The following is a 57,360-nucleotide window of genomic DNA, read 5'->3' as shown; positions in this document are numbered from 1 at the left end:
CACTGGCGCACCAACACCGCGCGCGGTGGCCGCCCCGTCGTCTGCCCGGTCGGCCCCGACCTGGAGAAGCTCCTGGTGGCCACCGCCGAGGCGATGGGCGAGGGCGTGCTGGCCGTGGACCTCCTGGAGGGGCCGGACGGCGAGCTGTTCGTCAACGAGGTCAACCACACCCCCGAGTTCCACGGCGCGATCGACGTCCTGGGCACCGGCATGGTCGGCCGCTACGTCGACTACGTGCTGGATCGCCTCGACCGGGTCGACGGTCTCGACCGCCCCGGTCACCCGCTCGACCCGACCCCCGCCGTCCGGTGACGGCCACGACCCGCAGCGACCTGGAGACCGTCCCCATGACGCCCCTGAACGCGCAGACCACGACCCCGGTCCCGCCCGCCGAGGTCACCGCGATCCGCCTGGCCGCGCCCGTGCCCTGTGACGGCCGCCTGCTCGCGGTACCGGCCGGCCACTACGACTGGATCCGCCTCCTGGTGGCCGGCGACGACCCGGCCGAGCTCGACGAGGAGGTGTGGCTGCACTACCGCGAGGGCGCCGACCCCGAGTGGCTGCGCACCACGGGGCCGGCCGACGGCGCCCCGCGCACCGCGCGCGTCGCGGTGCCCCGGCGCTCGGAGCTCGTCGGGCTGCGGCTGCCGGACCGGCCCGGACTCACCGTGCACGCCCTCGACGTCGTCGGCACCCCCCGTGCCGCCGGCCTCCCGAACGGAGCCTGACCCCCATGACCAAGCTCGCCATGTTCGGCGGCACCCGCACGGTGACCGCCCAGGACGCCGACCCCGCACTGATCTGCTGGCCGGTGGTGACCGACGCGGAGCGCGCCGGCGCCCTGCGGGTCTTCGACAGCGGCCAGTTCACGTCCAACAACACCGACGGCGAGGTCCAGCTCCTGGAACGGGAGTGGGCCCGGTACGTGGGGACGGCGCACTGCGCGGCCGTCTCGAACGGCACCGCCGCCATCGAACTCGCCCTGGCCGCCGCCGGGATCGAGCCGGGCGCCGAGGTGCTGGTGCCCGCCTTCACCTTCATCGCCAGCGCCATCGGCCCCGTCCAGCGGTCGCTGCGGCCGGTGTTCGTGGACATCGACCCGGTCACCTTCTGCATGGACCCGGCCGCCGCCGAAGCCGCGATCACCCCGCGCACCCGGGCCGTCATCGTGGTGCATCTGCACGGCCTGCCCGCCGACATGACCGCCTTCCGGGCGCTCGCCGACCGGCACGGGCTGCTGCTCGTCGAGGACGCGGCGCAGTCGCACGCGGCGACCTACCAGGGGGCGCGCACCGGCTCGCTCGGCGACATCGCCACCTTCAGCCTCAACGTGGTGAAGAACCTGCCGACCTGCGGCGAGGGCGGTCTGGTCACCACCGGCTCGGCCGAGCTGCACCGCCAGGTCGAGCTGCGCCGCCAGTTCGGCGAGCAGCTCCAGGGCGCCAAGGAGCGCGACTACCGCTCGCGCCTGCTCGCGGGCAACGAGAAGCTGAGCGCCGTGCAGGCCTCCTTCGCCCGCGCCCAGCTGGACCGCCTCGACGAGTACCACGCGGCCCGCACCCGCAACGTGACGGCGTTCCTGGACCGGGTCGGCGCGCTGCCCGGGCTGCTGACCCCGCACACCCCGGCCGACCGTACGCACGCCTGGCACATCCTGCGGCTGCGCTTCGACGTGACGGCCATGGGCCACGCCGGGGTCGAGCCCGGCGCGATGCGGGCGATGCTGCACCGGGCGCTGCGTGCCGAGGGGGTGCCCGTGCAGCCGTACCAGGTGGTGCCGCTGCCCGGTCAGCCGGCGTTCCGTGAACTCGGCCACCAGGCCGAGGACTTCCCGGTCACCTGCGAGGTCATCGAGGACTCGCTCACCCTCCAGCGCTGGCACCTCAACCCGTCGTCGGGCCCGGTGCTCCAGCGCATCGCGGACGCCTTCGAGAAGGTGTGGGGCCACCTGGACGTGCTCGGCACCGCCGCCGCGGGCCAGACCCACCGCCCCGCGTGGCGCACCGCGCAGAAGGCGGGGGTGTGACATGACGAGCACCCTGCTGCCGCGGCCGGCCGTGCCGACCGCCGAACTCGCCCAGCTGGTCCGGGAGCAGATCCTGGAGATGGGCACGAGCCCCGACGGCACCCACGTCGGCGGCAGCCTGTCGGCGGCGGACATCATGACGCTGCTCTACAACGAGGTCCTGCGGCTGCGCCCCGAGGAGCCCGACTGGGCCGACCGCGACCGGTTCATCCTGAGCAAGGGCCACGCGAGCGCCGCCCTGTACGCGGTGCTCGCCGCCCGCGGCTTCCTGCCCGCCGCGGAACTCGCCTCGTACGGCGTGACGGGCGGGCGTCTTGCCGGGCATCCGCTGCGGCGCCTGCCGGGCGTCGAGTTCCCTTCGGGCTCGCTCGGGCACGGTCTGTCCCTGGGCGTGGGCAGCGCGCTCGCCGCCCGCAGGCAGGGGCGCCCGAGCCGGGTGTTCGTGCTGATGGGCGACGGCGAGATCCAGGAGGGCTCGGTGTGGGAGGCCGCCATGTCGGCGGCGCACCTGCGGCTCGGGAACCTGACCGCGATCGTCGACCGCAACCGGCTCCAGATCACCGGCCACACCGAGGAGCGGATGGGCCTCGAACCCCTCGCCGACAAGTGGCGCGCGTTCGGCTGGCACACCGTCGAGGTGGACGGACACGACCTGGACGCGCTGCGCGGCGCCCTCACGGCGCCGCCCGCGGCGGACGACCGGCCGACGATGGTGATCGCCGAGACGGTCAAGGGCAAGGGCGTCCCGCTCTTCGAGGACAAGAAGAAATCACATTCGGTGAAGCTCAGCCCGAATCTGCACCGGCGTGCGCTCGCCGGTCTGCGGGCCCGATCGAGGAGGCAGCCGTGACCGTCGTCGACGACCTCGCGCAGACCGTGCCCGGCCAGGACGAGACCGCCGAGGCGGACGCCTGGCGGCTGCGGTACGAGGCCGCGAGCCGGGACGTGTACCGCGCGACCCTGCTCGACCTGGCCACGTCCGATCCGCGCGTCTTCGTGGTGGACACCGACATGGGCGGCTTCGAGGACGGCTTCGAGGCCGCGCTCCCCGGCCAGTACGTGAACGTGGGCATCGCCGAGGCGAACCTGATGGGCGTCTCGGCGGGGCTCGCCGCCGACGGCCTGGTGCCGTTCGCCAACACCATCGCCTCGTTCGCGGCGACCCGCGCCTGCGAACAGGTGAAGGTCGACATCGCGGGCAACAACCTGCCGGTACGGATCGTGGGCACGCACGGCGGTTTCTCCGCCGGGCACTACGGCCCCACCCACCACGCCCTGGAGGACATCGCGATCCTGCGGACCCTGCCGAACCTGACGGTGGTGGTGCCGGCCGACGCCGCCGAGACCGAGTACGCGATCCGCGCGGTCGCCGACACCGACGCCTTCCCCGGCCCGGTCTACGTCCGCCTGGGCCGCAAGGCGACGGACCTGGTCCACACGGGTCCGTACGACTTCCGCATCGGCCGGGCCGACGTGCTGCGCGGCGGCGACGACGTGACCGTGGTCGCGACCGGGCCGCTGCCGGTCTCCGAGGCGCTCGCCGCGGCGGACCTGCTCGCCGCGCGCGGCATCGGGGCGCGGGTCCTGAACATGCACACCGTCAAGCCGATCGACGAGGCCGCGGTGCTCGCGGCGGCGCGCGAGACGGCGGGCCTGGTCACGGTCGAGGACCATGTCCTGGTCGGCGGGCTCGGCGCCGCGGTGAGCGAGCTGACCGCCGAGCGCCACCCTTGCCGGGTGCGCCGGATCGGGGTGCCGGACGGCTTCCACGACGAGGTGGGCAGCGAGCGCGAGCTGCTCGCGCTCGCCGGAGTCACCGCGGAGCGGATCGCCGCGACCGCCGAGGAGGTGGTCCGCCACGCGCCCTAGGAACCCGCCGACGGCCCCCGCGGAACGCTGCGGCACAGCGCGAGGACCGGGTCGGCGAGCGTACGGGGCATCAGGAACGGCGCGACCTCGGCCGGCTCACGGCCGAAGGTCAGCAGGTCCCCGTACGCCGGGTCGGTCTCGACCCGGTCGGCGTGCGCGGCGAGCAACTCCCCCCAGGCGCGCGGTTCTTGGCCGCCCGGCCAGGCGTCGCTGCCGAGGTGGTGGGCGCCGCCGGCCCGCTCCCGGCGCGCGGCGAGACCGGCGAACTCGTCCGGTCCCGGCACGGTGGTGAGCACGGCACGGACCCGGCCGTCGGCGGTGGCGAACCAGTCCACCAGGGCGGTGCCCGCCGCGAGCGTGCCGGTGGGGTGGGGATGGGGGGCGGGCTCGGGCGGTGTGCCGAGCGTGCGCTCCATCGTGACCTCGGACAGTGGTTTGTCGGGGTTGGGCAGGTAGCGGACCGTTCGGTAGCCCAACCGCGCGTAGACCGGGGGGTTGCCGCGTTCCACGACCGCGTCGAGGACCACCCGGTCCGCGCCGGCCGCCGCCGCGTCCGCCTCAAGGGCCCGCACCAGACGCCGGGCGAGCCCGGTGCCGAGCGCTTCGGGGGCCACGCCGAGCCGGCGCACCTCCCAGGCGTCCGCTCCCTTGGGCACCGCCCGGATGCTGCCGAGGAGCCGGCCGTGCGGGTCCCTGGCGATCCACAGTCCGGCGCCCGCCGCGAGATCGGCGGCCACCACCTCGGCGGACTCGGTCGCACCGTCCGGCGGGGGCAGGCCGGGCAGCGGGTCGGCGTCGGCGAACGAGGCCCGGGTGACCTCGGCCACCTGGCCGACGACGTCCGGCGTGAGGGCCGGACCACCGCCGAAACCCATGAACGCAACGTCTATCGCACTGTCAAGGAGGTTCATATGCCGAACCTAATCGAGACCGCTCCGGCAGGGGTGGACACCGCCGTGTTCACCCCGGTCGACCTGGACGGCCTCTTCAACGGACGGGGAGTCTCGACCCCCCGGCGCTGGCCCACCACCGGCGGTTTCAACGTCTGGGGCAACACCTTTCCGGCCGAGGGCCTGCCCGGCGACGAGAGCGGGGCCGTCGTCGAGGGCGTGCCGTACCGGCTGCCGGGCCAGGGCCCCGAAGCGGCCGGCAGCGCCCTCGACAACGTGCGCTGCCGCGGCCAGTCGGTGCCGCTGCCCGCGGGCGAGCCGCAGTGGATCCACGTGCTGGCCGCCGCCGAGCGCCGCACGGAGGACGAGCTGGTCCTGCACTACGCGGACGGCACGGCCCACCGCCAGTGGCTGCGCGTCTCGGACTTCTGGCCCGAGACCGACCAGCGGTTCGGCGAACTGCTCGCCTTCCGCACCCGCTACCTGATGTATCCGCGCCATTCCCAGCACAACATGCGGCCGTCCGTCTGGTCCCAGCGGGTGCCGGTCACCGTGCCCGGCACCGTGACCGCCGTGGAGCTGCCCGACAACCCGGCCATGCATCTGTTCGCCATGACCCTGGAGACCCGAAGGACGGTAGAAGCATGAGGGTGGAGCTGTCCGACATCGCCCACTGGCGCCACGACCTGGGGCACTGCCTGCACACCACGATGGGCGGGCTGCTGCGCCACCACGGCCTCGACCCGCTCCAGGTGCTCGGCGCGCACTGGGGCTTCTTCCACCGGCCCGGCGACGTCCGGCGCGAGGAGTACTTCTTCCCGCTGCACCGCGAGGGCCTCCTGGAGAGCATGGCCCCGCACCACCCGGTGTGGTCGCGCTGGCACTGGCCCGACGACGCCGCGTCGGGCTGGCGCGAGGTGCGGGCCGCGATCCTGGCGGGCGCGCCGGTCGCGGTCGCCGCCGACAACTTCCATCTGCCGTTCCGCCCCGCCTACCGGGACGTGCACACCAACCATCTGCTCACCGCGTACGGCTTCGACGACGAGCGCGACCTGGTGCTGATCTGCGACTCGGTGCCGCCGCGCTTCCAAGGGGCCATCCCCATCGGCCAGTTCACCGACGCCCGCGACTCGGCCAACCCCGTCCTGCACGACCGGGACCTGTTCTTCACCGACAACCCGGTCGCCAACCGCTGGCTCGAAGTGGGCATCGAGGGCGAACTGCCGCCGCACGACCGGGACTTCGTACGGCAGGTGCTCGCCGTGAACGAGGCCGGGTTCGGCGCCGGTCACGCCGGGCCCGAGCTGTCCGGGCTGGACGGTCAGCGCAGGTACCTCGACGAGCTCGGCGACCGGCTCGCGGCGGGTGACGCCTCGGTGATCGACGAGACCTTCATCGTCACCGGCGCGGTCCTCGCCATGACCGGCGTGCACGGCGACTACCTCACCGCGACGGCCCGCGACTTCGACTCCCCCGCCCTCCTGGAGGCGGCCCGCACCGTGGACCGGGTGGCCCACCACTGGAGCGCGCTGCGCATCGGGGTCGCCATGGCCCGCGAGGAACCCGCCGTCGCCGAGACCTCGGTCCGCACCCGGGCCAAGCACCTCCTGGCCGACCAGGAACTGGCCCTCGACCGGCTGCGCGCAGCGGCCCGCGCCCTGTGACCCCGCCCCCGACCGGCCCCGCCACCGCCCCCCGACTGCCCGTGAACCGAAAGGCCGCCATGCCCGAGAGGACGATCCACACCCTGCCCGCCCACCTGCGGGAGGCGTTCACCGAGGAGGTGCACGCCCGGGTCGCGGCCGGCGCGCTCGGCGACACGGTGCTCTCCCGCCCCGAGTGGCAGCTGCCCGCACCGCTCGCGACCGCCCTGCGCGAGGAGCTCGGCACGCCCCGCCCCGCGGACGGCCACCGCGTGGTGCGGGGCCTGTTCGACGGCTTCGCCGAACCGGGCCCCACGCCCGCCCACTGGTCGGCCACCGACCCCGACGACTCGGCGGCGCACGACGTGGCGCTCGCCCTGGCCGCACGGCTGCTCGGCGGCGTCTTCGGCTGGCGGGACCAGCAGGACGGGCGGATCGTGCACAACATCCTGCCCAGCCCCGGCTGCGAGGAGATGCAGGTCGGCGCGAGCAGCACGGTGCCGCTCGCCTGGCACACCGAGGACGGCTTCCACCCCGAGCGGGCCGACCTGCTGCTCCTGGCCTGCGTCCGCAACCCGGACCACGTCGGGACCCGCCTGGCCGGCATCCGCGGCGCCGGTCTCTCCGCGCGGACCGTCGAGCAGCTGCGCCGCCCGGCCCTGGTCATCGAGCCCGACGACAGCTACGAGGACGAGGACGCCGCCCATCAGGCACGGGTCCCCATGGCGACCGTCTGGGACGGCGACGAGGGCCTGTGCGTGCGCTACGACCCCTTCTACACCCGGCGGTTGACCGACGACCCGGCGTTCGCCGCCGCGTACGACGAGCTGGGCGCCGCCTTCGAGGAGTGCGGGTTCATCGTGCCGCTGGAGCCCGGCGATCTGCTCGTCGTGGACAACGACGCGGTGGTGCACGGCCGGGTCGCGTTCCGGCCCCGCTACGACGGCACCGACCGCTGGCTCAAGCGCGTCCTGGTGCGGGCCCCGCGGGTGCGCCCGGCCGAGGAACTCCTGGAGCACGGCTACCAGCAGGAACAGGTCTCCGCGGAGCGCCGGCTGCTCCCGGTGGACGCGTGAGCCAGGGGGGCCGCGACGGACTTTGTCAGGTACGGCGCCCATGGGCCGTGCCAGTGACAAAGTCCGGTCACGCGATTGGCCCCCGGGGGACGCGCCTGCCTACCGTCGGCGCAATGGCTCTGCACCACCGAACCCACGGAACGAGAAACCCATGGGCAGCACATCGTCCCGGCCCCGGGCCGATGCCGAGGAGACGAGGATGACGGCCGACCCGCTCAGGCAACTGCGTGCGGAGGGCCTGTCCTTGTGGCTCGAGGGCGTCGACGGCCGGCAGATCGAGGACGGCGTCCTCGACCACGCGGTCGACGTCCACGGGGTCACCGGCGTGACCTGCGCCCCGGCGGACGGTCCCGGCGACCTCGGTCGCGTCGGCTCCCGGCAGGACCGGCTCAGCGTCGGCGGTGCGGCCGCGTTCGGCGCGGCGCCCGCCGAGGCCGCGCGCACGGTGACCGCGCGCGTGGCCCGCGCCGGGTGCGAGGCGCTGCTGCCGGTGTGGTCGGCGAGCCGCGGCGCCGAGGGCCTGGCCTGCGTGCCCGTGGGCCACACCCTGGACGCGCGGGCGGCGCTCGCGGAGGCGCGCTGGCTGCACTGGACGGTGGACCGGCCCAATCTGCTGGCCGGGCTGCCCGCCGACCCGGTGGGCGTGGGCACGATGGGCGACTGCCTCGCCGAGGGCATCGGGGTGGCGGTGGGGCCGGTGTTCGGCGCCGAGCAGTACCTCCGGGTCGTCGAGGCCTGGCTGCTCGGTCTGGAGCGGGCCCGCGACGCCGGACTGTCCTTGGCCTCGATCCCGGTCGCCGTCCATGTCCCCGTCGGCGCGATCGAGGAGGCGGCGCGGCCCTTGCTCGCCGCGCACTCCGGGCTCGCCGCGCAGGGCCTGGACCACCGGGTGGGCATCGCCGTGGCCCGGCTCGTGTTCAGCGCCTACGAACAGGTCCTGGACACCCCGCGCTGGCACGACCTGGTGCGGTCGGGCGCCCGCCCGCACCGGCTGGTGTGGTCGGTGGACACCGGGCGGGCCGCGCGGCTCGCGGGCGGCCTGATCGCCGAGGGGACGGCACAGTCGCTGACCGCCGAGGGGCTTTCGCTGCTGTCCCGGGCGGTGGTGCCCATGGAGGGCGACACCCTGTCGGGCCGGGCCGCCGCCGCCCGCACCGACCTGGAGCTGCTGGCGGACCTGGGCGTGGAATGGCCGCGCATGGCCGAGGAGTTGGGCCACGAGGCCCCGCTCCAACGGCACGAGGCCTGGCACGCCCTGGTGGACGAGGTCGCGCGGGCCATGGAACAGGCGGGCCGCCCCGGCTGAGCGAGCGATGCCGCGGCGACGTCGGGGTGCGGTCAGGACGCGTACGCGCGGGGGTCAGGCCCCGTAAGGGCCGAGGTCAGCCCGCGACCGGGGTCAGCGTGCCGACGCGGCCCGGGAAACCGGCGTCGGTGAGGCCGAGCAGCGGGGCCGACTTCACCGCGGTCTCCTCGAACTCGTCCGCCGGGTCGGACAGCGCCACGATCGCGCCGCCGATCCCGTACGCGGCCCGTCCCGGTGTCAGGACCAGGGTCCGGATCACCACGCTCAGGTCGGCCGCCCCCGACAGCGAGAAGTAGCCGACGGCGCCCGAGTACACGCCGCGCGGACCGGCTTCGAGGCGGTCGATGAGCTGCATGGTGCGCAGCTTCGGCGCCCCCGTCATCGAACCGCCGGGGAACGCGGAGCGCACGCAGTCGACGGCCGTCAGCCCGGGCCTGAGCCGCGCCCGCACCGTGCTGACCAGCTGGTGCACGCTGGCGTAGGTCTCCACGCGGAAGATGTCGTCGGCCTCCACGGACCCGGTCTCGGCGCACCGCCCCAGATCGTTGCGGACCAGGTCGACGATCATCAGGTTCTCCGAGCGGTCCTTCTCGCACGCCGCGAGTTCCCGGCTGATCCGCGCGTCCTCGACGGGGTCGGCGCCGCGCGGCCGGGTGCCCTTGATGGGCCGGGACTCGGCGTACCCGTCGGCGTCGATCCGCAGGAACCGTTCGGGCGAGGTGCTGAGGACCGAGACGTCGCCGAAGCCGAGCAGCGCGCCGAACGGCGCGGGGTGCGAGCGCCGCAGCGCCCGGTAGGTCTCCCACGGGTCGGGCGAGCCGTCGGCCTCGGCCAGGTTCGTGAGGCACACCTCGTACGTCTCACCGGCCGCGATCTCGTCCTGGCACTCCTCGATGAGGGCGAGGTAGCGGTCCCGGTCGTGGCGCAGGCGCAGGCCGGTGAGCGGCTCCTGCGGCCGGGGGGCGTCGAGCGCGCGGCCGGCCAGGGCGCGCAGCCGTTCGGTGGTGTCGTGCAGCCAGGCGCGGGCCGCCCGTTCGTCGCCGTCCTCGGCGAGCGCGAGGAGGTAGGTCGTCCCGGTGTGGTGGTCGAGCACCACGGCCCGGTCGGCGAACACCATCACGGCGTCGGGCTGCTCGGCGCGGTGCGCCGCCTCGCCGCCGCACTGCGCCTTGAGTTCGTAGCCGAGGTAACCGACCCAGCCGAGCGCGAACGCGAAGGGCAGCTCGGGGAGTTGCACGTCGACGCCGCGGAGGTCGCGGTCGATCCAGTCGAGGAAGTGCTCGGCGACGAGCTGCTCGGCCGGGCCGCCGGCCCCGGACACGGTGACGGTGCCGCTGGCGACGTCGGCGGTCGCGACCCGGGCCAGCGGTCCCGCGGCGTCACCGAGGAAGGAGAACCGTCCCGTGCTGTCGGAGCGGCTGCTGTCCAGCCAGAACGTGTGCTCCGACCCGCGGAACAGGGCGTCGAAGACCACCTCGTCGTCCCAGCGCGTGGTGAGGAAGTCGGTGAGCACGCGCAGTTGACGGCGGGGGGCCGGTTCGGCGACGGACGGAGTGGCGACGGGCGCGGCGGCCGGGGCGGCGGTCCGGGCGGGGCGGAGGCCCGGACGGCGCAGTCCGTTCCCGGAGCGGGCGTGGTGCTCGTGGTGCTCCGTCACCAGCCGCCGAAAGCCGCGCAGCAGCTCGTGGCCGTACGTGGTGCGGATCGACTCGGGGTGGAACTGCACCCCCCAGCGCGGCAGTTCGCGGTGCGCGATGCCCATCACCGTGCCGTCGTCGCTCCACGCGGTGGCCACCAGCTCGTCCGGCAGATCGGTGACGGCCAGCGAGTGGTAGCGCACCACCTCGAACGGCGAGGGCAGCCCCGCGAACAGCCCCGTCCCGTCGTGCCGCACCGGCGAGGTCCTGCCGTGCCGGGGCTCCGCCGCCCGCACCACCCGCCCGCCGTGGGCGCGGGCCAGGCCCTGGTGCCCCAGGCAGATGCCGAGGACCGGCAGGTCGCCGTGGTCCAGGACGTCCTGGCAGAGCCCGAAGTCGGCCCGCCGCTCGGGGGTGCCGGGCCCCGGCGAGAGCACCACGGCGTCGAAGCCGTCGAGCAGTTCGGGGCTCCAGCGCGCCTCGTCGTTGCGCAGCACGACCGGTTCGACGCCGGTCACCTCCGCGATCTGGTGGAAGAGGTTGTAGGTGAACGAGTCGTAGTTGTCGACCAGAAGCGTGCGCACGGGGACCTCGCTTGGGGGGCGTCGGGTGGTCGGATGCGGCCGGCAGGGCCCGGACCGCGGCGGAGCGGTGCGAGGGCGCTCAGCGCACGGCCGGGACGATCTCCAGGAGCAGGTGCTCGACCTGGAGCTCGCCCTCGGGCACGAACTGCGAGCGCAGCGTGCGCAGTTCACGTCCTTCCCGGGCGGCCATGGAGTACAGCTCGTCGAGGTCGCCGCGCGAGCTGAAGTGCAGCAGCGCCGAGCCCCCGGGCGTGAGCCGCTCCCCGACGCCCGCGAGGAAGCGCCGGTGGGCGGCGTAACCGGGGTCGACGTAGGCCGCGTCGTGCGCGCTGCCGTAGGTGTGACCGGCCGGCGCGAGGACGTAGTTGGAGCTCCAGAAGACCAGGTCGAAGCGCTCGGCGGGGTCGAGCCCCTCGAACATGTCGCTGTACACGGCCTCGACCCGGTCGGCCACGCCGTGCCGGGCGGCGTTGAGCCGGGCGTTCTCCACGGCCTGCGGGTTGATGTCCGAGGCGACCACGCGCTCGCAGCCGGCCAGGGCGCCGGTCACCGCGATCATGCCGGTTCCGCAGCCGATCTCCAGGAGGGAGCCGCCGCGGGGCGCGAGCACCTCTTCGGTCCAGCCGAGGAAGTCGAGTCCGACCTGGGTCGACGGCGAGTAGATGGGGGCGAAGACGTCGTCGAGCAGGTCCCAGGTGCGTCCGCGCAGGTCGAAGGTGCGGGGGCGGTCGGCACGGGTGCGGGACATGGCGCTGCGGGCCAACGACCGCTCGTAGTCCCGGACTTCGTGACCGGCATTGAGCGATTCGGCGACGATCTGGCTCTGCTGCATGGCTGGTGATCCCCCCTGGTTGACACCTCTGCGGTGGTTTCCGCCGCTCCCGTGAGAGCCCCGCGTGAGTTCCGCGGGAGTCCCGTGGGGAGCGACCGGATGCCGAGGAGTCTCTTTCCGGGGTGGCCCGGCACGGAAGGTGACCGGTCAACACACCACAGTGGTCAAGGCGGTGCCGTGGCCACTGCTCGGGCACCAAAGCAGTCCAAGCGGTGACAAAACAATGCGGGTATCCGGAGGGTGCAGATCCGTTCATGCATACGCAGCGTTAGCAATTGACCATGCACAGGCACGTCGCTTAGATTCCGAGCAGTCTCAGCCCGTGAGCCACCTTTGACCCGGAGGACGAGCCTTGACACTGGACTCAGTCCCCACCCAGGCCGCCGCCCTGACCGTGCTCGAACTCCTGGCCAAGGAAGCACCCGCGTCCGCGTACGACGAACTCGCCGCATCGGCACGTCGGGCGGGCGCGTCGGAGGCGGAACTGGACGAGTTGCGCGCGGCGTTGGACCTGGGGCTCGCGGTGCGGGCGCAGCTGGGTCGGCGCCAGCAGCGCGAGGCGGGACTCTCCGCGCTGGTCGACACCGCGCGGGACCTCACGCTCCCGTACGACCTCGACACCCTGCTCAAGGTGATCACCCGGCGCGCCCGGCTGCTGCTCAACCTCGACATGGCCTACATCAGCTTCCACGACGACGAGGCCGGCGACAGTTACGTTCGCACGGCCGACGGGCACGCCACCGCGCTGACGGTCGGCTTCCGGGTGCCGCGCGAGGGCGGCCTCGGGGCCGCGGCGCGGCAGAACACCGCGCCGTTCTGGACCCATGACTACATGGCCGACGAGCGCATCACCCACCACCCGGTGATCGACGAGGTGGTCCGCGCGGAGGGGCTGCACGCCATCCTCGCCGTGCCGCTGCGGCACCGCGACACGTCGTACGGCGTGCTGTACTCCGCCGACCGCGACGTCCGCCACTTCACCCCGGGCGAGATAGCCCTGATGTCCTCGCTCGGCGACCTCGCCACGGTCGCCATCGAGAAGGCGCGGGTGCTCAACCAGGCCCAGCTGGACATCGCGGACCTGGAGCAGTACGGCGCCCGGGCCAAGTCCGAACTGGCCGCGGCCCACCGCGTCAACGGCATCCACCGCCGCATGATCGACCTGCTCCTTGAAGGCTCCGGCCTCGGCGCGCTGACCGAGCTTGCCGCGGAGTCGCTGGGCGGCACGGTCGCCGTGCTCGACCTCGGCAGCCGCACCCTCGCCGCCACCGGCGACCTGCCCGCGGAGGACCTCGCCGAGGTGGCGGGCGCCACCCTGGAGGCCCAGGTGGCGCAGGAACCCATCCAGCTCACCGACACCGGCTGGCTCGCCCCGGTCACGGCGGGCACCGAACGCCTCGGCTCGCTGCTCCTGCACGCCACCAGCGCGCTGTCCCCCACCGACCTCGGTCTGCTCCAGCTCACCGCGGGCACGACGGGCGTGCTGCTCCTGATGCAGCGCAACACCGCGGTGGCCGAGAGCCAGGTGCGCGACGAGTTCTTCGACGCGCTGCTCAACCCCGCACAGCGCCCGCTGCCCCAACTGCGCGACCGGGCCCGCGGCCTGGGCCTCGACCTGGAGCGCGCGTACACCGCCGTGGTCATCCGGCCCGAGGGCGGCTCGCAGGGCCGCGCCGTGGTCTGGGCCTCGTCGTACGCCCTGCGCTTCGGCGGGCTCTCGCGGGTGCGCGGCGGCTGCATCGTGCTGCTGCTGCCCTCCGAGGACCCCGGAGCCACCGCCCGGCAGATCTCCCGCGAACTGACGCCCCTGCTCGGCCATCCCGTGACGGTGGGCGCGGCGGGCCCGTCCACCCGCATCGAGGACATCGAGCCGACGTACGCGGAGGCGGTCCGCTGCCTCAACGCCCTGAGCGCGCTCGGCGGCAGCGGATCGACCGCTTCGGCGCGCGAGCTGGGCTTCCTGGGCCTGCTGCTCGGCGACCGGCACAGCGTGGGCGACTACATCAGCCAGGCCATCGGCCCGGTCATCGACTACGACACCCATCGTTTCACCAACCTCGTGCAGACCCTGGAGGCGTACTTCCGGTCGGGCAGCAGTCCCACGTACGCCGCCGAGTCCCTGCACGTCCACCCGAACACCGTCTCGCGCCGCCTGGAACGCATCACCGCCCTGCTCGGCGAGGACTGGCAGGAACCTTCCCGCGCCCTCGAAGTGCAGCTGGCGCTGCGCCTGCACCGCACCCGAGAGACGCTCAACCCGGAGGCGGACGAGGACCAGTAAGGGGCGTTCACCGCGCGCCCCTCAGGCCGAGCAGCGCCGGGCTGCCGACGCGTACCCGCCGAAGCCCGTGGCGGCGGCGAGCCCCTGCCCGCCGCCCCCGCCTCCCGCGAACACGGGGGCGCCGGACCACGCTCCGCCGGCCGCGGCCATGCGCTCGGTCTGCCGGACCTCGGACTGCCGGGCGTTGAGCGCGGCGGCCGCGTGGGCGGCGGACGCGAGGGTGACGTGCCGGTGCCAGCCCTGGAAGGAACGCCCCTCGAAGTCGCGCATGCCGACCCGGTCGGACTGGTCGGTGGCGCCGGACTCGATACGGCGGGACAGGTGGGCGAGCCGCATCAGGAGGGCCGGCGGGGCGGTGACCATGTCGGTCAGCCAGTACCGCTCGGGCCGCCGCCGGGCGTCCGTCCACTCGCCGACGAGCAGCAGCGGCCTGCGGGTCCGGGTGCGGCGGCGGGGCCCCGCGGCGGGCTCGGGCAGCTCCACCCGCAGCGCGGCGACGAAGCCGGTGTGCACGGAGCGGTCGCCCCGGTCCTCGTACCGCACCGGGCGCCGCAGCGCCCCGGCGACGTCGACGACATGGCCCGCGGTGCTCACCTCGGCGGCGGCGCCCGGCAGTTGAGGGTCGGTCACCTGGACCGGCGTCCCCGGCGCCACCTCCATCAGGAACGGTAGCCCGGCGGCGGCGAGATGGGCGGGAACGGTCTCGGCGCCCCCCTCGACGGCGTCCACCACGACCGGCAGCCGCGGCAGGGTGCGGGTCTCGGCGAGGTCGAGGACCGCGCGGGCCGCGCAGCCGGCGAGCGTGGTCTCGTCCGGCAGGTGCAGCGCCCAGCTGACCGGGACGCTCGTCTCCTCCGAGACGGCCCACATGCCGAAGGCCTGCTGCCCGGTGACCATGTGCCCCGACCCGGCGTCGAAGCGCCGCTCGACGCCCACCGAGTGCGCCCCCGACTTCGGGATGACCATGGGCTTGACGACCCACGCCCGGAGGTTGAGCAGCGCGTCGAGCTGGGCCGCGAGATTGACGCGGACGGGACGCCAGTCCCAGGTGGAGCACGAGATGAAGTGGTGCAGGCTCTGCTCCCCCGCGGGCATCCCGGCGTGCGCGGCGATGTTCCGCATGGTCTTGCGCCCCCGGGCCGTGAGCAGGCCCCGCACGTACAGCTCGGCCTTGCGCCGCTGGTCGGCCCGCGGCAGCGGCTCGAACACCCCTTGGCACAGCGCGCTCACCGCGTCCCGGCCCGCCCGGCTGCTCTGCGGGCGCGTGAACTGTACGAGTTGCGGGCCCATGGACCTCGCCCTCCCCCTGGGTCGGTGGCGTCTGCGTGACCCTGAGCCTCCCGCAACGCGCCCCACCCCACGAGGTCCCGCCGACACACACCACCCCCCAAGCGGTGGTGCCCCCACCACCACCCCCCACCCAAACCCCCCGCGATCCCCCCGGAACCCCCACCGGGGGGGTGTGCCCGGCACACACCCCCCAGCGGAAACCAGCCCAGAACGGACACGAGCATCGCCGCCCGACGACACGCTTCCCCCCTCATCGAAGTAGGATGCGCGGTAGGATAGGTGGCATGAGTGAGGCCACCGGCAAGTACTCGATCACGATGCCCCGTGACATCGCGGAGGCCGCTCGCGCTCGCGGCGGGCCCTCGGGCCTGTCCGCCTATGTCGCCGCCGCCGTCGCCCGGCAGATCGAGCGCGACAACCTCAACGAACTCATCACCGTCGCCGAGGCCGAACACGGCGCCATCACCGAGGGCGAGATCCAGGCCCTGCGCGATCAACTCCACCAGGCGCGGGGCGGGACGAACGCCGCGTGACCCGCTCCCCCGCCGCCGCACCGGGCGGCACCCTCGTCCTGGACAGCGAAGGGCTGGCCAAGGCCGTACTGCGTGACCGCACGGTCACCGCGTGGCTGGCCCTCGCCCGCGCCGACGACCTGCGGGTGATCACGTCCGCGGCCACCCTCGTCGAGGTGGTCCACCCCCGGATCAATCGCCCCGCCCTGGAATGGACTCTGTCCCGCCTTGTCGTCGAGCCGGTCACCGAGGAGATCGCCCGCCTCGCCGGGACCCTGCTCGCCGATGCCGGACTCCACGGCCACAAGTACGCCATCGACGCCATGCTCGCCGCCACCGCGCTGGCCGCGCCGGGGCCCACCACGGTCCTCACCTCGGACCCGGAGGACATCGCCGCCCTGTGCGGTACCCGCGCCACCGCCGTCAAGATCTGAGCGGCGAGCCGCCCCGCGCAGCCTCCTCCTGCCACGCGGAACGAGCACACACCGCCCGGACCCGCGCCTCAGGCCCCCTTGGAAGCCGGCTCCAAAATCGCCACGCACTCCACGTGATGCGTCATCGGGAACAAGTCGAACGCCCGCAGTGACCGCACCCGGTAGCCGCCCTCGCGGAAGTAGCCCAGGTCTCGGGCCAGGGCCGCCGGGTCGCAGGCCACGTAGGCGATGCGGCGGGCGCCCAGGCCCATCAGGTGCTTCACCGTCTGCTTGCCGGCGCCCGCGCGGGGCGGGTCCAGGACGATGAGGTCGACCTCCGTGATGCCGGTGCGCGGCAGAGCGGCCTCGACCTTGCCCTGCTCGATGCGGACGCGGTCGAAGGCGGCCAGGTTGTGGCGCGCGTCCTCGACCGCCCGCTTGCCGGACTCGATGCCGAGCACCGCGCCCTGGTCGCCGACGCGGTCCGCGATGGCGCCCGCGAAGAGGCCGACTCCGCAGTAGAGGTCAAGGGCCGTCTCGCCCTTGCGCGGGGTCAGGCCCTGCATGACGGCGAGCATCAGGGTCTCGGCGGCCTTCGGGTGGACCTGCCAGAAGCCGCCGTTGCCGACGCGGTAGGTGCGGTTGTCGGCGCGCTCGCGGACGAAGGGGCGGCCGTGGACGCGGTGCACGCCGCCGTCCTGCTCGGCGATGCGCAGGACCGAGACCGGCTTGTCCAGCTCCACCAGGGGCAGGCGCGCGCCCGGCTTCGGTTCCAGGATGACCTGGCGGTCCTGGGAGCCCGTGGCGGCGATCGCCTCGACGGAGGCCATGCCGGCCCAGTCGTGCTTCTCGATGCCCAGCTCGGAGACCCCGGGGGCGGCGATCATGCAGTGCTCGATCGGCTCGACCTCGTGCGAGCGGTGGCGGCGCAGGCCCGCGTTGCCGTCGGCGTCGACCGCGTACTGGACGCGCGTGCGCCAGGCCGGGACCTCGCCCGGGGGCAGCTTGTCGCCCTCGGCCGGGACCACCGTGCCGTCCCAGCCGGCCTCCTCGGGGGTCAGACCCGCGAGGCGCTGGAGCTGCTCGGTGATGACCTCGCCCTTGAGGCGGCGCTGGGCGCCCGGCTTGGCGTGCTGCCAGTCGCAGCCGCCGCAGCGGCCCGGGCCCGCGTACGGGCAGGGGGCATCGACACGGTCCTTGGAGGGATCGAGGACCGTCACCGCGTCCGCGCGCAGGAAGCGGGACTCCTCGTCGCCGTCCGTCACGCGCGCGATGACCTTCTCACCGGGGAGCGTGTGGCGCACGAACAGCACCCGGCCCTCGGCCGTGCGGGCGACGCAGTGGCCGCCGTGCGCGACGGGGCCCACCTCGACCTCGAACTCCTGTCCGACGAGGGAGGCCGCCTGGGCGCCCTCCTTCGCGTTCCCCGCCTGCGATTTCTTCGGTTCTGCCTGCATGGCGGGGTGACTCCACAACGTCAAAGGGGATCGGCCGAAGGCAACGGCCGGACAACAGCCCACCAGTCTACGTGGGTGTCGTCCGGCCGCTCACCAACCGCCCGGGGCAAGGGCTAACCCTTGCTCCCGCCGCCGTTGCCGTTGCCGTTGCCGTTGCTCGGTTCCTTCGTGCGCTTCTCCACCGGTCCCCGCCGCACGGCGCCCGGCGCGTTCCACTCCGACCGCTTCCTGGCCCGCTTCTTCGCGGCCTCGGAGGAGTCGAGCTGGTAGGGGACGGACGTCACCATCACGCCCGGCGTGAAGAGCAGCCGCCCCTTGAGCCGCAGGGCGCTCTGGTTGTGCAGCAGGTGCTCGTACCAGTGGCCCACCACGTACTCCGGGATGATCACGCTGACCACGTCGCGCGGGCTCTCCTTGCGCAGGCCCTTGACGTACTCGATGATCGGCCGCGTGATCTCGCGGTAGGGCGAGTCGAGGATCTTCAGCGGGACGTGGATGCCGCGCCGCTCCCACTCGGCCCGCAGGGCCTTGGTCTCCGCCGGGTCCACGTTGATGCTGAGCGCTTCGAGCGTGTCCGAGCGCATCAGCTTGGCGTAGGCCAGGGCCCGCAGCGTCGGGCGGTGGATCTTGGAGACCAGGACGATGGAGTGCACGCGCGAGGGGCGCACGCTGTCCTCGGACGGGGTGTCCGGGGCGGCGATCTCCTCGGCGACGCGGTCGTAGTGGCGGCGGATCGCGGACATCGTCGCGTAGAAGATCACCATGCCGAGCAGGGCGACCCAGGCGCCGTGCGTGAACTTCGTGACGAGTACGACGATCAGGACCATGCCGGTGAAGAAGGCGCCGAAGGTGTTGATCGCCCGCGAGCGGATCATGTGGCGCCGCTTGGCCTGGTCCCTCTCCTTGCGCAGATGGCGGTTCCAGTGCCGGACCATGCCGATCTGGCTGAGCGTGAAGGAGACGAAGACGCCGACGATGTAGAGCTGGATCAGCCGGGTCGAGTCCGCGCCGTAGATGACGACGAGCAGGGCCGCGGCGCCCGCGAGGAGCACGATGCCGTTGGAGAAGGCGAGCCGGTCGCCGCGGGTGTGCAGCTGACGCGGCAGGTAGCGGTCCTGGGCGAGGATCGAGCCGAGCAGCGGGAAGCCGTTGTACGCCGTGTTGGCCGCGAGGAAGAGGACGAGCGCGGTGGCGGCCGCGAGCACGATGAACAGGAAGCTGCCGCTGCCGAAGACGGCCTCGGCGACCTGCGAGATCACCGGGTTCTGCACGTAGTCCGAGCCGACCGGCACCCCGTTGTGGAAGAGGTCCTTGCCCGGGTACTCGGCCATGCGGACCTTGGTCGTCATGGCGAGCGCGATGATGCCGCAGAACATGGTGACGGCGAGCGCGCCCATCAGGGCCAGGGTGCTCGCCGCGTTCTTGCTCTTGGGCTTGCGGAAGGCAGGGACGCCGTTGCTGATCGCCTCGACGCCGGTGAGCGCCGCACAGCCGGAGGAGAAGGCCCGCAGGAGCAGGAACACGAGCGCGAAGCCCGCGAGACCGCCGTGCTCGGGCTTGATCTCGTAGTCCGCGGTGGGCGCCTTCATCGTCTCGTCGAGGACGATGCCCCGGAAGGCACCCCACGCGATCATGAGGAAGACGCCGACGACGAAGACGTACGTCGGGATGGCGAAGAGCTTCCCGGACTCCTTCACGCCGCGCAGGTTCATCACCGTGAGGAGCACGATGACGGCGACGGCGCAGAGCACCTTGTGCTCGACGACGAACGGGATCGCCGAGCCGAGGTTCTCGATGCCCGAGGAGATCGACACCGCGACGGTCAGGACGTAGTCGACGAGCAGCGCGCTCGCGACGGTGAGTCCGGCCTTGGGACCGAGGTTGGTGTTGGCGACCTCGTAGTCGCCGCCGCCGCTCGGATAGGCGTGCACGTTCTGCCGGTACGACGCGACGACGGTGAACATCAGCACGACGACCGCGACGGCGATCCAGGGGCTGAAGTGGTACGCCGACACACCCGCGATCGAGAGGACCAGAAGGACCTCTCCCGGTGCATAGGCCACGGAGGACAGCGGGTCGGACGCGAACACGGGTAGAGCGATGCGCTTCGGCAGGAGGGTTTCTCCGAGCCGGTCGCTGCGCAGTGCGCGCCCGATGAGGATCCGTTTGGGCACGTCGGTCAGTTTGGACACGCAGAGGATCGTAAGCGTTCGAATGGGTGCCCGCCCACCCACCACCCCCTAACGGCGCCGGTTACCCACGACGCGCCGCCGGGGAGTCCGCCCGATGCCCGGAAAGCGGACGCGGTACGTCGCCCTCCGGTGCCCCCGCCGCCACCCGCGCCCCGTACCGCTCGGACGCCCGCTGTTCCGCGCGGCGGACGGCGCGGGACGGCCACCAGGTGGCACGGCCGAGGAGCAGCAGCGCCGCCGGCAGGATCATGACGCGGATCACGAACGCGTCGAGCAGGACGGCCACCGCGAGGACGAAGCCCATCTGCTTCATCTCCAGGATGTGCAGCAGCACGAAGCTCGCGAAGACGGTGACCATGACGATCGCGGCACTGGTGACGACCTTCGCGGAGGAGCCGATGCCCTCGACGACGGCCTGCCGGGTGGGTACGCCGTTCAGCGCGGCCTCCCGGATCCTGCTGACCACGAAGACCTGGTAGTCCATCGAGAGCCCGAAGAGGATCACGAAGAGGAAGAGCGGCACCCGCGAGGAGATCCCGCCGAGCGAGACGAACGAGAGCAGTTCCTCGGCCCACTCCCCCTGGAAGACCAGGACGAGCAGCCCGAGCGCGGACGCGGCGGACAGCAGGTTGAGCACGATGCCGAGCAGTCCGAGCACGATCGAGCGGAACGCGACGACCGTCATGGCGAAGGTCATCAGGAGCAGGAAGCCGAGGACGAGCGGCAGCTTCCGGTTCTGGTGCTCCACGTAGTCCGTGCCGCGCGGCACCTCGCCGGTGACGGCGGTCTCGACGCCGGGCAGCTTGCCGACGGTGGCGGGCAGGTGGTCCTGGCGCAGGTGGTCGAGGGTGGCGACGGCCCGGTCGGAGTACGTGGCGTGCGGGGCGTTCAGCTCCAGGGTGGTGGTCCTGCGGTCCGTGGAGGTACGGATGAGCGGCTCCGCCGAGGGGTGCGAGAACAGCGGGTCGGCCGCCGCCCTGCGGTCCAGGGCGCGCAGGGCCTCCCGCACCTCCCCGGCCCGTGCGGCCTCCGCGCGCACCACGACCTGGTGCCGGACGCGCTGCTCGGGGAAGGCGTCGAGCAGCCGGTCGTACCCCCGCATCGCCGGTATGTCGCGCGAGAAGCTGTCGCGCGCCGGGTCCTTGAGCGTCATGCCCAGCGCGGGCAGCGCAAGGCCCAGCATGACCAGGACCGAGAGGCACAGGGTGAGCGCGGGGCGCCTGCGGGCGGGCGCGAGCAGGGCGTTCCAGACGCGGCCCGGCTCCTTCTCGCCGTACGTCCGGACGGGCTTGCCCTGCGCGAGGCGCTTCGCCGCGCGGCGCTCCGCGCGCCGCCCGAGCTTGACGAGGAGGGCGGGCAGCACCGTGACCGAGCTGACCACGGCGACGGCCACGACCAGGATCGTCCCGGTGGCCAGCGAGTCGAAGATGACGTCACCCGCGAGGTACAGCGCGGCGGTGGAGACGATGACCGCGAGTCCGGAGACCACGATCGCGCGGCCCGCCGTCGCGGCGGCGGCCTCGACCAGCGCCTCCGAGCTGAGCCGGCCGCCCGCGCGGGCCCGCTCCTCGCGCTCGCGCTTGAGGTAGAAGAGCGTGTAGTCGACGCCGACGGCCATGCCGATGAGCAGGATCATGTTCATCCCGACGCCGGTGTCGGGCAGCAGGTGCGAGGCCAGCATCGCCAGGCCCATGGTCGCCATGATCGAGGTGACGGCGAGGAGTAGCGGCACGCCGACCATCACCACCGAGCCGAACACCAGGGCGAGCGTGATGAGCGTGACGGGCAGGGTGACCATCTCGGAGAACGCGAGGTCCTCGCCGCGCTGGTCGTTGACGCCCTTGCTCACCGATGCGGCGCCGGTTTCCTCGATCATCAGCTCCGGGTGGGCCTTTTGGGCCTTCTCGGTCTGGGCCTGAAGCGGAATGACGTTCTTCTTGCCGTCCTGGTCGGGGCCGTTCAGCTCCACCTGGACCCGCAGCACCCGCCCGTCCGCCGATGCCACCGGCGCCGCCACCGAGGCGACCTCGGGCAGGGCCTTCATGCGGGCGGTGACGTCCTTGACCGCGGCCGCGGCGGCCTTCTCGTCCAGCGGCCCTGACCCGGCGCGGATCAGCACCTGTTCCGTGGGCCGCAGCTGGACGCCGCCCTCGGTCGCGAGGGCCTCGGCGCGGCCCGCCTCGCCGACGCGGTAGTCCTGCGAGGTCGCGCCGTTCATGCCCGCGGCGATGCCACCCCCCAGGCACAGGACCACGAACACCAGCCAGCCGATGACCGCGCGCCCCGGATGCAGCGCGCTCCATCTCGCCACGCGCACCGTGACCGATCGCTCCCTCATGACCATCCCCGCCCCTCCACGCTCTCCGGCCCTCAATGGGCCTCCATGTGTAAGTCGAGACTGACAGGTGAAGGAACAGGCCGTCAACTGTCATTCATGACTGCGAGCGAGAGGATTGACAGTGGATCCCGTCATGCGTAAGTCTTGGCTGACAGGTTTCGGGACCAGCGAGAAGACCAGCGAGAAGGCGGACCATGGACAGCGAAGAGCTGCTCGCCTTCCTCTCCGCCGTCGGCCACGCCCAGCGGATCCGGATCATCACCGAGCTCGCCCCGGGACAGCTGTACGTCAGCGAACTGGCGCGGCGGCTCGGCGTCTCCCGCCCCCTGCTCTACATGCATCTCGAACGTCTGGAGAAGGCCGGCCTCGTCGTCGGACGCCTGGAGCTCTCCGACGACGGCAAGGCGCTCAAGTACTTCGAACTGGCGCCGTTCGACGTGCGCCTGAACGTGGAAACGATCCTCGCGGCCGTCCGGGAGGACGCGTCCGACGACGGCGGACAGCACTCACCAGAGGGGTCTTAATGGACGACGTGATCATCCCGGTCGCCTTCTTCCTGATACTCGCCGGCGCGATCGTGGCCGTCGCCTACTTCCAGACGCAGCGCAACCGCGAGCGCGACCGTCAGTACGCCGAGGCGATGGAGCAGTACCGCGAGGTCGTCGAGCGCGCCCGGTCCGAGCAGGAGGCGGCGCGCCTTCAGCTCGTCGAGATGGGCTACCGGCTCAAGTCCGTCGAGAGCCTGCTGCGCAGCGTCGACTGACCGGTCGACTGACCGCAGGCCGAGCGGCGGACCGGTTCCGTGTGCACCGGGGGGTGCACGGGGGTGCCCACCGTGGACCGTGCGTGTGTAGCTTGGGCGTCGGTCTGAGACGCTTTTACCGTTCAGCCTGAGCAAAAAGTATTGACACAGCCGGAAGGACGGGCGTGCACATCGTCATCATGGGCTGCGGGAGAGTCGGATCGGCTCTCGCGCAAACCCTGGAACAACAGGGGCACACGGTCGCCGTGATCGACCAGGACCCCACCGCCTTCCGCCGTCTCGGCTCCGGCTTCGGCGGCCGCCGCGTCACCGGCGTCGGCTTCGACCAGGACACCCTGCGCGAGGCCGGCATCGAGGAGGCGGGCGCCTTCGCCGCGGTGAGCAGCGGCGACAACTCGAACATCATCGCCGCCCGCGTCGCCCGCGAGATGTTCGGCATCGAGAACGTCGCGGCCCGTATCTACGACCCGCGCCGCGCCGAGGTCTACCAGCGCCTGGGCATCCCCACCGTCGCCACGGTCCGCTGGACCGCCGACCAGATGCTGCGCAGGCTGCTGCCCTCCGGGGCCGAGCCGCTGTGGCGCGACCCCACCGGCGGCGTACAGCTCGCCGAGGTGCACGCGTCCGCGGCCTGGATCGGGCACAAGATCAGTGAGCTCCAGGAGGAGACCGGCGTCCGCGTGGCCTTCCTCACCCGGCTGGGCGAGGCGGTCCTGCCGACCTCGCAGACGGTGCTCCAGGAGGGTGACCTGGTGCACGTGATGATGCGCACCGACGAGGTCGAGAAGGTCGAAGCGGCGTTCGCCGAAGGCCCCGAGGAAGGCGGTCAGTGATGAGGGTCGCCATTGCCGGAGCGGGCGCGGTGGGTCGTTCCATCGCCGGTGAGCTCCTGGAGAACGGGCACGAGATTCTGCTCATCGACAAGGCGCCGACCGCCATCTCGGTGGAGCGCGTGCCGCAGGCCGAGTGGCTGCTCGCCGACGCCTGCGAGATCACCTCGCTGGACGAGGCCGCCCTCCAGCGCTGCAACGTGGTGATCGCGGCGACCGGTGACGACAAGGTCAACCTCGTCGTCTCCCTGCTCGCCAAGACCGAGTACGGCGTCCCGCGGGTCGTGGCCCGCGTGAACAACCCCAAGAACGAATGGCTCTTCAACGAGTCCTGGGGCGTCGACGTCGCCGTCTCGACCCCGCGTCTGATGTCCGCCCTGGTCGAGGAGGCGGTGAGCGTCGGTGATCTCGTCCGGCTGCTGCGCTTCAGCCACGGCGACGCGAACCTCGTCGAGCTGACCCTGCCGCCCGAGTCGGCCCTGGCGGGCACGCAGGTCGGCGACGTGCAGTGGCCCGAGGACACGTCCCTGGTGACGATCATCCGCGGCACGCGCGTCCTGGCGCCGACCGCGGACGACTCCCTGGAGGCGGGCGACGAGCTCCTCTTCGTGGCCGCGCAGGCCCGCGAGGAGCAGCTGGAGGACCTGCTGTCGGTCCGCCGCGAGGACGCGGCCAGCTAGCTCCGCGCTTGTACGTGAATGGGGGGCGCCCGGAAGATTCCGGGCGCCCCCCATCACGTACGGGAAAAGCGCGGCCTGGTACGGGAAAAGCGTGGCCTCGTACGGGAAAAGCGCGGCCTCAGGCGTCGCGGTGCTCCGCCTTGCGCTCGGCCTCGCGCTCCTTCTCCGCCTTCTCCGCCGCTTCTATCTCGGCGAACACGTCGATCGGGGCCGGGGCCTTCGCCAGGAAGACCCAGGTCAGCCAGACGGCGAGCAGGAACGGCGGGATCTTCAGGGCGATCAGGACCCAGCCGAACTGGGTCGTGTCCGCCCACCAGTACAGCGGGAAGAGGATCGCGCACTTGGCGAGCAGGATCAGGCCCCAGGCCCAACTGGCCTTGGTGTACGCCTTCTTGCGCCCTGGGTTGCGGGTCCGCCAGGAGAGGTTCTCCTTGAAGACCGGGCCCAGGATCAGGCCGATCAGCGGGACGCCCGCGATGGCCGTGACGATGTAGGCGAGGGCGAGGCCCAGGGTGTAGAGCATGCCCGGCAGGTAGAAGTCCTTGGCGTTGCCGGTCATCATCGCGAAGACCACGCCGAAGGCGACTCCGAAGACACCGCTGAAGGCGTGCTTGACGGTGTCCTTCGTGACCAGACGGACCGCCACGAGCACCAGGGACACCGCGAGGGCCGCGATGGCCGACATGTGCAGGTCCTTGTTGATCGTGAAGATCGTCACGAAGAGGAGGCCCGGGACGACGGTCTCCACCATGCCCCGCAAGCCGCCGAAGGCCTCGAAGAGCGCGGCCTCGGTCACGGCCCGGGAATCGGGGTCCTGATCCGTGCGTCCTTGGTCCGCTGGCTTGTCGAGGGACGTCACCGGCTACTCCCGTCCGAGGGGTCTGAGTTCGTACTTCGGGTTGAAGAGCACCCGGCGGCCCCGGCTCATCGAGACCCGGCCGGACGCGATCAGCCTGCGCCCCGGCTCTATCCCCACGATGGAGCGCCTGCCGAGCCACACCACGTCCAGAGCCGCGGAACCGTCGAACAGCTCCGCCTCCAGGGCGGGGACGCCGGCGCGTGGTCGCAGGGTGACCGTGCGCAAGGTACCAGTAACCGTGACTATCTGGCGGTCGTGGCAGTCTCCGATACGGGTGCATCCAGCCGTCTCGGCGTCCTCGCGCAGCTCTTCCGACTCCAGATCCCCCTGGGAGGAGGACAGCCGGTCGAGCATGCGCCGGAAACGGCCTGCCGGCTTCTCGGAACCTGGAACAGCACTCATACAGGAAGCGTACCGGGGGTCGCCGACAGCGCCGCAATGGGTGCGCTCATGTGTGCCTATGCCCGCTCAGCACGGTTTGACCCTTGACTCATCGCTCGAACCTGTAACCCATTCCCGGCTCGGTGATGAAGTGCCGCGGATGCGCGGGGTCCGCCTCCAGCTTGCGGCGCAGCTGGGCCATGTAGACGCGCAGGTAGTTCGTCTCCGTCCCGTACGAAGGGCCCCACACCTCCTGGAGCAGCTGCTTCTGGCTGACCAGCCGCCCGGTGTTGCGCACCAGGACTTCGAGGAGGTGCCACTCGGTGGGCGTCAGGCGTACGTCACGGCCGTCGCGGTTGACCTTCTTGGCGGCCAGGTCGACCGTGAAGTCCTCCGTGTCCACCATCACGTCGTCCTCGCCCGCTCCGGTGGGCTCGGCCCTGCGGATGGAGGCCCGCAGCCGGGCAAGCAGCTCGTCCATGCCGAAGGGCTTGGTGACGTAGTCGTCGGCGCCCGCGTCGAGCGCCTCGACCTTCTCGTCCGAGCTGTGCCGCGCGGAGAGCACCAGGATCGGGACGCGCGTCCAGCCGCGCAGGCCCCTGATGACCTCGACCCCGTCCATGTCGGGCAGGCCGAGGTCGAGCACGATCACGTCGGGATGACGAGCGGCGGCGAGCTGGAGCGCGGTGGCCCCGTCCGGTGCCGCGTCCACCTCGTACTTGCGCGCCTTCAGGTTGATCACGAGGGCGCGTACGATCTGCGGCTCGTCGTCGACCACGAGCACCCGGGTCATCCGTACCTGCCTTTCGGGCTTGTGGGTCTTGTCGGCGGCCTTGTCCGGGGCCGCGCCGGCGGGGGTGCCGGTGCTCTCGCCGGCGGGGGCGGTCATGACATGGCCTGGGCGGAGAGGTCCGGCAGGGCCTGCGGTCCGCCCTCCGCCGCCCGCAGGGTCAGGACCATGGTGAGACCGCCGCCGGGGGTGTCCTCGGCCTCCAGCGTGCCGCCCATGGACTCCACGAAGCCGCGGGCGACCGCGAGGCCCAGGCCGACGCCGGCGCCGCGCGGGGCGTCGCCGTAGCGCTGGAAGGGCTCGAAGATGCGGTCCTTGGCGGCATCGGGGACACCGGGGCCGCGGTCCACGACGCGCAGCTCCACGCGGTCGCCGAGCGTGCTCGCGGAGACCAGGACCGGCTCGGCGTCGAGGCTGTACTTGACCGCGTTCTCGACGATGTTGGCGACCGCGCGCTCCAGGAGGCCCTTGTCGACGGAGACCATGGGCAGCGTCTCGGGGATGTCGAGGTCGGCGCTGCCGTCGGGGACGCCGCCGAGCGCCATCGGGACGACCTCGTCGAGGTCGATCGCGCGGATCAGCGGGGTGACCGTGCCGGTCTGGAGGCGGGACATGTCCAGGAGGTTGCCGACCAGGTGGTCCAGGCGGTCGGCGCCGTCCTCGATGCCTTCCAGGAGCTCGGCCTGGTCCTCCTCGGACCAGGCCACGTCGTCCGAGCGCAGGGACGACACGGCGGCCTTGATGCCCGCCAGGGGCGTACGCAGGTCGTGGCTGACGGCGGCGAGCAGCGCGGTGCGGATGCGGTTGCCCTCGGCGAGGGTGCGGGCCTGCTGGGCCTCGTCGCGCAGCCGCTGGCGGTCCAGGACCACCGCGGCCTGCGCGGCGAACGCGGCGAGCACCCGGCGGTCCTCGGCGGGCAGCACCCGGCCGGACAGGGCGAGCGCCATGTGGTCGCCCACCGGCATGTCCACGTCGGCGTCCTCGGGGCGGTCGAGCATGCGGCCCTCGCCGACGCGGCCCGCGCAGGTCCAGGGCGCGACGTCGCTCGCGCGCTCCAGGAGGGCCACCGAGTCCATGCTGAAAGTCTCGCGCACGCGTTCGAGGAGGGCGTCCAGGGAGGTCTCGCCGCGCAGCACGCTGCCCGCGAGGAAGGACAGTATCTCCGACTCGGCACGCAGCCTGGCCGCCTGATGGGTGCGGCGGGCAGCGAGGTCCACGACCGACGCGACGGAGATCGCGACGCCCACGAAGACGATGATCGCGACGATGTTCTTGGAGTCGGAGATCGTCCACAGGTGCAGGGGCGGCGTGAAGTAGTAGTTGAGGAGCAGCGATCCGAACGCCGCCGACGCCAGGGCCGGCAGGAGACCGCCGAGCAGCGCGGCGGCGACGGTGAGCGTGAGGAACAGGAGCATGTCGTTGGCCAGGCCGAGGTCCGCGTCGACGTGGGTGAGGAGCAGCGTCAGGAGGGCCGGGCCTGCCACGCCCACCAGCCAGCCCCAGATGCTCCGGGAACGGCCGAGCCGGGCCCCGCGCGCCACGGGCAGGCCGCGCCCCTTGGCGACCTCGTCGTGCGTGACGATGTGGACGTCCAGGTCGGGGCCCGAGTCACGGGCCACCGTCGCGCCGACGCCGGGGCCGAAGATGTACTGCCAGGTCTTGCGGCGCGAGGAGCCGAGGACGATCTGGGTGGCGTTGACGCCCCGGGCGAAGTCGAGCAGCGCGGCCGGTATGTCGTCGCCGATGACGTGGTGGAAGGTGCCGCCCAGGTCCTCGACGAGGGTGCGCTGGACCGCGAGCTCCTTGGGCGAGGCCGCGGTCAGGCCGTCGCTGCGGGCTATGTAGACGGCGAGGATCTCGCTGCCGGAGCCCTTGGCGGCCATCCGGGAGGCGCGGCGGATCAGGGTGCGGCCCTCGGGGCCGCCGGTGAGGCCGACGGCGATGCGTTCGCGGGCCTGCCAGGTGGAGCGGATGTCGTGCTCGCCGCGGTACTGCTGGAGGTACTCGTCCACGCGGTCGGCGACCCAGAGCAGCGCGAGCTCGCGCAGGGCGGTGAGGTTGCCGGGTCTGAAGTAGTTCGACAGGGCCGCGTCGACCCGGTCGGGCTTGTAGATGTTGCCGTGGGCCATGCGGCGGCGCAGCGCCTGGGGCGACATGTCGACGAGCTCGATCTGGTCCGCGCGCCGCACCACCTCGTCCGGCACGGTCTCGCGCTGGCGTACGCCGGTGATCGACTCGACGACGTCGCCCAGTGACTCCAGGTGCTGGATGTTCACGGTCGACACGACGTCGATGCCCGCGCCGAGCAGCTCCTCGACGTCCTGCCAGCGCTTGGCGTTGCGCGAGCCGGGGACGTTCGTGTGCGCCAGTTCGTCCACCAGGGCGACGGCGGGCGCGCGCTCCAGGACGGCGTCCACGTCCATCTCGGTGAAAAGGGTGCCGCGGTAGTCCAGGTCCTTGCGGGGCACCTGCTCCAGGCCGTGCAGCATCACCTCGGTGCGCGGCCTGCCGTGGTGCTCCACGAAGGCCACGACGCAGTCGGTGCCGCGCTCGATGCGGCGGTGCGCCTCGGACAGCATCGCGTACGTCTTGCCGACGCCCGGTGCCGAACCGAGGTATATCCGAAGCTTGCCGCGTGCCATGGCCCCATTGTCTTCCCGAAACTGCTCTGTACGCAGCGTCGACCTTACGGCCAACAATTCCCCCGAAAGGGACGTAGGGGCGCCCGAGGGCGGTCTTTGACGCAACCCTGATGTCGGTCGCGGGGCCACCTTGCAGCGTCGTGCCGCGTCAGTGCTCGACGATCTCGCCGTCGCGCAGCTCCAGGACCCGGTCGGCGAGGTCGAGCAGCGCCGCGTCGTGCGTGGCGACCAGGGCGGTGACGCCCTCGCCGCGGACGACGGCGCGCAGCAGCTCCATCACGGCGTGCCCGGTCTCGGCGTCCAGCTGGCCGGTGGGTTCGTCCGCGATGAGCAGGGCGGGCCTGTTGGCCAGCGCCCGGGCGATCGCCACCCGCTGCTGCTGGCCTCCGGAGAGCTCGCCGGGCCGCTGCTCGGCATGGTCGGCGAGGCCCACCAGGGCGAGCAGCAGGGCGACGCGCTCCTCCCGCTCGCGGGGGTCGGTCCTGCGCAGCCGCAGCGGGACGCCGACGTTCTCCGCGGCGGTCAGGATGGGCAGGAGGCCGAAGGACTGGAAGATGAAGCCGATGTGGTCGCGGCGCAGCTCCAGGAGGCCGTCCTCGCCGAGCCCCGCGAGTTCCAGCCCCGCCACGGTGATCTTTCCGGCGTCCGGGGTGTCGAGCCCGCCGACGAGGTTGAGCAGGGTGGTCTTGCCAGAGCCGGAGCGCCCCTTCAGGGCGACCAGCTCGCCGCGCGGGACGGTGCAGGAGACTCCGCGCAGGGCGTGCACGGCGAAGGCGCCGCTGCCGTAGGTCCGGTGCAGGCCCTCGACGACGACCGCGCTCTCGGTCATGCCCGCTCCCCCGTACGGTCCTGCTGGGCCGGACGTCGTCAGTATGGTCACCGCGCGTCCGGCCCGACAAGGCCGCGCTCAGGCGGGGTTGTCCGCGTGGGTCAGGGTCTCCCAGGCGACGAACAGGTTGTTGGAGCCCGCCGGGCGGTTCCTCTCGGTGAGCTTCTGGGTGTTGCTCATGGCGTGGCCGAGGCGGCCGTGGAGGGCGTTGTAGCCGACCTCGGTGACGGGCCCGAGGCCGCGGTGGACCGAACCGCCGCACAGGGAGCTCGGCGGGGCCTCGCCCAGCTCGTACCTGGCCTGGAAGCCGAGGCCCTGGCGCAGCCGCTCGCCGACGTCCGTACGGTAGAGGTCCTCGCCCTGGATGCGGCTGGTCTCGGCGACGTGGGAGATCGCGGAGAGTCCGTATCCGGTGTGGGTGAAGTCGCGGCAGGTCTCCTGGGTGAGCCCGGTGGTGAAGGTGCCCTGTCCCTGCCAGTACTTGACGATCTTCGCCCGGGTGTCCAGGTTCTGGCCGGGCACGGTCTTCGGCAGCTCACCGTCGGAGGCGAGGTAGACGTACGCGGCGGTGCGGGTGCGGAACTTCGCCATCGCCTTGTCGTACGACCCCTTGTCCTCCAGGAAGACGGAGATGCCGATGGCGGCCTCCATCATCGACAGCTCCCAATTGCCGTTCGAGTGGGAGCCGTTGATGATCTCGGGCAGGTAGACGGTGCGCAGCATCGTGGCGAAGCGGCCCGAGTTGCTCCAGCCGCCGGTGTACGTGTGCTTGATGATCTCGGCGGCCCTGGGCCAGGACGAGCCCGCCCAGCCGGTCTGGAGGGGGGCGTTGCTGTTGGTGTGGTCCTTGATCGTGCCGGACCAGGCGTCCATCAGCTCGATGGACTTCTTGGCGTAGCGCTCGTCACGGGTGATGTACCAGGCCAGGGCCGTGGTGTACGCGGCTATGGCATCCTCGCGCTCGTCCGTGCAGCCGTAGTTGGGGTCCGAGTAGGAGCCGCACTCGACGACCGCGCGGGGCTTGGGCGTGCGCGACAGGGAGGCGTACTTGCTCCCCATCATCTGGTCGTACGCGCCCTTCCAGGGCTGGGCGCCGGCGTTGACCTTCTCCCGGGCGAAGTCCAGCTGCCCGCGGGAGACGGTGACTCCCGGGTGCGCGAAGGTGCCGGGCGCGGCGTCGGCGCGTTCGGCGCCGGGCCAGGCGAGGAGGGCGGCGACCAGGGCGGTCACCGCGGAGACGAGGGTGGCGACGACGGTCCTGCGGGATCTGCGGTGGTGGCGCACGAGTGTGGGGGTGTGAGCCATGCGAAGGCCATCCATTCTTGTATGTGAACTTCAAGTGCCTTTCTGAACATGCGTGTTGGCCCGAGACCATAGGTACGGACCAGACTTCCGTCAAGGTGTGAAGTCGGCGGTGTCCTGCACGTGTTCGGGGCTTCCGTGCGGTGGGGAGCCCGCGCCGCTGCTCAGGGGGTGGGCGGCGGTGAATCCGGCCTCTCGCCCCAGACACCGATGTGGTCGGGCTCCTCCGTGAGCCGTACGCGACCGCCGAGCCCGTAGCGCTCCACGTAGTCGCGGGGCAGCTGGAGCCGTCCCGCCCGGTCCAGAACCGTGAACTCCTCCCCGGCCCCGCCCTGTTCCCGCAGCGTCTCCGTCGACGTGCGGCCGTCCCGGATGCGCACCGTGCGGCGCACCTGCCCGGAGACCAGCGGGTCGTGCGTGACGACCAGGACGGTCGCGCCGAGTTCCTCGTTGGCGCGGCGCAGGGCGGCGAACACCTCCTCGCCGCCGGCCGTGTCCAGCTCCCCGGTGGGCTCGTCGGCGAGCAGCACGCGCGGGGCGTTGGCGGTGGCGACCGCCACGGCGACGCGCTGCTGTTCGCCGCCGGACAGTTCGGCGGGGCGCCGGTCGCGGCAGTACGCGATGCCGAGCACGCCGAGCAGTTCGGCGGCCCGTGCCGCGCGCTCGCGCCGGGGCACGCGCGCGTACGTCATCGGCAGCGCCACGTTCTCGGCGGCGGTGAGGTAGGGCAGCAGATTGCCGCCGGTCTGCTGCCACACGAAGCCGACGGTCTTCCTGCGGTAGCCGAGGCGTTCGCGGCGCCCCATGGAGAGCAGGTCGTGCCCGGCGACCCTGGCCCGGCCCGCGGTCGGCAGATCGAGCCCCGAGAGGATCGACAGAAGGGTGGACTTGCCGGAGCCCGACGCGCCCACGAGGGCCACGCACTCCCCGTCCCCGACCACCAGGTCGAGCCCCTGGAGGGCCTGCACCTCCACCTTGTCGGTGCGATGGACGCGGACGAGGTTGTCGCAGACGATGAGCCCCTCGTCCCCGGCGGGGCGCCGCGCGGCGGTCGCGCGGGCCTCCAGATCGGCCAGTTCAGTCATCGTTCCTCCCCAGTCGCAGCACGGCTCCCAGGCCCCTGCGCCGCCCGAGCCAGGTCTCCACGGCCACCGCGACGGCCATCAGGGCGACGGTTCCGGCGGCCAGGGCCGCGGTGAACGCGGTGTCGGTCCGCAGGGCGGGCGCGGCGGGCCCGCCGGTGAACTCCCGCAGGTCGAGGGCGGGTCCGAGCAGCCCCGGCAGGGTCAGCCCCAGCGTGACGCCGCCGATCACGGCCGCGAGGGCCAGGGGCAGCAGCTGGAGCAGGTGCAGCCCCGCGGTGGCCCGGCCGCCGAGCCCCAGCGTGCGCAGCCGGGCCGCGGTGACACCGCGCGCGGGGGCGGAGAGCAGGAGTTCGAGCACCAGGGCGAGCAGGGCCAGGAGCACGGCCAGGGCGGTGCAGGCGGTGTGCGCGGCGGTCAGCGCGGCGACCAGTCCGTCCTCGTCGGCGTCGGCCTGCTCCTCGGCGCGGATCCGCAGCTCTCCGGTGGCGGCGCCCGGCGCGGTGCGCGGGACGACGGAGCGCAGTTCGGTGACGTCGAGGCGCGGCCCGTAGAGGAGCAGCGCGGACTCCTCGAACTCGTCCGCGTCGAAGGCCGCGAGGTCGCGGTTGTCGGCAAGCAAAAGGCGGTCCTTGCCCTCGTCGGCGGCGCGCACGGGGCCGAGCGCGGGATCGCCGCGCACGGCGTCGGGCAGGGCGCCCACGACACGCAGGGGCCACTGCTCGCCGTGCAGGGTGATGGTCAGCAGCTCCCCCGCGCGGGCGTCGTCGGCGAGCACCCGGATCTCCCGGTCGCGGTCGCCGTCGCCGTCGTTCTCCCCGGGCTTCCCTAGCTTTCCGGGCTTCCCGGGCTTTCCGGGCTTCGCGAGGCCTGCGTGCCGCAGCGCGCGGGCCGCCGCCGAACCCCCGTCGGCGGAGAGCAGTTCCGTGCCGTCGACGCCCACCAGGCTCGCGACCCCGTACCGCCCGCCGTCCCTACCGCTGACCGGGTCGACCCGCACCTGCCGTACCGCCACGCTCCGCTCCACGCCACGCGCGCGTGCCAGGCGCCCCGCGGTGTCCGGGTCGCGGCCCGCCCCGAGGAACGAGGCGTCGGCGCCCACCCGCCAGGCGGCGGCATCCCGCCGCCCCTCCGTCAGCGTCCCGGCGACCAGGCCGCCGAAGACGGCACCGGCCAGCGTCACCACCAGGACGAGCAGCGCGAGGGCCCGGGCGGGAGCCTCCTTGGCGGCGCGGGAGAGCGCGACGAGCGCCACGGCTCCGCGCCCCCGGGCGGCCCAGCGCGCGGCGAGGCGGACCGGCACGGGGTAGAGGCGCACCAGGACGACGACCGTGGCGAGCCCGAGGAGGACGGGAACGGCGGCGAGCAGGGGATCGCCGCCCGCGCTCCCGGAGGTCCCCCGGGCCCGCAGCGCGAAGACGCCCGCCGTGGCGAGCACCAGCACGCCCGCCTCGGCGACGGCACGCCGGCCGCCGCCCGCCCCCGCGTCCCGCCACAGCGCCCGGTCCCGCACGGCCCACCAGGTCAGCGCGGGCAGCACCAGCCAGGTCCCCACGGCGATGAGCAGCCCCCGCCCGTACGCGGCCGAAGCGCCCGGCAGCAGCCAGGCGAGCGCGCAGCCGCCCGCGTACCCGAGCAGCACGGCCGGCGCGGTCCACGCGGCGCGGCCCAGGGCGATCCCGGACGCCGACGCACCCCGCGCGCGTTGCAGCCGGTGGACGGCGAGCCTGCGGCGCACGGAGAGCAGCGCCGCGACGGTGACGGCGGCGCACCCGGCGACGGTCACCGTGGCGAGCGCGAAGGAGATCACGACACTGCCCTGCCGCCACTGGCCCTGGAACTCGTCCAGGGCGTCCGGGAGTTCGGTGGCGCTCTCCATCTCCGTGGCGGGGTGCGGACCCAGGGCGCAGGGCATGCTCTGAGCGGCCATCCCCAGCTCGCAGGTGACGCTCCGCACGGACTGCGGGTAGCGGAGCATGAGGCGTTCGAAGTCCCGCTGCCCCTGGTCGCCGACGAGGCGGGCGGCGGTGTCGCCGGGGTCGAGGCGCATGCTCCAGACCACGGTGAGCTCGACGTTCGCCTGGGTCTGGAGCACTTGCGCGCCGCGCGGCGCGAGGAGGGCGCCGGCGTACCGCCTACCGCCGCGCTCCCCCTCCCCGGGGTCCCGCGCCGGGCCGGCGAGCAGGGGCTGCTCGCGCCAGAGCCGCCGGTCGCCGTCGGCGGCGTAGAAACCCACCACGCGCGCGGAGGCGTGCACGTTCTCCAACGCGCCGGGCCCGAGCCGGAGTTCCTGCCCGAGGCGGAGCTTCAGGGCGTCCCGGGTGCGGGTGGAGAGGGCGATCTCCACGGTGCGTCCGCGGGCGGCGGGGGGCCGTCCTTCGGCGTACGCGGCAGGGGGCGGGGCGTCGGACGCGTGGACCAAGGAGAGCGTGGTGCCGTCCCCCGTACGGACCGTGGGCAGCACGATCCGTGTGGAGTCCCGCACGAGGTGCCCGCGCAGGGCCGCGGGCGCGGCGTTCTCCACGACGACGGAGAACCGCCGCAGGACGCTCCCCAGCGATTCCCTCGCGGCGCCGGTCTCCGCTTCGGGCCCGAACCGCACCCGGTGCGTGACCCCGGGCGCGTCACGCTGCACCCGCTCCAGGCGCGAGGCCAGCGCAGCTCCCGACACGCGGTCGAGCACGCCTTGTCCGCCCACTCCCACCCCGACGAGCACCACCACAAGGAGGGCGAGGATCGCGCCCGGCACCCACTCCCCGCGCCCCCGCGCCTTCCGGAGAGCCCCCGCGATTCGGCCCGCGCGATCAGCCCTCACCCCTCCTCCCCCACCCGCAGCACCCGCCCCAGATCCACCCGCGCCAGCATCCGGGCCACCGCGCCCACCACCCCGCAGATCCCCAGCGTCACCCCGCCCGCCACCGACCACACCCGCACCCAGGGCACCTCGGTGAGCAGGCCGGGGAACACCGGGGCGCCCGTCGCGTCCACGGTCACCACCGGCATGATCAGGGCTGCGAGTCCGGTCCCGAGCGCCGTGCCCAGGACCGCCGCCACCCCCGCGAGGGCCAGCTGCTCCGTCCACAGGTACGCCGTGAGCTGCCTCCGCCGTACCCCCAGCGCCCGCAGCAGCGCGAACTCCCGCTCCCTGGACCGCGCCGAGAGCACCGCGTGCAGCGTGAAGGCGATGACGGCGAACGCCGGGGCGAGGACGAGGCAGAGCCACAGGCCACCGCGGGCGCCGCGCCGCAGGGGGTCCTCGGCGAGCGCCACGCGCGCGTGCGGCACGTCCGTCGCGGTGCCGAGCCGGGGCCGGTCCCGCACCGCCTGCCGTGCCGCGGTGGCATCACCCCGTACGGCCCCCGCCCACCACATGCTCTCCGTCCCCGGCAGCGCCCCGCTCAGCACCAGCTGTGCCGCCACCGCCCGTGAGTCCGCGAGGAGTCCGGGCCGGTCGCGCGCGACGCCCGGGACCGCCGCGATCCGCCCGGTGATCCGCAGCCGCGCGCTGCCGCCCGTGCTACGCCGCACCGTCACGACGTCCCCCACGCGCACCGCCCCGGAGTCGAGCAGCGCACGATCGGCGAGCGCGGGCGCCGCCGGGCGCCCCTTGGCCCGGTCCGTGCCGAGGCGGACGTTCCACGTCGGGTACTTGAGCCGCGTGTCGGGCCCCCGGAGCACCGCGTCGAGCAGCGCCCCCGCGCCCGTACCCCGCCGGTCCGCGCACAGCACGGGACCCGGTGACTCCCCGACCGCGCCCCGCGGCCGCTCGGCCCCGGGGCACCCCGCCGCGTACCGGTCCGGGGTGTCCTCGCGCAGGTCGTGCCAGTCGGCGTCCCGCGTGAGCCCCGGCACCCGGTCGACGCGGAGCCGGTAGGTGCGCCGCACCGTCTCGCCCGTCATGCTCAGGTCGATCTGGAGGATCCGCACGCCACCGCTGCGGACCGGCACCTTCAGCGGGAGGGTCCGCACCTTCCCGGCCTTCACGGCCTTCTCCGGCTTCCCCGGTTTCCCCACCTTCTGAGGCTTCCCCGGCTTCCCTCCGCCCCTGTCCGCCCGGAGGCGCACCGCACTGGAGTGCACCAGGCCGTCCTCGTCACCGAAGAAGACCGTGAGCCGGACCGGAAGCGGACGACCGGGCCCGTCCGCCGACAGCCGCACCCGCAGGGGAAGTTCCCGCACCGGCCGCCCCCCGGCGACGGGCAGCCCGTACGGCGGGGTGCCCTTGCCCAGCGGCTCGGCCAGTTCCCGCAGCGGCCGGTCCGCGAGGTCCCGGCGCAGGGAAGGTACCGGGCCGCGCCCGGTGTGGATCCCCGTCACGGCCACCGCGTCCTGCCCGATGTACCCCTCCGTCACCACCACCGGCGTCACCGCTTCCACCCCGGGCAGCGCACCGAACGTCGCGCGCCGCGCCCCGGGCGGCACGCTCTCGCCGGGCTCGATCCGCAAGTCGGCGCCCACCTGGAAGGCCGCCTGGTCCCGGTCGCCCCGGTCCAGGATGGCCAGGGCGGTGCTGCTCAGGGCCGCGACGGCCAGGGCGAGCGTCACCACCAGGGCGGGCCCGGCGTGCCGTGCCGCGCGGCGCGCGATCTGCCAGCCGCCGAGCGGCAGCACGAGCCCGCTGCCCCGCCGGGCGAGTGGTTCGACGGCCCGCGTCAGCAGGGGCAGCAGACGCAGGAGGAGGAGCGCGGCGGCGGTGGTCATCACCACGGGCGCGAAGACGAGCACGGGGTCGACGCCGTCCCCCGTCACCGGCGACCGGTACTGACGCAGTTGCAGCCAGCCCAGGACGGCCACCGCCCCCAGCACCACGTCGGCCCCGACCCGCTGCGCCCCGGCGAACCGCCCCACCCGCAGCCGAAGCCTGCTCACCGCACGGCGGTCCCGCACCACCCGCACCGTGGGCACCAGCACCGCGCAGCCGTGCACCACGACCGCGAAGGCCGAGCCCGCCCACGCGGCGCCCGTCCCCACCGCGTCCGGCACCCCGCCGTGCAGCACCCCCGCCCCTTCCAGCACCCGCAGCAGCGGCCCCGCGAGGCAGGGCGCGGCGACACCCACCGGCAGGGCGACCACCGCCCACTGCACGCCGGTCGACAGCACGAGCCGCCGCGTTCCCGCACCCCGCGCGGCCAGCAACGCCAGCTCCGGGCGCCGGTGTTCGGCGAGCCTGCGCCCGGTGAGCACCAGGGCGGCGACCGCGAGGGCGGCGAGCAGCGTGGCGGGGACGTAGAGCCCGGCGCGGGCCACGGCGATGGGAGTGGTGAGCCGGTCAAGGGCCCTGCGCAGCCCCGCGGAGACGGTCAGCTCGGTCGCGCGTTCCTTGCCCCGGTGCACCGACAGCGCGGTGTCGCTCCCGCCGAACCTCCGGGCCCGCTCCGCGAGCGGCTCGATGTCGGCGAGCCGAAGGCCCCGCGCATCGGGCACGCCGAGCCAGAGCGCGCCCGCGTCCCCGGCGAGCCCCGGCCGCGCGGTGAACGCCCCGCGCGGCACGAGCGCGATGGAGTCGGGCGTCCCGAACGTGCTGCTCAGGCCCGCCCACAGCGCGGGGCCGCGCCCCTCGGTCCCGTAGAGCCCGACGACCCGCAGCCGCAGGGGCCGGCCACCGGCGCCGCGCACGCTCAGCTCGTCGCCGGTCCTCACCGCGAGTTCGGCGGCGTACGCCCTGGTCAGCACGGTCTCCACGGGGGCGTCCGCCGGACCGCCGCGGCCCGCGCGCGGCCACCGTCCCGCGCTGAGAGCGGCGTGGGCCCGCGCCCCTTCGAGCGCGACCACGGACACGGTGGCGTCCTCGCGGCGGCGGCCCCCGGCCTCGGTCACGGTGAGTTCGTCGTTGCGTGCCGCGGGCGCCCGCAGCGCGAGGCGTGTGTGGTGGGGCACCTCGCCGTAGGTGCGGCCGACGGCGGCCCGGACGTCCGGGTCCAGCTTCCGGATGCCGTCGGCGTCGTACCGCCCGGCGACCTCGACGACGGCTTCGCGGTCGGCGGCGAGCCGCTGCCGCACCCCGCCCTCGACGGCCTGCTCGGTCAGCGCGGCGAGGGCCGCGAGGACGGTGGCCGCCAGCAGGACGGCGAGCCCGGCGGCCCCGAGCACCATCCCGTCGTGTCGGCCGCCGCGCACCGCGGCGGGCACGCGCCGTCCGCTCACCGCACCGGTCTCCCCCCGCGTGACCGGCACAGTATGGACGGACGCGCTCGCGGCCCGCAATGCTCCGGCCGGACAGGCCGAAGCACCGCGGACCGCACGGGAGTTGAGGGAGTGTCACCTGCGTCCGGCGGGGTTCAGCCGCGCGCGGCGACGAGCTCCTTCAGCGCGACGTTGAGCTGGAGGACGTTGACGCGGGGCTCGCCGACGAAGCCGAGGATGCGTCCATCGGTGTGCTTCTCGACCAGCTTCTCGACCCGCGACACGGCGAGGCCGTTCTTCTCGGCGACGCGGTGTGCCTGCAACCGCGCGTACGCCGGGGAGATGTGCGGGTCGAGGCCGGAGCCGGAGGAGGTGACGGCCTCGGCCGGCACGTCCGCCGGCCTGACCGTGAAGCCGGGCGTGGAGTTGTCCTTGACCACGGCGGCCTTGGCGGCCTTCACGTCGGCGATCAGGTCCTTGTTGTCACCGGACAGGTTCGTCGCTCCCGACAGGATCAGCTCGTACCGCGTGTTCACCCCCGCGTCCTGGTTGGAGCCGAGGCCGTTGGACGGCCGGGGCTGGAACCACTTCAGATCGGGTGCGGCGGTCTCCTGGCCCTTCTTCAGCGGCAGGTCGTACCGCTGCCCGATGAGCTCGGAGCCGACGACCTCGCCCCCGCTCCTGATCTCGGAGCCGTTGGCCTTGTCGCTGAAGAGGCCCTGGGCGATGCCGGTGACGGCCAGCGGATAGATGACGCCGCAGATCACGGTCAGCACGAGCAGGGCCCGCAGGCCGGCGCCCAGCAGTCGTGCCGTGCTTCCAACGGAGTTGTTCATGACGATCAGCACGCTTTCAGGAACTACAGCCCGGGGATGAGGGAGATGATCAGGTCGATGACCTTGATGCCGATGAACGGGGCGACGAGACCGCCGAGTCCGTAGATGCCGAGGTTGCGCCGCAGCATCCGGTCCGCGCTCATCGGCCGGTACCGCACGCCCTTCAGGGCCAGCGGCACCAGGGCCACGATGATCAGCGCGTTGAAGATGACGGCCGAGAGGATGGCCGACTCCGGGGACGACAGGTTCATGACGTTGAGCTTGTCGAGGCCGGGATAGACCACGGCGAACATCGCGGGGATGATCGCGAAGTACTTCGCGACGTCGTTGGCGATCGAGAAGGTCGTCAAGGCGCCCCGGGTGATCAGGAGTTGCTTGCCGATCTCGACGATCTCGATGAGCTTGGTGGGGTTGGAGTCCAGGTCCACCATGTTCCCGGCCTCCTTGGCGGCCGAGGTCCCGGTGTTCATGGCCACGCCGACGTCCGCCTGGGCGAGCGCGGGTGCGTCGTTCGTGCCGTCACCGGTCATCGCGACGAGCTTGCCGCCGGCCTGCTCCCGCTTGATCAGCGCCATCTTGTCCTCGGGCGTGGCCTCGGCGAGGAAGTCGTCCACGCCCGCCTCGTCCGCGATGGCCTTGGCGGTCAGCGGGTTGTCGCCCGTGATCATGACCGTCTTGATGCCCATGCGCCGCAGCTCGTCGAAGCGCTCCCGCATGCCTTCCTTGACGACGTCCTTCAGGTGGATGACGCCGAGGACCCGCGCCCCCTTCTCGTCCTCGGCGGCGACCAGGAGCGGTGTGCCGCCGGCCTGCGAGATCGTGTCGGTCAGGACCTGGGCGTCCTCGGAGACGGTGCCGCCGTTCGCCGTGACCCAGGCGACGACCGAACCGGCCGCGCCCTTGCGGACCTTGCGCCCGCGGCCACCCTCGACGAGGTCGACGCCGGACATCCGGGTCTGCGCGGTGAAGGCCACCCATTCGGCCCCCTCCAGCTCCCCCTGGTGCCGCTCGCGCAGCCCGTACTTCTCCTTCGCCAGGACGACGACGGAGCGGCCCTCGGGCGTCTCGTCGGCCAGCGAGGAGAGCTGGGCGGCGTCCGCAAGCTCGGCCTCGGTCGTCCCGCGCACCGGCACGAACTCGGCGGCCTGCCGGTTGCCCAGGGTGATGGTGCCGGTCTTGTCCAGCAGCAGCGTGGACACGTCACCGGCGGCCTCGACGGCCCGCCCCGACATCGCCAGGACGTTGCGCTGGACCAGGCGGTCCATGCCCGCGATGCCGATCGCGGAGAGCAGGGCGCCGATGGTGGTAGGGATCAGGCAGACCAGGAGGGCGGCGAGGACGATCATGGACTGCTCGGCACCGGCGTACACGGCGAACGGCTGGAGCGTGACGACCGCGAGCAGGAAGACGATGGTGAGGGACGCGAGCAGGATGTTGAGCGCGATCTCGTTGGGCGTCTTCTGCCGGGCCGCGCCCTCGACCAGGTTGATCATGCGGTCGATGAACGTCTCGCCGGGCTTCGTCGTGATCTTGATGACGATGCGGTCGGAGAGGACCTTGGTGCCGCCGGTGACGGCCGACCTGTCACCGCCCGACTCCCGGATGACCGGGGCCGATTCGCCGGTGATCGCCGACTCGTCGACGCTCGCGACACCCTCGACCACGTCTCCGTCGCCGGGGATCACGTCACCCGCCTCGCAGACGACCAGGTCGCCGATGCGCAGCTCGGTGCCGGGCACCTGCTCCTCGGCCGTGCCGTGCAGACGGCGGGCCACCGTGTCGGTCTTGGCCTTGCGCAGGGTGTCCGCCTGCGCCTTGCCGCGGCCCTCGGCCACCGCCTCCGCCAGGTTGGCGAAGATCGTGGTCAGCCAGAGCCAGACCGCGATCGCCCAGCCGAACCAGTCCCCCGGGTCCTTGACCGCGAGGACGGTGGTGACCACCGAGCCGACGAGCACCACGAACATCACGGGCGACTTGACCATCACCCGCGGGTCGAGCTTCCGCAGGGCGTCCGGGAAGGACTTCAGGAGCTGCTTGGGGTCGAACAGACCCCCGCCGACCCGGCCGCCGCCGTCCTGGTGCCCGCCGGGCACGTCGTGGTGCGGTGCACGGGTGGGGGTAGCGGTGGACATGGAGCCGGGCTCCTCTGGCTTCTGCGGGTCGGTGTGCTGCGGGGTGCCGGTGTGCCGCGTGGCGCCGGTCTGCGTGCCGGGGGTCATGACGCGAGCCCTTCGGCGAGCGGCCCCAGGGCAAGGGCGGGGAAGTAGGTCAGACCGGTGATGATCATGATCGTGCCGACCAGCAATCCGGTGAACAGGGGCTTTTCGGTGCGCAGGGTGCCGGCGGTCTCCGGGACCGGCTTCTGCTCGGCCAGCGAACCGGCCAGCGCGAGGACGAACACCATCGGCAGGAAGCGGCCGAGCAGCATCGCGAGGCCGATCGTGGTGTTGAACCAGTTGGTGTCCGCGCTCAGGCCCGCGAACGCGGAGCCGTTGTTGTTGGCGCCCGAGGTGTAGGCGTAGAGGATCTCCGAGAAGCCGTGGGCCCCGGAGTTGAGCATCGAGTCCTTGGGCGTGGGCAGCGCCATCGACACCGCGGTGAAGCCGAGCACCAGGGCGGGGGTGACGAGGATGTAGCAGGCCGCCAGCTTGATCTCGCGGGTGCCGATCTTCTTGCCGAGGTACTCCGGCGTGCGGCCGACCATGAGACCGGCGATGAACACCGCGATGACCGCCATGATGAGCATGCCGTACAGGCCCGAGCCCGTGCCGCCGGGTGCGATCTCGCCCAGCTGCATGCCGAGGAGGTCGAGTCCGCCGCCGAAGCCGGTGTTGGAGGAGTGGAAGGAGTTGACCGCGCCGGTCGAGGTCAGGGTCGTGGCGACCGAGAAGATCGCCGAGCCCGCTATCCCGAACCGCGTCTCCTTGCCCTCCATCGCGCCGCCCGCGACGTCGAAGGCGGGCGCCCCGTGGTGGAACTCCGTCCACATCATCAGGGCGGTGAACCCGACCCAGATCGTCACCATCGTGGCGAGGATCGCGTACCCCTGCCGGAGGGAGCCGACCATCCGCCCGAAGGTCCTGGTGATCGCGAACGGGATCACCAGGATGAGGAAGACCTCGAACAGGTTGGAGAGCCCGTTCGGATTCTCGAAGGGGTGGGCGGAGTTGGCGTTGAAGTAGCCGCCGCCGTTGGTGCCCAGCTCCTTGATGACCTCCTGCGAGGCCACCGCGCCGCCGTTCCACTCCTGGCTGCCGCCCAGGAACTGGCCGACCTCGTGGATGCCGGCGAAGTTCTGGATCGCGCCGCAGGCCACGAGGACGATCGCGCCGATCACCGAGATCGGGATGAGGATACGGACGACGCCGCGCACCAGGTCGGCCCAGAAGTTGCCGAGCTCACCGGTCCGCGACCGGGCGAAGCCGCGCACCAGGGCCACCGCGACGGCGATGCCCACGGCGGCGGACACGAAGTTCTGCACCGCGAGGCCGCCGGTCTGCACGACGTGGCCCATGGCCTGCTCGCCGTAGTACGACTGCCAGTTGGTGTTCGCCACGAAGGAGGCGGCGGTGTTGAAGGCCTGGTCCGGGTCGATCGACGTGAAGCCGAGCGATCCGGGCAGCGAGCCCTGGAGCCGCTGCAAGAGGTAGAGGAACAGCACGCTCACCGCGGAGAAGGCCAGCACTCCGCGCAGATAGGCGGGCCAGCGCATCTCGGCGTCGGGGTTGGCGCCGATGCCCTTGTAGATCCACTTCTCCACGCGCAGATGCCGGTCGGAGGAGTAGACCTTGGCCATGTGGTCGCCAAGCGGACGGTATGCCAGAGCGAGCGCCACGATCAGCGCGAGGAACTGGAGCACACCGGCAAGAACAGGGCTCATGACGTACTCAGAACCTCTCCGGGAACACGAGAGCGAGGACGAGATAGCCCAGCAGGGCGACGGCCACGACGAGACCGACGATGTTCTCGGCAGTCACAGCTTCGCCACCCCCTTGGCGATGAACGCCACCAGCGCGAAAACCGCGATCGTGGTGACGACGAAGGCCACGTCGGCCATCGTGTGCTCCTAGATGAGATGCGAATGATCTGACGTCCTGAGCAAACCTCCTCCGTGGCCGGAAACGACCGTCGTTGACGGCTCCCTTACGTCCGTCGGCTCTCCATTGACGACTCTCTTACGGCTGCCGGTGCGCCTGCCGTACACCTGCCCGCACACCTGCCCGTCCGGCTGTACACACCACCGCTGCGACCTGCGAAAACGCCGATGGGCCGCACTCCCGTCGGGGAGTGCGGCCCATCGGCCTGTTCCATGCGGCCAGGGCGCCCGGGGTGGGCGCCGCGGCACGTCGAGAAGCGCTAGCGCACCTCGGTGATCTCGGGTCCGCGCTGGAGCTGGCCCATGCCGCCGGAGAAGCGCGAGCCCTCCTGCTGCTCCTGCTGGACGGCGCCCTCGGCGACCATCTGGGCGTCGTCGGGCAGCTTCAGGACGATCGGGTCACGGGGAGCCATCGGGCCCTCGCCGCGCACGACGACGGTGTCCCGGAAGATCTGCTCCAGGAGCCCCGCGGCCTGCGGCTGCACCGCGCCCTGGCCGGAGATGACCCCGCGCAGGAACCACCGCGGACCGTCGACACCGATGAAGCGCACGACCTGCACGCCGCCCGTGCCGTCCGGCAGCTGCACCGGCACCTGCGCGCGCAGCTCCCAGCCGAGGGGGCCCTCGACCTCGTCGATGACACCGCCCTGCTGGGTGATGCCCGAGGCGATCTCCTCGCGGACCTCGCCCCAGATGCCCTGCTTCTTGGGGGCGGCGAAGCCCTGGAGCTGGATGGCGCTGTCCTGGAGCACGACGGTGGCGGCGACGATCGCGTCACCCGCGACCTCCACGCGCAGCTCCATGCCCTCGACACCCGGTACGAAGAGGCCGCCCAGGTCCACCCGGCCCTCGCCCGGCTCCCGGACCTCGGAGGCGTCCCAGGGACCGTCGGGGCGGGGCTCGGGTTCGAGCCTCACGCGCGACGACGTCGCGGCCGTGTCAGCACTGTCGGCACGGTCCTCGACGACCTGCTCGGCCTCGCCCGCCGCGTCCTCGGCGGCACTGTCCTTCTTGCGACGTCCGAACACGTCACTGTCCTTCCCGGTCAGATACGACCGATGCGTATCGATTCCCACCCGTTTTGTCACCCGGGCCTGTGCCCACGGCGGCATGGCCGCCGGTGGACCCGAAGCCCCCCTCGGCCCGCGCCGAGTCGGGAAGCTCCGCCACCTCGCGGAAGCGCACCTTCTCGACCTGCTGGACGACCAGTTGGGCAATCCGGTCGAAGCGCTCGAACCGCACGCGCTCGCGCGGGTCGAGATTCACCACGATCACCTTGATCTCTCCACGGTACCCGGCATCCACCGTCCCTGGGGCATTCACCAGGGCGACACCGCAGCGGGCGGCGAGCCCGGAACGCGGGTGCACGAAGGCCGCGTACCCCTCCGGCAGCGCGATAGACACCCCGGTGGGCAGCACCGTCCGCTCCCCGGGGGCGAGTTCGCACGCCTCGGTGGTCCGCAGATCCGCTCCGGCGTCACCGGGCCGCGCGTACGACGGCAGCGGTACCTCGGGGTCGACGCGCCGGATCAGCACGTCGAGCTCCGGTCGGGATACGGGGGTCACGGGTTCACCTCGAAGGCACGTGCGCGGCGGCGCTGGTCCGGGTCGTCCATGGCGGCCCGGATCTCCTCCGGGCGGCCGTTGTCGATGAAGTGGTCGACCTTGACCTCGATGAACAGGGCCTCGGCACGGACGGCGACGGGCCCCTCGGGGCCGCCGATCCGCCCGGTGGCCCGGGAGTAGATCTTCCGTCCGGCGACGGCGGTCACCTCGGCCTCGAGGAAGAGCACGGTGCCCAGCGGCACGGGCCGTACGAAGTCGGTCTCGAGCCGACCGGTCACGGCGATCACCCGCAGCAGCCAGTTCAGCGAGCCGAGCGTCTCGTCGAGCGCCGTGGCGAGCACGCCGCCGTGGGCGAGGCCCGGAGCACCCTGGTGGGCCTCCCGGACGGTGAACTCGGCGGTGACGCCCACACCTTCCCCGGCGCGCGTCGCGAGGTGCAGCCCGTGGGCCTGCCCTTCGCCGCAGCCGAAACAGTGCTCGTAGTGGGCTCCGATGAGCTCGCCGGGGGCGGGCGCGTCGGGGTGGCGGACGGGCGTTATTGCGTCGGCCGGGGGCGTCAGAGCTGCTGTAGTACCACTCACAGGCGCAGACCTTACCCGCGAGTCCGGCAACTCAGCTCATCGTGCCAAGCTTGCCTCCATGCAGCCTTACGAAGAACGCCTGACGGCGCCCCGGTCCTGGTGGCTTGTCTCGCTCCTGGTGGGCGTCGCGATGGCGCTGATCATGCTCCCCTTCGGCACCCTGCCGCTGCTGGGCGGCCTGGTCGCCGGGACGGCGGTCGCCGCGGTCGTCACCAGCTCGTACGGCTCCCCCCGGATCCGGGTGGTGGCCGGCTCGCTCGTCGCGGGCGACGCGAAGATCCCGGTCTCCGCCCTGGGCGAGCCCGAGGTGCTCGACGCGGAGGGGGCGCGCGCCTGGCGCGGTCCCAAGGCCGACCCGCGCGCCTTCATGCTGCTGCGCGCCTACATCCCGACGGCACTGCGCGTCGAGATCACGGATCCGCAGGACCCGACGCCGTACGTGTACGTGTCGACGCGGCACCCCGAAGCGCTCGCGGCGGCGCTCACGGCCGTACGGGCTTCGTAGGAAACGGCTTTCCGGGGGGGCTGCCGGGGGCTTCCGGGGCTTCCGGGGCTTCCGGGGCTTCCCGGGGAAACTGCGCCGGTGGACCGCTGATGGGGTCTTTCCGCGGTTCCTGCCGCGTCAGCGCCCCAGCTCCTTGCGCGACCTGCCGGGGCGCGTGGGGTGCAGCAGGTCAAGCGGCTTCACGGGCTGCTCAAGGGCCGGCAGCTCCGGCAGGGCGTCCCAGGTCACCTGGGACCTCCGCAGGTCCGCACGGACCCGCTCAGCGAGCTTCTTGGTGTCCCGGCGGTTCATGACCGCCCCGACCGCGGCGCCCACCATGAAGGGCATGAGGTTCGGGAGGTTGCGCACCATGCGCTTCATGATCTGCTGGCGCAGCTCGCGCTTCACCTGGCCGCCGAGCGCCGCGTTGATCGACGCGGGTTTCACCACGTCGACGCCGCGCTCCTCGGTCCACGCGGTGAGGTAGGCGGAGCTGCGCTCCTTGAGGTTGCCCGCCGGGCGGCGGCCGTAGACCTCGTGGAGTTCGGCGATGAGCTTCAGCTCGATCGCCGCGACCCCGGTGATCTCGGCGGCCAGTTCCGCGGGCATCGCCGGCGGCACGGGCATCATCGCGGCGGCGCCGACCCCGGCACCGACCGTCGAGGTCGCGTTCGCGGCGCCGAAGATGAGCTTGTCCGCGAGTTGCTCGGCGTCGAGGTCCGGGAACTGCTTGCGGAGAGTCGCCAGGTCGCGGACCGGGACTCTCGGGGCGATCTCGATGACCCGGTCGGCGAGGTAGCCGATCCCGGCCTTGGCGCCGCGTCCGCTCTTGCGCACGCCCGCCCTGACTCCGTCCGTGACGGCGGCAACGCGGCCCTTGGACCCGGGGGCCCTGGACGCCTTGTCGGCCGCCGTCTCGTCGTGTGCCACATCAAGGGCGTCCGCTGGTCCGAGCGAGGCCGTTCCTGTGGGGGAAAAGCCCCGCTCGTCGTCGCGCACGCCGTCCGGGGTGGCGCTTTCCTGGTCCGCTCCGCGCTTGCGGAAGCGGCGCTTCCTCGGCGGGGTCGAGCCTGTCACGGCCGACCCTGCCCTAGTCGCAGTCGCGGCAGATCGGCTGGCCGTTCTTCTCCCTGGCCAGCTGGCTGCGGTGGTGCACCAGGAAGCAGCTCATGCAGGTGAACTCGTCCTGCTGCTTCGGGAGCACCCGTACGGCGAGCTCCTCGTTCGACAGGTCCGCGCCGGGCAGTTCGAGGCCCTCTGCGGCCTCGAACTCGTCGACGTCCACTGCCGAGGTCGACTTGTCGTTCCGCCGCGCCTTCAGTTCCTCGATGCTGTCCTCGTTGACGTCATCGTCGGTCTTGCGTGGGGTGTCGTAGTCCGTTGCCATGTCGCTCTCCCCCTCTGGGTGTCTGCGGTGTCTCAGCGCACGTAACGCGTGAGAGGCCGGACTTGTGCCCGACCTGAGGCGGAGATTTTGCCTCACATCAAGGTCTGTTACTCAATCGACACCCAACCGCACCCCTGAAGAGGTGATCGGTTTGGATGGCGATCGGGACCGTACACGGTCCGAATGTCGCACTTCACAGGCGCCACCCCGTGTACTTCCCGTGATCAAGACCCCTGAAAACCCGGATTTTCCCGGCTTTCCGACGACTTTCACGATCACGGAGAGTAGATGGCCGAAAATTCGCCCCTGTGATCGATCGCACACGAAATCTCCAGGAACAGGTCCCGAAAATTCCGCGCAAAGCGAACATCGCGGCGAGTCGCGGCAGCATCTCAGAGAGGAAGGGTGACTCGCATCACGAGCCCTCCCCCCTCGCGCGGCTCCGCGATGATACGGCCCCCGTGGGCCCGCGCCACCGACCGGGCGATCGACAGGCCGAGTCCCACGCCCTTGTCACTGCCCGTGCGCTCGGTCCTGAGCCGCCGGAACGGCTCGAAGAGATTGTCGATCTCGTACGCGGGCACCACGGGGCCCGTGTTCGACACCACGAGGACCGCCTGGCCGTGCTGGGCCTCCGTGGTGACCTCGACCCAGCCGTCCTCCTGCACGTTGTACCGGACGGCGTTCTGGACGAGGTTCAGGGCGATCCGCTCCAGCAGGACGCCGTTGCCCTGGACGACGGCCGGGGCGCGCTCCCCGCGGATCTCCACGCCCTTCGCCTCCGCCTCGGTGAGCACCTGGTCGACCGCGCGGTCGGCGACCTCGGCGAGGTCGACCGGCTTGCGCTCCACGATCTGGTTGTCGCTGCGGGCGAGCAGCAGCAGGCCCTCCACGAGCTGCTCGCTGCGTTCGTTGGTCGCCAGGAGCGTCTTGCCGAGCTGCTGGAGCTCGGGGGGCGCCCCCGGGTCGGAGAGGTGCACCTCCAGCAGCGTGCGGTTGATCGCGAGCGGGGTGCGCAGCTCGTGCGAGGCGTTCCCGACGAACCGCTGCTGGGCGGTGAAGGCCCGCTCCAGGCGGTCCAGCATCTCGTCGAAGGTGTCCGAGAGCTCCTTCAACTCGTCGTCCGGGCCGTCCAGTTCGATGCGCCGGGTCAGGTCCGTGCCGGCCACCCTGCGGGCGGTGCGCGTGATGCGGCCCAGCGGCGACAGGACGCGGCCCGCCATCGCGTACCCGAAGGCGAAGGCGATCACGGCGAGCCCCAGCAGGGCCAGCAGCGAGCGGCTCAGGAGGTTGTCCAGGGCGTGCTGGCGCTGTTCGTTGACGCAGGCGTTCATGGCGCTGTTGAGCTCACCCGCGGACGGGCTGGTCGGGAAGTTGCAGCTGTCGCTGGCCACCTGCCCCGAGACGATCTTGAACGGCAGGTCGCTGCCCACGTTCAAGGCCTGCGCGGCGAGCAGATAGATGATCGAGAGCAGCAGGATGCCCGCGATGAGGAACATGCCGCCGTAGAGCAGGGTGAGGCGTATACGGATCGTGGGGCGCAGCCACGGGAAGGGCACTTCGACCTTCCGCGGGTCCCAGGTCGGCTTCGGCGGCGCCGTCGGTGGCGCCGGGGTCGCGGCCACCGGGGATCAGATCCGGTAGCCGGAGCCGGGCACCGTCACGATGACGGCGGGCTCGCCGAGCTTCCGCCGCAGGGTCATGACGGTCACCCGGACCACGTTCGTGAACGGGTCGGTGTTCTCGTCCCAGGCCTTCTCCAGGAGCTGCTCGGCGGAGACGACGGCGCCCTCGCTGCGCAGCAGCACCTCCAGGACGGCGAACTCCTTGGGCGCGAGCTGGATCTCCTTGCCGTCGCGGAAGATCTCGCGGCGGTTCGGGTCGAGCTTGATCCCGGCGCGCTCCAGGACGGGCGGCAGCGGCACGCTGGTGCGCCGGCCGAGGGCACGCACGCGTGCCGTGAGCTCGCTGAACGCGAAGGGCTTGGGGAGGTAGTCGTCGGCGCCGATCTCCAGGCCCTCGACGCGGTCGCTGACGTCGCCCGACGCCGTGAGCATCAGGACGCGGGTCGGCATGCCGAGCTCGACGATCTTGCGGCAGACGTCGTCCCCGTGCACGAGCGGGAGGTCCCGGTCGAGCACCACGACGTCGTAGTCATTGACCCCGATGCGTTCCAGGGCGGCCGCTCCGTCGTACACGACGTCGACGGCCATGGCCTCCCGGCGCAGTCCGGTGGCCACCGCATCGGCGAGCAGCTGCTCGTCCTCGACGACGAGTACGCGCACGGCGCTGTCCTTCCTCTGTGCCCCTGCGGGCAGGTCTGTTCGTGGGGTGTGGCCTCCATCCTGCCCCTTTCGGCCATAAACCGGCTGTAAGGCGGTGTCCTGGCAGGGGAATGCGGGATTTTCTCCGACGGTTGAGGTTTCCGTGGAAGGGAGCCCGGGGAGGACGACTGCACACCCCGCGATCACGCTTTGTATGTGGCGCGCCACGAACCGCTTCTCCAGGGCGGCTTGAGACGTGATCGCCCCTTCTTGGGCACACCCCCGTGCCGACGACCCACGACCCAGCCGAGGGGGCGCAACCATGGACGCTTTTACCGCAGGACTGCTGCAGCGCATAAAGGCCACGGAATCCGACCTCACGAAGGCCCGTGAGACGGGCGACGACTTCCTTGCCGAGGTCGAGCAGGCCGAGCTCGAAGATCTCCACCGGCTGGCCGCCGAGCACGGGGTGGAGGTCGGCGTGCTGCACGCCTGATCCACACGTCAGCAGAAGGGCCCCGGCATCCGTGGACGAGATGCCGGGGCCCTTCCGCGTGCGCGCCTTCCGTGCTGGTCAGCGCCGGTCGGCGCCCATCAGCGCCGGTCCGCACCGCCCCCGCGCCGGTCAGTCGTGCCAGGCGCCGAGCTCTTCCAGGCGCCCCTGGAGGTCCTCGAAGAGGCCGGGCGGGGCGGCGACGGTCAGCTCGCCCGTGGGTGCCTCTCCGGGGCGTCCGCCGGTCAGCGCGCCCGCCTCCCGGGCGACGAGGTCACCGGCGGCGAAGTCCCACGGGTTGAGGCCGCGCTCGTAGTACGCGTCCAGGCGGCCGAGGCCGACGTCGCACAGGTCGATCGCCGCCGAGCCGCCGCGCCGGATGTCCCGGACCAGCGGGATCAGCTGCCGGGCCACCTCGGCCTGCCGGACGCGTCGCTCGGCGACGTACCCGAACCCGGTGCCGACGAGGGCTTGTTCGAACGGGGGCGCGGGGCGGGTGTGCGCGGGCTTGTCGTTGACGAAGGCGCCCTGGCCGAGGACCGCGCGGTAGGTCTCGCCGCGCATCGGGGCGTGCACCACGCCCACCAGCGTTTCGCCGTCCTTGCGGGCCGCGACGGACACCGACCAGTCCGGACGTCCGTACAGGTAGTTCACGGTGCCGTCGATCGGGTCGATCACCCACTGGACGCCGCTGCTGCCCGCGGAGCTCGCGCCCTCCTCGCCGAGCACGCCGTCGTCCGGCCTGCGCTCGGCGAGGAAGTCGGTGATCAGCTTCTCGGAGGCGATGTCCATCTCGGTGACGACGTCGACCGCGCTGGTCTTGGTGGCGGCCACGCCCAGGTCGTCCGGGCGTCCGTCGCGCAGGAAGGCCCCGGCCCGGTGCGCGGCCTCCAGGGCCACGCCGAGGAGTTCGGCCTTCAGCTGCTGGTCTGCGGGGTCGGTCACGACGGTGCTCCTTGTGCCTGCGGGCAGTGCCTGCGCGGCGCTGCGGGGTGCCCCTGCGGGGGCCGGGTCACGCGTACGGGCTGTCGGCGCCCGCGGCGGCGGGCTTCGGGGCGCGGGACGGGCAGCAGCCCACCGGGCACCGGTCGTGGCTCGCGCCGAGCGCGCCCAGGACGCAGGGGGCGACGTCACGCCCGCTCTCCGTGGCGGAGCGCTCCAGGATCAGGTCCCGCACCGCGGCGGCGAACCGCGGGTCGGCGCCGACCGTGGCGGAGCGGCGGACCGGCAGGCCCAGCTCGGCGGCCTTCTCCACGGCCTCGGTGTCGAGGTCGTACAGCACTTCCATGTGGTCCGAGACGAAGCCGATCGGGACCATCACCACCGCGGGCGCGCCCGCCGCGTGCCGCTCCTCCAGGTGGTCGCAGATGTCCGGCTCGAGCCAGGGGATGTGCGGGGCGCCGCTGCGCGACTGGTAGACGAGCTCCCAGGGGTGCTCGACGCCGGTCTCCTCGCGCACCGCCTCCGCGATGAGCCGGGCCACGTCCAGGTGCTGCGCCACGTACGCCCCGCCATCCCCGTGGTCCTCGACGCGGCCCGAGGTGTCGGCCGCCGCGGTCGGGATGGAGTGCGTCGTGAAGGCGAGGTGCGCCCCGTCCCGCACGTCGTCGGGGAGCTCGGCCAGGGACTTCAGGACCCCGTCGATCATGGGGCGGACGAAACCGGGGTGGTTGAAGTAATGCCGCAGCTTGTCGACGCGCGGCACCTCAAGCCCCTCGGAGGCGAGCACGGCGAGGGACTCGGCGAGGTTCTCGCGGTACTGACGGCAGCCCGAGTACGAGGCGTACGCGCTGGTCGCGAGGACGAGCACCCGGCGGTGGCCGTCCCGGACGAGCTCGCGCAGGGTGTCGGTCAGATAGGGCGCCCAGTTGCGGTTGCCCCAGTAGACCGGAAGGTCCAGGCCGTGCTCGGCGAAGTCCTTGCGCAGGGCGTCCAGGAGGGCGCGGTTCTGGTCGTTGATGGGGCTGACGCCACCGAACAGGAAGTAGTGCTGACCCACCTCCTTGAGCCGCTCCTTGGGGATGCCGCGGCCCCGGGTCACGTTCTCCAGGAACGGGACCACGTCGTCCGGGCCTTCGGGGCCGCCGAAGGAGAGCAGCAGCAGGGCGTCATAGGGCGAGGCATCGAGCGCATCGGGCATGTGTCCGATCCTGCCACCCGGCACCGACAGCCGAAAAATCATGGTGCGTCCGGGCCTGTCGGAACCGTAAGCTGTATTGGCCATCTTTACGCCTTACCGGGGCCCCTCCACGCGCGGCCGCCCCGGCGCTTCAGCGGAGTCCCACGTGCCAAGCCCCTACCGCGCCATCTTCGCCGCCCCCGGCACCAAGGGGTTCTCGGCGGCCGGCTTCCTCGGCCGGATGCCGCTGTCGATGATGGGCATCGGCATCGTGACGATGGTGTCCCAGCTGACCGGGCGGTACGGCCTGGCGGGCGCGCTCTCCGCGACCGTCGCGCTCTCCGCCGCCGCGATCGGCCCGCAGATCTCGCGTCTCGTGGACCGGTACGGCCAGCGCCGGGTGCTCAGGCCCGCGACCCTGGCGTCGCTGGCCGCGGTCGCGGGACTCCTGCTCTGCGCGAAGTACGGACTGCCGGACTGGACGCTCTTCGCCTTCGCCGCCCTCGTGGGCTGCGTGCCGAGCGTGGGTTCGATGATCAGGGCGCGCTGGGCCGTGCTCTACCGCGACACCCCGCAGCTGCACACCGCGTACTCCTTCGAGTCCGTGGTGGACGAGATCTGCTTCATCTTCGGCCCGATCATCTCGATCGGCCTCTCCACGGTGTGGTTCCCCGAGGCGGGGCCGCTGCTGGCCGGTGTCTTCCTCGCCGTGGGCGTCTTCTGGCTGACCGCGCAGCGGGCCACCGAGCCGGTGCCGCACGGGCGCGAACACCACACCAGGGGCTCGGCGCTGCGCTCCGGAGGGCTCCAGGTCCTGGTCGCGACCTTCGTGGCCACCGGTGCGATCTTCGGGTCCATCGACGTGGTGACGGTGGCGTACGCCGAGGACCAGGGCCACAAGGCGATGGCGAGCCTGGTCCTCGCGGTGTACGCGCTCGGCTCCTGTGTGGCGGGGGCGGCCTTCGGGCTCATGCACTTCAAGGGGGCGCCCGCACCTCGGTGGCTGCTGGGCGTGTGCGCGATGGCCGTGAGTATGATCCCGCTTCAATTGGTCGGGAACCTTCCGTTTCTGGCCGTGGCGTTGTTCATCGCGGGCCTCTCCATAGCGCCGACCATGATCACGACGATGGCCCTCGTCGAACAGCACGTACCACGCGCGAAGCTGACCGAGGGCATGACCTGGGTGAGCACCGGACTCGCGGTCGGCGTCGCGCTCGGCTCCTCCGCGGCCGGCTGGGTCATCGACGCGGCCGGATCGGACGCCGGGTACGCGGTCCCCGGACTCTCGGGGGCCGTCGCGGTCGCGGTCGGGTTCCTGGGGTATCGCCGGCTGAAGAGGCCGGTTCCGCGACGGGGAGGGACCCATGAGCACGGCAACGGGCACGGGCAGCGGGAAGAGCAAGGCGTGGCGTAACTGGGCGGGCAACGTCACCGCGCGCCCGGTCAGGGAGGTCACCCCCGCGTCGGTCGACGAGCTCACCGCCGCGCTGCGGCAGGCCAAGGAGGACGGCCTGAAGGTGAAGCCGGTCGGCACGGGCCACTCCTTCACCGCGACCGCCGCGACCGACGGCCTGCTGATACGCCCCGAACTCCTCACCGGCATCCGCAGGATCGACCGCGAGGCCGGCACCGTCACGGTGGAGGCGGGCACGCCGCTGAAGCGCCTGAACGCGGCGCTCGCGCGCGAGGGCCTCTCGCTCACGAACATGGGCGACATCATGGAGCAGACGGTCTCCGGCGCGATCAGCACGGGGACGCACGGCACGGGCCGCGACTCGGCCTCGATCTCCGCCCAGATCATCGCGCTGGAGCTGGTCACCGCGGACGGCACGGTCCTCACCTGCTCCGAGAAGGAGAACCCCGAGGTCTTCGCGGCGGCCCGGATCGGCCTCGGGGCGCTCGGCGTGATCAGCGCGATCACCTTCGCCGTGGAGCCCGTCTTCCACCTCACCGCCCGTGAGGAGCCGATGACCTTCGACAAGGTCACGAGCGAGTTCGACGCGCTCTTCGCCGAGAACGAGCACTTCGAGTTCTACTGGTTCCCGCACACCGGCAACTGCAACACCAAGCGCAACAACCGCAGCGCGGGCCCCGCCGCCCCGCCCGGCAGGATCAGCGCCTTCCTGGAGGACGAGGTCCTGTCCAACGGCCTCTTCCAGGTGGTCAACACGATCGGCAGGGCCGTCCCCGCGACCGTCCCCGGCATCGCCAAGATCTCCAGCAAGGCCCTCTCCGCCCGCACCTACACGGACATCCCCTACAAGGTCTTCACGAGCCCGCGCCGCGTGCGCTTCATGGAGATGGAGTACGCCGTTCCGCGGGCCGCCCTCGTGGAGACCCTGCGCGAGCTGAAGACGATGGTGGAGCGCTCGCGGCTGCGGATCAGCTTCCCCGTGGAGGTGCGTACGGCCCCCGCGGACGACATCACGCTCTCCACCGCCTCGGGCCGGGAGAGCGCGTACATCGCCGTCCACATGTACCGGGGCACGCCCTACCAGGCGTACTTCACGGCCGCCGAGCGGATCTTCACGGCGCACGAGGGCCGGCCCCACTGGGGCAAGATCCACACCCGTGACGCCGAGTACTTCGCCCGGGCCTACCCGCGCTTCGGCGAGTTCACGGCCCTGCGCGACCGCCTGGACCCGGGCCGCACGTTCGGCAACGCCTACCTGCGCCGGGTCCTGGGCGACTGAGCGCGCCCAGGACCCGGCCCGGACCGGAGACCGCCGCCTACGGGGTGGCGGTCTCTCCCCGCTGGCCGTCGTTCCCGTTCCCGGTGTCGCCGCCGCTCGACGGGGTCGGCGTGGGAGTCGGGGTGGGGGTCGGCGTAGGCGTCGGGTCCGTCTTCGAACCGTCGTCGTCCCCGGAGCCCGTACCGGAGTCCGAGCCCTTGTCCGGGTCGTCCTTCGTGCCGGAGCCCGAGCCGTCGCCGCCGTCCGGCGACTGCGGCTGCGACCCGTCCGGGCCTGGCGAGGCGTCTTCGCCCGGCCGGGAGCCCTCGTCCGTCCCCGTGGAGGCACCGTCGGACGGCTGCCCCGAGGGATCGGTGGAGGGCGTGGGCCCCGGGTCCGGCGCGCTGTTGCGGCCCGAGAAGCCGTTGCCGATCGTGGTCCCGTGCCCCCCGCTGAAGTCCTCGCCGGAGACGAGCTCGTACGTGGTGATGCCGGCCATGGCGACACCGAAGACCACGGCGGCCGCGATCAACGGCCGCTTCCAGCTGCGGACCTGCGTGCGGTGCGTGGTGCCTGAGGTGAACTCCTCCGAGGGGAGCGGCGCCTGCGCCGGCTCCCGCGACGCGCCCGGACCGGTCTGCCGCAGGACGCGCGTCGCGTCGTCGCGGGGCACCGGCCGGGTGGCGTCGACCGAACCGAGCAGCTGGGTCTTCTCGGCGTCGGCTCCGGCGTCCGTCACGGGCAGCAAGGTCGTGCGGTCCGGGTCGGCGCCCGGCACCGGCAGCACCGTCGTACGGTCGGCGTCGGCCTCCGTCACGGGCAGCAGCGTCGTGCGGTCCGGGTCCACGTCCGTCACCGGCAGCACGTTCGTGCGATCCGCCGCGTCGACCGCGGGAGGCAGCACCGAGGCCGGGTCCGGCTCGACCGGTCTCCCCCATGTCGTCGTCACGGGACCGGCCCCGGCCGTGACCCGCCCCGCCCCGGTGTGCGCCGCGGCGTCCGCGGGCGCCGAGGCTCTGAACGTCTGCGCCACCGGTGCGCCCGAGCCGTCGGTCAGCGGTACCTGACGCGCCCTCGGCTTGGCCTGCACGGTGACGTCACGTATCTGCTCTCCCGTGCGCCGGAAGAAGTGCTGGAAGACCGTGCCGCCGCAGGTCGCGACCGCACTCACCACGCCGGCGCCCAGGATCGTGCCGTAGACGCCGAAGCTGGAGGCGAGCTTCGCCGCCACGACCGCGGCCACGGCGCTCCCCGCCACCTGCGGCACACTGAGGTCGAGACGCCGCTTCTCCTCCGGCTCCGCCGACTCGTCCGGCTTCGCCCGGTCCCTCGACTCCTTGCCGGAATCCGGCTTTTCACGCATCTCCGACCCTTGCCTGCCTTTCTCGACTGACTGCACGAGAAAGGGACGTATGGGTGAAGTGGATAGTTCCGTTTCTGGAGATTCCGTGAAGTGTGCCACTCATGGACCACCCTGCCCGGGTATCCCCCCGCGCCAACTCCCGTCCCCCACGAGAAGTTCGGCGGCGCGGCGGACCACCCGCGTGGCCCGAATGGAGTACTGTTGCGAGCCCTGGGTCCGGTCTCCCACCTGGGTGCCCGGGGCCTGCCAGGTCCGCCGGGAGGGGGCTCGCTGCACAGGGTGACCAAAGTGGTCACTGAGAGTTGCGAAAAGGTAACCGTGCCATAACGGCGGCCTTGGGCCCACGCCCGACACGCCGGGCAACTCGGCAAGGTTGTGGCAGGCTGCACCCGGGCAGGCCACACTCGACTAGCGGAAGCAGCGACGCACGTGACGTCGGCAGGCACCACCCGGGAGGTCCCCATGCCCGAACTGCGTGTCGTGGCCGTCAGCAACGACGGCACACGGCTGGTGCTGAAGGCTGCGGACAGCACGGAGTACACGCTTCCGATCGACGAGCGGCTGCGCGCCGCCGTGCGCGGTGACCGTCCGCGTCTCGGCCAGATCGAGATCGAGGTGGAGAGCCACCTCCGCCCCCGCGACATCCAGGCGCGTATACGTGCCGGTGCCAGCGCGGAGGAAGTCGCCTCGCTCGCTGGAATCCCCGTCGATCGCGTCCGCCGCTTCGAAGGACCCGTGCTCGCCGAGCGCGCCTTCATGGCCGAGCGGGCCCGGAAGACCCCTGTACGCCGCCCCGGCGAGAACACCGGACCTCAGCTCGGCGAGGCCGTCGGGGAGCGCCTGCTCCTGCGCGGCGCCGACAAGGAGACCGT

Annotated in this window: 51 protein-coding genes (2 of these 51 running past the window's edge); 21 read left to right on the top strand and 30 right to left on the bottom strand. The window is 72.5% G+C overall.

What is annotated here, in order from left to right; genetic code table 11:
* The 5 genes in view from lysX to QBL25_RS30555 are tightly spaced (at most 5 nt apart) and all read left to right on the top strand, a layout consistent with a single transcriptional unit that may run on beyond the window.
* Positions 1-312 carry the 3' portion of a lysine biosynthesis protein LysX gene (lysX, locus tag QBL25_RS30575; RefSeq protein ID WP_409060161.1) on the top strand. Its footprint begins 636 nt before the window's first position, so the window shows 312 of its 948 coding nt (coding positions 637-948); the start codon falls outside the window, past its left edge; its stop codon occupies positions 310-312.
* Positions 309-728: a hypothetical protein gene (locus tag QBL25_RS30570; protein ID WP_409060160.1), complete on the top strand. Its 420-nt coding sequence runs from the start codon at positions 309-311 to the stop codon at positions 726-728. The genes lysX and QBL25_RS30570 overlap by 4 nt, the downstream gene beginning before the upstream one ends.
* Positions 729-733: 5 nt before the next feature.
* Positions 734-2,026 carry a DegT/DnrJ/EryC1/StrS family aminotransferase gene (locus QBL25_RS30565; protein WP_409060159.1) on the top strand — a complete coding sequence of 431 codons (1,293 nt, stop codon included), beginning with the start codon at positions 734-736 and terminating at the stop codon, positions 2,024-2,026.
* Position 2,027: 1 nt separating this feature from the next.
* The gene (locus tag QBL25_RS30560; RefSeq protein ID WP_409060158.1) at positions 2,028-2,876 is read left to right on the top strand and encodes a transketolase; all 849 of its coding nucleotides are present in this window, start codon (positions 2,028-2,030) and stop codon (positions 2,874-2,876) included.
* Positions 2,873-3,895 carry a transketolase family protein gene (locus QBL25_RS30555; protein ID WP_409060157.1) on the top strand — a complete coding sequence of 341 codons (1,023 nt, stop codon included), beginning with the start codon at positions 2,873-2,875 and terminating at the stop codon, positions 3,893-3,895. Before QBL25_RS30560 ends, QBL25_RS30555 begins: the two co-directional genes overlap by 4 nt.
* Here the strand turns inward: QBL25_RS30555 and QBL25_RS30550 are convergent.
* Positions 3,892-4,806: a GNAT family N-acetyltransferase gene (locus QBL25_RS30550; RefSeq protein WP_409060156.1), complete on the bottom strand. Its 915-nt coding sequence runs from the start codon at positions 4,804-4,806 to the stop codon at positions 3,892-3,894. The genes QBL25_RS30555 and QBL25_RS30550 overlap by 4 nt on opposite strands.
* Here QBL25_RS30550 and QBL25_RS30545 point away from each other — a divergent pair, their 5' ends adjacent.
* The 4 genes from QBL25_RS30545 to QBL25_RS30530 all read left to right on the top strand — a co-directional run bounded on the left by QBL25_RS30545 (position 4,807) and on the right by QBL25_RS30530 (position 8,810).
* On the top strand, positions 4,807-5,433 hold the full coding sequence (locus QBL25_RS30545; protein ID WP_409060155.1) for a hypothetical protein: 627 nt from the start codon (positions 4,807-4,809) through the stop codon (positions 5,431-5,433). It abuts the gene before it with no gap.
* A complete protein-coding gene (locus QBL25_RS30540; protein WP_409060154.1) occupies positions 5,430-6,449 on the top strand; it encodes a BtrH N-terminal domain-containing protein in 1,020 nt (339 codons plus the stop codon). Before QBL25_RS30545 ends, QBL25_RS30540 begins: the two co-directional genes overlap by 4 nt.
* 59 nt (positions 6,450-6,508) lie before the next feature.
* Positions 6,509-7,504, top strand: coding sequence for a TauD/TfdA family dioxygenase (locus tag QBL25_RS30535; protein ID WP_409060153.1), 996 nt, complete (start codon positions 6,509-6,511; stop codon positions 7,502-7,504).
* A 199-nt stretch (positions 7,505-7,703) separates the two neighbouring features.
* Complete coding sequence (locus QBL25_RS30530) at positions 7,704-8,810, top strand: hypothetical protein (protein WP_409060152.1); 1,107 nt, start codon at positions 7,704-7,706, stop codon at positions 8,808-8,810.
* A gap of 76 nt (positions 8,811-8,886) precedes the next feature.
* On the opposite strand, the gene pabB is transcribed toward QBL25_RS30530, so the two are convergent.
* Positions 8,887-11,031: an aminodeoxychorismate synthase component I gene (pabB, locus tag QBL25_RS30525; protein ID WP_409060151.1), complete on the bottom strand. Its 2,145-nt coding sequence runs from the start codon at positions 11,029-11,031 to the stop codon at positions 8,887-8,889.
* Between the two features lie 79 nt (positions 11,032-11,110).
* Positions 11,111-11,863 (bottom strand): methyltransferase domain-containing protein, encoded by a 753-nt coding sequence (locus tag QBL25_RS30520; protein ID WP_409060150.1) that lies wholly within the window; start codon positions 11,861-11,863, stop codon positions 11,111-11,113.
* Between the two features lie 352 nt (positions 11,864-12,215).
* Here QBL25_RS30520 and QBL25_RS30515 point away from each other — a divergent pair, with 352 nt between their 5' ends.
* A complete protein-coding gene (locus tag QBL25_RS30515; protein WP_409060149.1) occupies positions 12,216-14,144 on the top strand; it encodes a helix-turn-helix domain-containing protein in 1,929 nt (642 codons plus the stop codon).
* Between the two features lie 21 nt (positions 14,145-14,165).
* Here the strand turns inward: QBL25_RS30515 and QBL25_RS30510 are convergent, their stop codons facing one another.
* Positions 14,166-15,434, bottom strand: a complete 1,269-nt coding sequence (locus QBL25_RS30510; RefSeq protein WP_409060148.1) for an IS701 family transposase — start codon at positions 15,432-15,434, stop codon at positions 14,166-14,168.
* Positions 15,435-15,718: 284 nt separating this feature from the next.
* On the opposite strand from QBL25_RS30510, the gene QBL25_RS30505 reads away from it, so the two are divergent.
* Together QBL25_RS30505 and QBL25_RS30500 are read left to right on the top strand one after the other, a co-directional pair.
* Positions 15,719-15,967 (top strand): CopG family transcriptional regulator, encoded by a 249-nt coding sequence (locus QBL25_RS30505; RefSeq protein ID WP_409060147.1) that lies wholly within the window; start codon positions 15,719-15,721, stop codon positions 15,965-15,967.
* Entirely contained in the window at positions 15,964-16,380 is a 417-nt protein-coding gene (locus tag QBL25_RS30500) for a PIN domain-containing protein (protein ID WP_409060146.1), read from the top strand. Before QBL25_RS30505 ends, QBL25_RS30500 begins: the two co-directional genes overlap by 4 nt.
* Positions 16,381-16,448: 68 nt before the next feature.
* On the opposite strand, the gene QBL25_RS30495 is transcribed toward QBL25_RS30500, so the two are convergent.
* The 3 genes from QBL25_RS30495 to QBL25_RS30485 form a co-directional block, all read right to left on the bottom strand.
* Positions 16,449-17,816 carry a class I SAM-dependent RNA methyltransferase gene (locus tag QBL25_RS30495; RefSeq protein WP_409060145.1) on the bottom strand — a complete coding sequence of 456 codons (1,368 nt, stop codon included), beginning with the start codon at positions 17,814-17,816 and terminating at the stop codon, positions 16,449-16,451.
* Positions 17,817-17,929: 113 nt separating this feature from the next.
* Complete coding sequence (locus QBL25_RS30490; RefSeq protein ID WP_409060144.1) at positions 17,930-20,008, bottom strand: APC family permease; 2,079 nt, start codon at positions 20,006-20,008, stop codon at positions 17,930-17,932.
* Between the two features lie 61 nt (positions 20,009-20,069).
* Positions 20,070-22,346, bottom strand: coding sequence for an MMPL family transporter (locus QBL25_RS30485; protein ID WP_409060143.1), 2,277 nt, complete (start codon positions 22,344-22,346; stop codon positions 20,070-20,072).
* A gap of 194 nt (positions 22,347-22,540) precedes the next feature.
* On the opposite strand from QBL25_RS30485, the gene QBL25_RS30480 reads away from it, so the two are divergent.
* The 4 genes from QBL25_RS30480 to QBL25_RS30465 all read left to right on the top strand — a co-directional run bounded on the left by QBL25_RS30480 (position 22,541) and on the right by QBL25_RS30465 (position 24,619).
* Positions 22,541-22,870 (top strand): ArsR/SmtB family transcription factor, encoded by a 330-nt coding sequence (locus tag QBL25_RS30480; RefSeq protein ID WP_409060142.1) that lies wholly within the window; start codon positions 22,541-22,543, stop codon positions 22,868-22,870.
* A complete protein-coding gene (locus QBL25_RS30475; RefSeq protein WP_361842933.1) occupies positions 22,870-23,109 on the top strand; it encodes a hypothetical protein in 240 nt (79 codons plus the stop codon). Before QBL25_RS30480 ends, QBL25_RS30475 begins: the two co-directional genes overlap by 1 nt.
* A gap of 164 nt (positions 23,110-23,273) precedes the next feature.
* Positions 23,274-23,942 (top strand): potassium channel family protein, encoded by a 669-nt coding sequence (locus tag QBL25_RS30470; RefSeq protein ID WP_409060141.1) that lies wholly within the window; start codon positions 23,274-23,276, stop codon positions 23,940-23,942.
* The gene (locus QBL25_RS30465) at positions 23,942-24,619 is read left to right on the top strand and encodes a TrkA family potassium uptake protein (RefSeq protein ID WP_249587254.1); all 678 of its coding nucleotides are present in this window, start codon (positions 23,942-23,944) and stop codon (positions 24,617-24,619) included. The genes QBL25_RS30470 and QBL25_RS30465 overlap by 1 nt, the downstream gene beginning before the upstream one ends.
* A 118-nt stretch (positions 24,620-24,737) precedes the next feature.
* On the opposite strand, the gene QBL25_RS30460 is transcribed toward QBL25_RS30465, so the two are convergent.
* The 16 genes from QBL25_RS30460 to QBL25_RS30385 form a co-directional block, all read right to left on the bottom strand.
* Positions 24,738-25,478 carry a DUF3159 domain-containing protein gene (locus tag QBL25_RS30460; RefSeq protein WP_409060140.1) on the bottom strand — a complete coding sequence of 247 codons (741 nt, stop codon included), beginning with the start codon at positions 25,476-25,478 and terminating at the stop codon, positions 24,738-24,740.
* 3 nt (positions 25,479-25,481) lie between these two features.
* Positions 25,482-25,880 (bottom strand): OB-fold nucleic acid binding domain-containing protein, encoded by a 399-nt coding sequence (locus QBL25_RS30455; RefSeq protein WP_409060139.1) that lies wholly within the window; start codon positions 25,878-25,880, stop codon positions 25,482-25,484.
* A gap of 88 nt (positions 25,881-25,968) precedes the next feature.
* Positions 25,969-26,652: a response regulator gene (locus tag QBL25_RS30450; RefSeq protein WP_351173923.1), complete on the bottom strand. Its 684-nt coding sequence runs from the start codon at positions 26,650-26,652 to the stop codon at positions 25,969-25,971.
* Positions 26,653-26,744: 92 nt separating this feature from the next.
* Positions 26,745-29,291: an ATP-binding protein gene (locus QBL25_RS30445; protein WP_409060138.1), complete on the bottom strand. Its 2,547-nt coding sequence runs from the start codon at positions 29,289-29,291 to the stop codon at positions 26,745-26,747.
* A gap of 148 nt (positions 29,292-29,439) precedes the next feature.
* Positions 29,440-30,120: an ABC transporter ATP-binding protein gene (locus QBL25_RS30440; protein WP_409060137.1), complete on the bottom strand. Its 681-nt coding sequence runs from the start codon at positions 30,118-30,120 to the stop codon at positions 29,440-29,442.
* 78 nt (positions 30,121-30,198) lie between these two features.
* Positions 30,199-31,425, bottom strand: a complete 1,227-nt coding sequence (locus tag QBL25_RS30435) for an alginate lyase family protein (RefSeq protein WP_409060136.1) — start codon at positions 31,423-31,425, stop codon at positions 30,199-30,201.
* A gap of 161 nt (positions 31,426-31,586) precedes the next feature.
* Complete coding sequence (locus QBL25_RS30430) at positions 31,587-32,507, bottom strand: ABC transporter ATP-binding protein (protein ID WP_409060135.1); 921 nt, start codon at positions 32,505-32,507, stop codon at positions 31,587-31,589.
* Complete coding sequence (locus QBL25_RS30425; RefSeq protein WP_409060134.1) at positions 32,500-35,319, bottom strand: hypothetical protein; 2,820 nt, start codon at positions 35,317-35,319, stop codon at positions 32,500-32,502. Before QBL25_RS30425 ends, QBL25_RS30430 begins: the two co-directional genes overlap by 8 nt.
* On the bottom strand, positions 35,316-38,648 hold the full coding sequence (locus QBL25_RS30420) for an FtsX-like permease family protein (RefSeq protein ID WP_409060133.1): 3,333 nt from the start codon (positions 38,646-38,648) through the stop codon (positions 35,316-35,318). Before QBL25_RS30420 ends, QBL25_RS30425 begins: the two co-directional genes overlap by 4 nt.
* A gap of 134 nt (positions 38,649-38,782) precedes the next feature.
* Positions 38,783-39,463 (bottom strand): potassium-transporting ATPase subunit C, encoded by a 681-nt coding sequence (locus QBL25_RS30415; protein WP_409060132.1) that lies wholly within the window; start codon positions 39,461-39,463, stop codon positions 38,783-38,785.
* Positions 39,464-39,486: 23 nt separating this feature from the next.
* Positions 39,487-41,595: a potassium-transporting ATPase subunit KdpB gene (gene kdpB, locus QBL25_RS30410; RefSeq protein ID WP_409062826.1), complete on the bottom strand. Its 2,109-nt coding sequence runs from the start codon at positions 41,593-41,595 to the stop codon at positions 39,487-39,489.
* Positions 41,596-41,678: 83 nt separating this feature from the next.
* Positions 41,679-43,343 (bottom strand): potassium-transporting ATPase subunit KdpA, encoded by a 1,665-nt coding sequence (gene kdpA, locus QBL25_RS30405; RefSeq protein WP_409060131.1) that lies wholly within the window; start codon positions 43,341-43,343, stop codon positions 41,679-41,681.
* A 7-nt stretch (positions 43,344-43,350) separates the two neighbouring features.
* Positions 43,351-43,440, bottom strand: coding sequence for a K(+)-transporting ATPase subunit F (gene kdpF, locus QBL25_RS30400; protein WP_033264828.1), 90 nt, complete (start codon positions 43,438-43,440; stop codon positions 43,351-43,353).
* Between the two features lie 379 nt (positions 43,441-43,819).
* Positions 43,820-44,587, bottom strand: a complete 768-nt coding sequence (locus QBL25_RS30395; protein ID WP_409060130.1) for a DUF3710 domain-containing protein — start codon at positions 44,585-44,587, stop codon at positions 43,820-43,822.
* Position 44,588: 1 nt separating this feature from the next.
* The gene (gene dut, locus QBL25_RS30390) at positions 44,589-45,125 is read right to left on the bottom strand and encodes a dUTP diphosphatase (RefSeq protein ID WP_409060129.1); all 537 of its coding nucleotides are present in this window, start codon (positions 45,123-45,125) and stop codon (positions 44,589-44,591) included.
* A complete protein-coding gene (locus QBL25_RS30385; protein ID WP_409060128.1) occupies positions 45,122-45,706 on the bottom strand; it encodes a PaaI family thioesterase in 585 nt (194 codons plus the stop codon). Before QBL25_RS30385 ends, dut begins: the two co-directional genes overlap by 4 nt.
* Before the next feature lie 58 nt (positions 45,707-45,764).
* On the opposite strand from QBL25_RS30385, the gene QBL25_RS30380 reads away from it, so the two are divergent.
* The gene (locus QBL25_RS30380; protein ID WP_409060127.1) at positions 45,765-46,211 is read left to right on the top strand and encodes a DUF3093 domain-containing protein; all 447 of its coding nucleotides are present in this window, start codon (positions 45,765-45,767) and stop codon (positions 46,209-46,211) included.
* A 117-nt stretch (positions 46,212-46,328) separates the two neighbouring features.
* On the opposite strand, the gene QBL25_RS30375 is transcribed toward QBL25_RS30380, so the two are convergent.
* The 4 genes from QBL25_RS30375 to QBL25_RS30360 form a co-directional block, all read right to left on the bottom strand.
* Positions 46,329-47,267 (bottom strand): hypothetical protein, encoded by a 939-nt coding sequence (locus QBL25_RS30375; protein ID WP_409060126.1) that lies wholly within the window; start codon positions 47,265-47,267, stop codon positions 46,329-46,331.
* Positions 47,268-47,280: 13 nt separating this feature from the next.
* Positions 47,281-47,577: a DUF4193 domain-containing protein gene (locus QBL25_RS30370; RefSeq protein ID WP_055544889.1), complete on the bottom strand. Its 297-nt coding sequence runs from the start codon at positions 47,575-47,577 to the stop codon at positions 47,281-47,283.
* 392 nt (positions 47,578-47,969) lie between these two features.
* On the bottom strand, positions 47,970-49,202 hold the full coding sequence (locus QBL25_RS30365) for a sensor histidine kinase (protein ID WP_409060125.1): 1,233 nt from the start codon (positions 49,200-49,202) through the stop codon (positions 47,970-47,972).
* Between the two features lie 6 nt (positions 49,203-49,208).
* Entirely contained in the window at positions 49,209-49,862 is a 654-nt protein-coding gene (locus tag QBL25_RS30360) for a response regulator transcription factor (RefSeq protein WP_135331070.1), read from the bottom strand.
* Between the two features lie 301 nt (positions 49,863-50,163).
* Here QBL25_RS30360 and QBL25_RS30355 point away from each other — a divergent pair, with 301 nt between their 5' ends.
* On the top strand, positions 50,164-50,337 hold the full coding sequence (locus tag QBL25_RS30355; protein ID WP_351173867.1) for a hypothetical protein: 174 nt from the start codon (positions 50,164-50,166) through the stop codon (positions 50,335-50,337).
* Positions 50,338-50,466: 129 nt separating this feature from the next.
* Here the strand turns inward: QBL25_RS30355 and QBL25_RS30350 are convergent, their stop codons facing one another.
* Positions 50,467-51,279, bottom strand: coding sequence for an inositol monophosphatase family protein (locus QBL25_RS30350; RefSeq protein WP_409060124.1), 813 nt, complete (start codon positions 51,277-51,279; stop codon positions 50,467-50,469).
* A 67-nt stretch (positions 51,280-51,346) separates the two neighbouring features.
* Positions 51,347-52,474: a ferrochelatase gene (locus QBL25_RS30345; RefSeq protein ID WP_409060123.1), complete on the bottom strand. Its 1,128-nt coding sequence runs from the start codon at positions 52,472-52,474 to the stop codon at positions 51,347-51,349.
* Positions 52,475-52,619: 145 nt separating this feature from the next.
* Here QBL25_RS30345 and QBL25_RS30340 point away from each other — a divergent pair, with 145 nt between their 5' ends.
* Both QBL25_RS30340 and QBL25_RS30335 read left to right on the top strand, forming a co-directional pair.
* A complete protein-coding gene (locus QBL25_RS30340) occupies positions 52,620-53,867 on the top strand; it encodes an MFS transporter (protein ID WP_409060122.1) in 1,248 nt (415 codons plus the stop codon).
* Entirely contained in the window at positions 53,818-55,146 is a 1,329-nt protein-coding gene (locus tag QBL25_RS30335) for a D-arabinono-1,4-lactone oxidase (RefSeq protein WP_409060121.1), read from the top strand. Before QBL25_RS30340 ends, QBL25_RS30335 begins: the two co-directional genes overlap by 50 nt.
* Positions 55,147-55,183: 37 nt before the next feature.
* Here QBL25_RS30335 and QBL25_RS30330 read toward each other — a convergent pair whose 3' ends face one another.
* The gene (locus tag QBL25_RS30330; protein ID WP_409060120.1) at positions 55,184-56,488 is read right to left on the bottom strand and encodes a hypothetical protein; all 1,305 of its coding nucleotides are present in this window, start codon (positions 56,486-56,488) and stop codon (positions 55,184-55,186) included.
* A gap of 462 nt (positions 56,489-56,950) precedes the next feature.
* On the opposite strand from QBL25_RS30330, the gene sepH reads away from it, so the two are divergent.
* A protein-coding gene (gene sepH, locus QBL25_RS30325) for a septation protein SepH (RefSeq protein ID WP_409060119.1) crosses the window boundary here: on the top strand, positions 56,951-57,360 show its beginning. The gene runs 688 nt beyond the window's last position; 410 of the gene's 1,098 nt are visible here — the first part of the coding sequence; it begins with the start codon at positions 56,951-56,953; its stop codon lies beyond the right edge, outside the window.

The organism is Streptomyces sp. SYP-A7185 (genome assembly GCF_046103685.1).
Classification (GTDB): domain Bacteria; phylum Actinomycetota; class Actinomycetes; order Streptomycetales; family Streptomycetaceae; genus Streptomyces.
Note: the sequence above shows the minus strand (reverse complement) of the source record. Positions and strands in the feature narration are given on the sequence as shown.

Excerpts from the sequence above, each read along its gene's own strand:
- QBL25_RS30565 (WP_409060159.1), top strand. The coding sequence starts at position 734 with ATGACCAAGCTCGCCATGTTCGGCGGCACCCGCACGGTGACCGCCCAG.
- QBL25_RS30560 (WP_409060158.1), top strand. The coding sequence starts at position 2,028 with ATGACGAGCACCCTGCTGCCGCGGCCGGCCGTGCCGACCGCCGAACTC.
- QBL25_RS30550 (WP_409060156.1), bottom strand. The coding sequence starts at position 4,806 with ATGAACCTCCTTGACAGTGCGATAGACGTTGCGTTCATGGGTTTCGGC.
- QBL25_RS30545 (WP_409060155.1), top strand. The coding sequence starts at position 4,807 with ATGCCGAACCTAATCGAGACCGCTCCGGCAGGGGTGGACACCGCCGTG.
- QBL25_RS30540 (WP_409060154.1), top strand. The coding sequence starts at position 5,430 with ATGAGGGTGGAGCTGTCCGACATCGCCCACTGGCGCCACGACCTGGGG.
- QBL25_RS30535 (WP_409060153.1), top strand. The coding sequence starts at position 6,509 with ATGCCCGAGAGGACGATCCACACCCTGCCCGCCCACCTGCGGGAGGCG.
- QBL25_RS30530 (WP_409060152.1), top strand. The coding sequence starts at position 7,704 with ATGACGGCCGACCCGCTCAGGCAACTGCGTGCGGAGGGCCTGTCCTTG.
- QBL25_RS30520 (WP_409060150.1), bottom strand. The coding sequence starts at position 11,863 with ATGCAGCAGAGCCAGATCGTCGCCGAATCGCTCAATGCCGGTCACGAA.
- QBL25_RS30510 (WP_409060148.1), bottom strand. The coding sequence starts at position 15,434 with ATGGGCCCGCAACTCGTACAGTTCACGCGCCCGCAGAGCAGCCGGGCG.
- QBL25_RS30505 (WP_409060147.1), top strand. The coding sequence starts at position 15,719 with ATGAGTGAGGCCACCGGCAAGTACTCGATCACGATGCCCCGTGACATC.
- QBL25_RS30495 (WP_409060145.1), bottom strand. The coding sequence starts at position 17,816 with ATGCAGGCAGAACCGAAGAAATCGCAGGCGGGGAACGCGAAGGAGGGC.
- QBL25_RS30485 (WP_409060143.1), bottom strand. The coding sequence starts at position 22,346 with ATGAGGGAGCGATCGGTCACGGTGCGCGTGGCGAGATGGAGCGCGCTG.
- QBL25_RS30480 (WP_409060142.1), top strand. The coding sequence starts at position 22,541 with ATGGACAGCGAAGAGCTGCTCGCCTTCCTCTCCGCCGTCGGCCACGCC.
- QBL25_RS30475 (WP_361842933.1), top strand. The coding sequence starts at position 22,870 with ATGGACGACGTGATCATCCCGGTCGCCTTCTTCCTGATACTCGCCGGC.
- QBL25_RS30465 (WP_249587254.1), top strand. The coding sequence starts at position 23,942 with ATGAGGGTCGCCATTGCCGGAGCGGGCGCGGTGGGTCGTTCCATCGCC.
- QBL25_RS30455 (WP_409060139.1), bottom strand. The coding sequence starts at position 25,880 with ATGAGTGCTGTTCCAGGTTCCGAGAAGCCGGCAGGCCGTTTCCGGCGC.
- QBL25_RS30450 (WP_351173923.1), bottom strand. The coding sequence starts at position 26,652 with ATGACCCGGGTGCTCGTGGTCGACGACGAGCCGCAGATCGTACGCGCC.
- QBL25_RS30445 (WP_409060138.1), bottom strand. The coding sequence starts at position 29,291 with ATGGCACGCGGCAAGCTTCGGATATACCTCGGTTCGGCACCGGGCGTC.
- QBL25_RS30440 (WP_409060137.1), bottom strand. The coding sequence starts at position 30,120 with ATGACCGAGAGCGCGGTCGTCGTCGAGGGCCTGCACCGGACCTACGGC.
- QBL25_RS30435 (WP_409060136.1), bottom strand. The coding sequence starts at position 31,425 with ATGGCTCACACCCCCACACTCGTGCGCCACCACCGCAGATCCCGCAGG.
- QBL25_RS30430 (WP_409060135.1), bottom strand. The coding sequence starts at position 32,507 with ATGACTGAACTGGCCGATCTGGAGGCCCGCGCGACCGCCGCGCGGCGC.
- QBL25_RS30415 (WP_409060132.1), bottom strand. The coding sequence starts at position 39,463 with ATGAACAACTCCGTTGGAAGCACGGCACGACTGCTGGGCGCCGGCCTG.
- kdpB (WP_409062826.1), bottom strand. The coding sequence starts at position 41,595 with ATGTCCACCGCTACCCCCACCCGTGCACCGCACCACGACGTGCCCGGC.
- kdpA (WP_409060131.1), bottom strand. The coding sequence starts at position 43,343 with ATGAGCCCTGTTCTTGCCGGTGTGCTCCAGTTCCTCGCGCTGATCGTG.
- QBL25_RS30380 (WP_409060127.1), top strand. The coding sequence starts at position 45,765 with ATGCAGCCTTACGAAGAACGCCTGACGGCGCCCCGGTCCTGGTGGCTT.
- QBL25_RS30370 (WP_055544889.1), bottom strand. The coding sequence starts at position 47,577 with ATGGCAACGGACTACGACACCCCACGCAAGACCGACGATGACGTCAAC.
- QBL25_RS30355 (WP_351173867.1), top strand. The coding sequence starts at position 50,164 with ATGGACGCTTTTACCGCAGGACTGCTGCAGCGCATAAAGGCCACGGAA.
- QBL25_RS30345 (WP_409060123.1), bottom strand. The coding sequence starts at position 52,474 with ATGCCCGATGCGCTCGATGCCTCGCCCTATGACGCCCTGCTGCTGCTC.
- QBL25_RS30335 (WP_409060121.1), top strand. The coding sequence starts at position 53,818 with ATGAGCACGGCAACGGGCACGGGCAGCGGGAAGAGCAAGGCGTGGCGT.
- QBL25_RS30330 (WP_409060120.1), bottom strand. The coding sequence starts at position 56,488 with ATGCGTGAAAAGCCGGATTCCGGCAAGGAGTCGAGGGACCGGGCGAAG.